The 57671-nt window shown below is 71.2% G+C and carries 47 protein-coding genes, 1 tRNA gene and 1 pseudogene (1 of these 49 only partly in view); 19 read left to right on the top strand and 30 right to left on the bottom strand.

Annotation, left to right across the window (positions count from 1 at the left end):
- Window positions 1–86: 86 nt before the first annotated feature.
- A complete protein-coding gene (locus tag ACZ6K0_RS37525) occupies window positions 87–851 on the bottom strand; it encodes a hypothetical protein (RefSeq protein ID WP_469577937.1) in 765 nt (254 codons plus the stop codon).
- Window positions 852–1119: 268 nt separating this feature from the next.
- Here ACZ6K0_RS37525 and ACZ6K0_RS37520 point away from each other — a divergent pair, with 268 nt between their 5' ends.
- Window positions 1120–1395, top strand: coding sequence for a hypothetical protein (locus ACZ6K0_RS37520; protein WP_469577935.1), 276 nt, complete (start codon window positions 1120–1122; stop codon window positions 1393–1395).
- 112 nt (window positions 1396–1507) lie between these two features.
- On the opposite strand, the gene ACZ6K0_RS37515 is transcribed toward ACZ6K0_RS37520, so the two are convergent.
- From ACZ6K0_RS37515 to ACZ6K0_RS37465, 11 genes are all read right to left on the bottom strand, one after another.
- A complete protein-coding gene (locus ACZ6K0_RS37515; RefSeq protein ID WP_469577933.1) occupies window positions 1508–2785 on the bottom strand; it encodes an MFS transporter in 1278 nt (425 codons plus the stop codon).
- Between the two features lie 95 nt (window positions 2786–2880).
- Window positions 2881–4047 (bottom strand): NlpC/P60 family protein, encoded by a 1167-nt coding sequence (locus ACZ6K0_RS37510; RefSeq protein ID WP_469577931.1) that lies wholly within the window; start codon window positions 4045–4047, stop codon window positions 2881–2883.
- Between the two features lie 2 nt (window positions 4048–4049).
- Entirely contained in the window at window positions 4050–4871 is an 822-nt protein-coding gene (locus tag ACZ6K0_RS37505) for a hypothetical protein (protein ID WP_469577929.1), read from the bottom strand.
- Window positions 4872–5170: 299 nt separating this feature from the next.
- A complete protein-coding gene (locus tag ACZ6K0_RS37500) occupies window positions 5171–7201 on the bottom strand; it encodes a hypothetical protein (protein ID WP_469577927.1) in 2031 nt (676 codons plus the stop codon).
- A gap of 152 nt (window positions 7202–7353) precedes the next feature.
- Window positions 7354–9954 (bottom strand): ATP-binding protein, encoded by a 2601-nt coding sequence (locus ACZ6K0_RS37495; protein ID WP_469577925.1) that lies wholly within the window; start codon window positions 9952–9954, stop codon window positions 7354–7356.
- On the bottom strand, window positions 9951–10799 hold the full coding sequence (locus tag ACZ6K0_RS37490; protein WP_469577923.1) for a hypothetical protein: 849 nt from the start codon (window positions 10797–10799) through the stop codon (window positions 9951–9953). Before ACZ6K0_RS37490 ends, ACZ6K0_RS37495 begins: the two co-directional genes overlap by 4 nt.
- On the bottom strand, window positions 10796–11620 hold the full coding sequence (locus ACZ6K0_RS37485) for a cell division protein FtsK (protein WP_469577921.1): 825 nt from the start codon (window positions 11618–11620) through the stop codon (window positions 10796–10798). The genes ACZ6K0_RS37490 and ACZ6K0_RS37485 overlap by 4 nt, the downstream gene beginning before the upstream one ends.
- Window positions 11620–12207 carry a hypothetical protein gene (locus ACZ6K0_RS37480; RefSeq protein ID WP_469577919.1) on the bottom strand — a complete coding sequence of 196 codons (588 nt, stop codon included), beginning with the start codon at window positions 12205–12207 and terminating at the stop codon, window positions 11620–11622. The genes ACZ6K0_RS37485 and ACZ6K0_RS37480 overlap by 1 nt, the downstream gene beginning before the upstream one ends.
- 11 nt (window positions 12208–12218) lie before the next feature.
- Entirely contained in the window at window positions 12219–12449 is a 231-nt protein-coding gene (locus tag ACZ6K0_RS37475) for a hypothetical protein (protein WP_469577917.1), read from the bottom strand.
- A 93-nt stretch (window positions 12450–12542) separates the two neighbouring features.
- Window positions 12543–13583 carry a conjugal transfer protein gene (locus ACZ6K0_RS37470; protein WP_469577915.1) on the bottom strand — a complete coding sequence of 347 codons (1041 nt, stop codon included), beginning with the start codon at window positions 13581–13583 and terminating at the stop codon, window positions 12543–12545.
- A gap of 233 nt (window positions 13584–13816) precedes the next feature.
- The gene (locus ACZ6K0_RS37465; protein ID WP_469577914.1) at window positions 13817–15694 is read right to left on the bottom strand and encodes a hypothetical protein; all 1878 of its coding nucleotides are present in this window, start codon (window positions 15692–15694) and stop codon (window positions 13817–13819) included.
- 240 nt (window positions 15695–15934) lie between these two features.
- Between ACZ6K0_RS37465 and ACZ6K0_RS37460 the strand changes: the two genes are divergently transcribed.
- Together ACZ6K0_RS37460 and ACZ6K0_RS37455 are read left to right on the top strand one after the other, a co-directional pair.
- Complete coding sequence (locus ACZ6K0_RS37460; RefSeq protein ID WP_469577913.1) at window positions 15935–19225, top strand: hypothetical protein; 3291 nt, start codon at window positions 15935–15937, stop codon at window positions 19223–19225.
- A 283-nt stretch (window positions 19226–19508) separates the two neighbouring features.
- The gene (locus ACZ6K0_RS37455; protein ID WP_469577911.1) at window positions 19509–20081 is read left to right on the top strand and encodes a hypothetical protein; all 573 of its coding nucleotides are present in this window, start codon (window positions 19509–19511) and stop codon (window positions 20079–20081) included.
- Window positions 20082–20499: 418 nt separating this feature from the next.
- Here the strand turns inward: ACZ6K0_RS37455 and ACZ6K0_RS37450 are convergent, their stop codons facing one another.
- From ACZ6K0_RS37450 to ACZ6K0_RS37440, 3 genes are all read right to left on the bottom strand, one after another.
- Window positions 20500–21876: a DUF2637 domain-containing protein gene (locus ACZ6K0_RS37450; RefSeq protein ID WP_469577909.1), complete on the bottom strand. Its 1377-nt coding sequence runs from the start codon at window positions 21874–21876 to the stop codon at window positions 20500–20502.
- A gap of 1087 nt (window positions 21877–22963) precedes the next feature.
- On the bottom strand, window positions 22964–24052 hold the full coding sequence (locus ACZ6K0_RS37445) for a hypothetical protein (protein WP_469577907.1): 1089 nt from the start codon (window positions 24050–24052) through the stop codon (window positions 22964–22966).
- Window positions 24049–25227, bottom strand: coding sequence for a ParA family protein (locus ACZ6K0_RS37440; protein WP_469577905.1), 1179 nt, complete (start codon window positions 25225–25227; stop codon window positions 24049–24051). The genes ACZ6K0_RS37445 and ACZ6K0_RS37440 overlap by 4 nt, the downstream gene beginning before the upstream one ends.
- 1144 nt (window positions 25228–26371) lie before the next feature.
- Between ACZ6K0_RS37440 and ACZ6K0_RS37435 the strand changes: the two genes are divergently transcribed.
- The 4 genes from ACZ6K0_RS37435 (at window position 26372) to ACZ6K0_RS37420 (ending at window position 36131) form a co-directional block, all read left to right on the top strand.
- Window positions 26372–29065: a hypothetical protein gene (locus ACZ6K0_RS37435; protein WP_469577903.1), complete on the top strand. Its 2694-nt coding sequence runs from the start codon at window positions 26372–26374 to the stop codon at window positions 29063–29065.
- 130 nt (window positions 29066–29195) lie between these two features.
- Window positions 29196–30518: a MarR family transcriptional regulator gene (locus ACZ6K0_RS37430; RefSeq protein ID WP_469577901.1), complete on the top strand. Its 1323-nt coding sequence runs from the start codon at window positions 29196–29198 to the stop codon at window positions 30516–30518.
- A gap of 211 nt (window positions 30519–30729) precedes the next feature.
- Window positions 30730–34914, top strand: a complete 4185-nt coding sequence (locus ACZ6K0_RS37425; RefSeq protein ID WP_469577899.1) for an SNF2-related protein — start codon at window positions 30730–30732, stop codon at window positions 34912–34914.
- The gene (locus ACZ6K0_RS37420; protein ID WP_469577898.1) at window positions 34911–36131 is read left to right on the top strand and encodes a hypothetical protein; all 1221 of its coding nucleotides are present in this window, start codon (window positions 34911–34913) and stop codon (window positions 36129–36131) included. Before ACZ6K0_RS37425 ends, ACZ6K0_RS37420 begins: the two co-directional genes overlap by 4 nt.
- A 231-nt stretch (window positions 36132–36362) precedes the next feature.
- On the opposite strand, the gene ACZ6K0_RS37415 is transcribed toward ACZ6K0_RS37420, so the two are convergent.
- Window positions 36363–37004 carry a hypothetical protein gene (locus ACZ6K0_RS37415; RefSeq protein ID WP_469577896.1) on the bottom strand — a complete coding sequence of 214 codons (642 nt, stop codon included), beginning with the start codon at window positions 37002–37004 and terminating at the stop codon, window positions 36363–36365.
- 590 nt (window positions 37005–37594) lie between these two features.
- A complete protein-coding gene (locus tag ACZ6K0_RS37410) occupies window positions 37595–38815 on the bottom strand; it encodes an endonuclease domain-containing protein (protein ID WP_469577894.1) in 1221 nt (406 codons plus the stop codon).
- A gap of 222 nt (window positions 38816–39037) precedes the next feature.
- Between ACZ6K0_RS37410 and ACZ6K0_RS37405 the strand changes: the two genes are divergently transcribed.
- The 5 genes from ACZ6K0_RS37405 (at window position 39038) to ACZ6K0_RS37385 (ending at window position 41207) form a co-directional block, all read left to right on the top strand.
- The gene (locus ACZ6K0_RS37405) at window positions 39038–39346 is read left to right on the top strand and encodes a hypothetical protein (protein ID WP_469577892.1); all 309 of its coding nucleotides are present in this window, start codon (window positions 39038–39040) and stop codon (window positions 39344–39346) included.
- 1 nt (window position 39347) lies between these two features.
- Entirely contained in the window at window positions 39348–40433 is a 1086-nt protein-coding gene (locus ACZ6K0_RS37400) for a nucleoside 2-deoxyribosyltransferase domain-containing protein (protein WP_469577890.1), read from the top strand.
- Window positions 40420–40701: an HU family DNA-binding protein gene (locus ACZ6K0_RS37395; protein ID WP_138058063.1), complete on the top strand. Its 282-nt coding sequence runs from the start codon at window positions 40420–40422 to the stop codon at window positions 40699–40701. The genes ACZ6K0_RS37400 and ACZ6K0_RS37395 overlap by 14 nt, the downstream gene beginning before the upstream one ends.
- A gap of 169 nt (window positions 40702–40870) precedes the next feature.
- On the top strand, window positions 40871–41077 hold the full coding sequence (locus tag ACZ6K0_RS37390; protein WP_138058062.1) for a cold-shock protein: 207 nt from the start codon (window positions 40871–40873) through the stop codon (window positions 41075–41077).
- Window positions 41078–41133: 56 nt separating this feature from the next.
- Window positions 41134–41207 (top strand) — tRNA-Met (locus ACZ6K0_RS37385).
- Window positions 41208–41292: 85 nt separating this feature from the next.
- Here the strand turns inward: ACZ6K0_RS37385 and ACZ6K0_RS37380 are convergent.
- Window positions 41293–41427 (bottom strand): hypothetical protein, encoded by a 135-nt coding sequence (locus tag ACZ6K0_RS37380; RefSeq protein ID WP_469577888.1) that lies wholly within the window; start codon window positions 41425–41427, stop codon window positions 41293–41295.
- A gap of 11 nt (window positions 41428–41438) precedes the next feature.
- Window positions 41439–41744, bottom strand: a complete 306-nt coding sequence (locus ACZ6K0_RS37375; protein WP_469577886.1) for a hypothetical protein — start codon at window positions 41742–41744, stop codon at window positions 41439–41441.
- 128 nt (window positions 41745–41872) lie between these two features.
- On the opposite strand from ACZ6K0_RS37375, the gene hemC reads away from it, so the two are divergent.
- The 4 genes from hemC to ACZ6K0_RS37355 all read left to right on the top strand — a co-directional run bounded on the left by hemC (window position 41873) and on the right by ACZ6K0_RS37355 (window position 46412).
- Window positions 41873–42796: a hydroxymethylbilane synthase gene (gene hemC / locus ACZ6K0_RS37370; RefSeq protein ID WP_469577884.1), complete on the top strand. Its 924-nt coding sequence runs from the start codon at window positions 41873–41875 to the stop codon at window positions 42794–42796.
- Window positions 42797–43159: 363 nt separating this feature from the next.
- Window positions 43160–45922, top strand: a complete 2763-nt coding sequence (locus ACZ6K0_RS37365; RefSeq protein WP_469577882.1) for a serine/threonine-protein kinase — start codon at window positions 43160–43162, stop codon at window positions 45920–45922.
- Between the two features lie 110 nt (window positions 45923–46032).
- The gene (locus tag ACZ6K0_RS37360) at window positions 46033–46158 is read left to right on the top strand and encodes a RapZ C-terminal domain-containing protein (RefSeq protein WP_469577881.1); all 126 of its coding nucleotides are present in this window, start codon (window positions 46033–46035) and stop codon (window positions 46156–46158) included.
- Entirely contained in the window at window positions 46155–46412 is a 258-nt protein-coding gene (locus ACZ6K0_RS37355) for a helix-turn-helix domain-containing protein (RefSeq protein WP_469577879.1), read from the top strand. Before ACZ6K0_RS37360 ends, ACZ6K0_RS37355 begins: the two co-directional genes overlap by 4 nt.
- A 357-nt stretch (window positions 46413–46769) precedes the next feature.
- On the opposite strand, the gene ACZ6K0_RS37350 is transcribed toward ACZ6K0_RS37355, so the two are convergent.
- On the bottom strand, window positions 46770–47507 hold the full coding sequence (locus ACZ6K0_RS37350; RefSeq protein ID WP_469577877.1) for a hypothetical protein: 738 nt from the start codon (window positions 47505–47507) through the stop codon (window positions 46770–46772).
- 395 nt (window positions 47508–47902) lie between these two features.
- On the opposite strand from ACZ6K0_RS37350, the gene ACZ6K0_RS37345 reads away from it, so the two are divergent.
- From ACZ6K0_RS37345 to ACZ6K0_RS37335, 3 genes and pseudogenes are all read left to right on the top strand, one after another.
- Window positions 47903–49141, top strand: a complete 1239-nt coding sequence (locus tag ACZ6K0_RS37345) for a hypothetical protein (RefSeq protein ID WP_469577876.1) — start codon at window positions 47903–47905, stop codon at window positions 49139–49141.
- A 129-nt stretch (window positions 49142–49270) separates the two neighbouring features.
- A pseudogene (locus ACZ6K0_RS37340) lies at window positions 49271–49586 on the top strand (Tn3 family transposase); the annotation flags it as partial.
- Window positions 49587–49674: 88 nt separating this feature from the next.
- Window positions 49675–50316 (top strand): hypothetical protein, encoded by a 642-nt coding sequence (locus tag ACZ6K0_RS37335; RefSeq protein WP_469577874.1) that lies wholly within the window; start codon window positions 49675–49677, stop codon window positions 50314–50316.
- Window positions 50317–51199: 883 nt separating this feature from the next.
- On the opposite strand, the gene ACZ6K0_RS37330 is transcribed toward ACZ6K0_RS37335, so the two are convergent.
- From ACZ6K0_RS37330 to ACZ6K0_RS37285, 10 genes are all read right to left on the bottom strand, one after another.
- Window positions 51200–52246: a hypothetical protein gene (locus tag ACZ6K0_RS37330; RefSeq protein ID WP_469577872.1), complete on the bottom strand. Its 1047-nt coding sequence runs from the start codon at window positions 52244–52246 to the stop codon at window positions 51200–51202.
- Window positions 52243–52782: an HD domain-containing protein gene (locus tag ACZ6K0_RS37325; protein ID WP_469577870.1), complete on the bottom strand. Its 540-nt coding sequence runs from the start codon at window positions 52780–52782 to the stop codon at window positions 52243–52245. Before ACZ6K0_RS37325 ends, ACZ6K0_RS37330 begins: the two co-directional genes overlap by 4 nt.
- Before the next feature lie 122 nt (window positions 52783–52904).
- Entirely contained in the window at window positions 52905–53126 is a 222-nt protein-coding gene (locus ACZ6K0_RS37320; RefSeq protein ID WP_469577868.1) for a hypothetical protein, read from the bottom strand.
- 84 nt (window positions 53127–53210) lie between these two features.
- Window positions 53211–54173 (bottom strand): hypothetical protein, encoded by a 963-nt coding sequence (locus ACZ6K0_RS37315; RefSeq protein ID WP_469577866.1) that lies wholly within the window; start codon window positions 54171–54173, stop codon window positions 53211–53213.
- Window positions 54174–54208: 35 nt separating this feature from the next.
- On the bottom strand, window positions 54209–54649 hold the full coding sequence (locus ACZ6K0_RS37310; RefSeq protein ID WP_469577864.1) for a hypothetical protein: 441 nt from the start codon (window positions 54647–54649) through the stop codon (window positions 54209–54211).
- Window positions 54646–55038, bottom strand: coding sequence for a hypothetical protein (locus ACZ6K0_RS37305; RefSeq protein ID WP_469577862.1), 393 nt, complete (start codon window positions 55036–55038; stop codon window positions 54646–54648). The genes ACZ6K0_RS37310 and ACZ6K0_RS37305 overlap by 4 nt, the downstream gene beginning before the upstream one ends.
- A 77-nt stretch (window positions 55039–55115) precedes the next feature.
- On the bottom strand, window positions 55116–55637 hold the full coding sequence (locus ACZ6K0_RS37300; protein WP_469577860.1) for a hypothetical protein: 522 nt from the start codon (window positions 55635–55637) through the stop codon (window positions 55116–55118).
- The gene (locus ACZ6K0_RS37295) at window positions 55634–56554 is read right to left on the bottom strand and encodes a hypothetical protein (protein WP_469577858.1); all 921 of its coding nucleotides are present in this window, start codon (window positions 56552–56554) and stop codon (window positions 55634–55636) included. Before ACZ6K0_RS37295 ends, ACZ6K0_RS37300 begins: the two co-directional genes overlap by 4 nt.
- A gap of 26 nt (window positions 56555–56580) precedes the next feature.
- Window positions 56581–56994: a hypothetical protein gene (locus tag ACZ6K0_RS37290; RefSeq protein WP_469577856.1), complete on the bottom strand. Its 414-nt coding sequence runs from the start codon at window positions 56992–56994 to the stop codon at window positions 56581–56583.
- Window positions 56991–57671: the 3' portion of a hypothetical protein gene (locus ACZ6K0_RS37285; RefSeq protein WP_469577854.1), read on the bottom strand. 183 nt of this gene lie beyond the right edge of the window; only the last 681 of its 864 coding nucleotides appear in the window; its start codon lies beyond the right edge, outside the window — the gene reads right to left on this strand; the stop codon is at window positions 56991–56993. Before ACZ6K0_RS37285 ends, ACZ6K0_RS37290 begins: the two co-directional genes overlap by 4 nt.

The following is a 57671-nucleotide window of genomic DNA, read 5'->3' as shown; positions in this document are numbered from 1 at the left end:
GGCTCAGGGGCTTTCTGGCGGTCTCGGTGACCCTCCGTACGGCGGGCTCCACGCCGGGGCGCCGCGAGGCGCCCCGGCGTGGAGGGTCAGGCCTGGTCAGTGGTACGGCGGCTGGCGCGGTGCTTGCCGTAGCCGACGACGCCCACGGTCGTCAGACCGGCGGCGAACAGCCCGAAGGCGGTGAGAGCCAGCATTTCGTTCCCGTCCGCGCCGGTCTGCGCGAGGCTCCCGGCGGGCGTGACGGTGTCGATAGCGCTGATCTTCTCGTTGGTGCCGCCGTTGGGCTCGCTGCCCGAACCGCCTCGGTCCGTGGCGCCGCTGTCCGGGGTCGGGCCCGGAGTCGGCTCGGTGGTCGGGTCAGTGCCCGGGTCGGTCGTCGGCGGGTCGGTCGGCTCCGTGGTCGGCGGGTCGGTCGGCTCCGTGGTCGGCGGGTCGGTCGGCTCCGTGGTCGGCGGGTCAGTCGGCTCCGTGGTCGGCGGGTCAGTCGGCTCGGTCGTCGGCGGGTCAGTCGGCTCGGTCGTCGGCGGGTCCGTCGGCTCCGTGGTCGGCGGGTCGGTCGGGTCGGTGCCCGGCTCCGTCGGGTCCGTGGTGGGTGGCTGGGTCGGGTCGGTCGTCGGGGGGTCCGTCGGGTCGGTCCCCGGCTCCCCGGTCGGGTTCGGGCTCGTGGTGTCGGACTTCGCCGAGCCCTCCAGCTCCACGCCAGGCGACGCCTCTTCCGCCGAGACGGACGCCTTCGGCTCCGGGGTGTCGGTTGCGGCGTGCGCAGCCGGGGCAGCCAGCGCCGCCGAGGCGGCGACGATGACGGTGGTCGCCGCGACGCGACGCAGCACGCCCGTTCGGGTCTTACGCATGAGTGAGATCAGCCTCCACTGCTGCACGGCAGGCTCGACCGTTCGGCGCACTGCGCGCCAAGGTGAAGTACCTGCTGGTGAAAAGATCTTCGAACGGTTGGCCTGTGGATAAGGTCCGGGGATTTCCGGCCCGGATCCGGCGGGCGGAGGACGCCTGTGGACACGTACGCGGTGCACGAGCCTGCTGGTCGTCGTGGCGGGTTTCGGCCGGGCTCGGTGTCTGGGCAGCTCGTGCCCGTGACCGGGACGGTCCTGCCACCATGGGGAGATGACCGTGATGATCGCGCTCGCCATCGGCACCGTGGCCGGGTACTTGATCAGGTGCTGGCGTCCGGCCCGGCGAGTGGTGCGGTGGGCGCAGGGCCAGGAAGCCGGCACCACGGCATGGTGGCCGGCTCAGCCAGTGCTCGCAGCGGCGGTGACGGTGCTGTTCGTCGTCCATCCGCGCCGAAGCGTGCGTAACGTCCGCTCGTGGCGTCAGGAACAGCGGGTGGAGACGCCGCGGCGTGATCCGGAGTGGGTGGCCAAGCGCCGTGCCTCGTGAGCGAATCTGCCCCGGGCGGCGTGGGGCCCGGCGCACATACGGGGGAATGCGCGCCGGGCGCTGCGCTCACCGTAGCTGGGGGTCCGTGGGTTGCGAGGGCGAATGCCCGAGCTCATCTTGATCCAACCAGCGGCTCGGCTGATTCATACCCGGCGGACTTCGGCTGCGGCCCCTGGGGGGCGAGATGGCGGCGGCCGGCGAGGAGCAGGAGGAGGCCGAGAGCGGCTCCGCCGGCTGCGACTCCAGCGGCTGCGGCAGGGCTCGTGGCGGGAACGAGGCCGGCGAGGGCGGTGCCAGTGGCCTGCCCGAGGCCCAGACAGGCGATCAGCCAGGCCGACGCCTCGGCCAGGCTGTGCCGTGCGACGAGACCGTCGAGCGCATGGAAGCCGGTGACCAAGAGCGGCGCGAGGAAGAGGCCGGGCAGGACGGCGGCCGCGATGGCCAAGGCGGGGGCGGGGTCGGCGAGCATCGGCAGTGATCCCAGCAGGAACCCGCTGCCGATGAAAAGGAGTTGGCGGGCCGAAGAGCCTGGCCATGTCCGGCGTCCGTAGAGCAGGCCACCGGTCAGGCTACCCACGGCGAGTGCGGCGGGGATCAGCGTCGACAGGTAGCTGGCGTGGTGGCGCTCCCCCGCCGCAAGCGCCACCACGTTCAGAGCCCCCAGGGTGATGCCGGCGCCGAACAGGGCCGCGGCCAGCGCTCGCAGGCCGGGGACACGGATCGGCCCGAGCCAGTGCGTGCGGGTAGGGACCGGCCGGCAGTGGCGGGTGGGCGGAGCGGAGAGGAACAGGGCGGTGCCTGCCAGGCCGATTACGGCGGTGCCGATGAGCACGAGGACGGGGCCGGTTACGGCGGCGAGGCCGAGGACGAGGAGCGGGCCGCCGATGAAGACGAGTTCCTGGGCGCACGCGTCAAGGGCGAGTGCCGCCATCTGCCGGCGGGAGTCGGTGATGACACGGGGCCACAGGACACGGAGCGCGGCCTCGAGAGGCGGGGTGGTGACTCCGGCCAGGGCTGCGGTCAGGCCCGCTTGGAGGGGGAGTTCAGCGGGGTTCATGAAGGCGAGGGCGAGGAACGCCGCGGTGGAGGCGAGGCTGCTCGCCCCGAGGGCGATCGTGTGGCCGTGGCGGTCGAGGAGCCGGCCCCACAGGGGCTGTCCGACGGCTGCGGCGAGCCCGTAGACGGCTGCGAGAACGCCGGCGAGGCGGAGGGATCCGCCGGCGCCCCGGACGGAGATGAGGATGGCCAAGGGTGCCATGGCCACGGGGAGGTGCCCGACGACGGCGCCGGCGAGGAGGCGGGTGACGTAGGGCGTGGTGAGAATGTCACGGTAGCGGGTGGTGCGTGCCCTGGTGGGGCGGGGGCGGTGCAGGAGCGGACTTGTGGTCATGTGCGGGTGCGATCCTTGAAGGTTGGGCGCAGGCGTGGCTGGGTGCTGGGATGGGCGCGGCCGCCGACCCGGGCCAGGGGCCGGCGGGCTCTGGTTCAGCCGGCGCGGGGGAAGTAGGGCGGGGTCCAACCGACGTACTTCGCACCCCACTTGCTTTCGATGAGGCCGGCGTCGACGACGTCGATGTAGCCGACGCGGAGGATGTCGTTGCTGGCGACCTTCCCGTCGCCGACGTAGACGGCGATGTGGCCGGCGCGGTGGCCGGTCGTCCAGTACATGAGTGCGCCGGGCGGGGGGTTGCGGTCGCCGTCGTGCCGCATGGAGGCAGGGACGACGGTGTAGTGGTCGATGGCGTAGTTGACGCCCGATTGGTTCCAGCCGTAGACGATCGAGGTGAAGGCGAGGCACATGGCCTGCCACTTGTCGGAGGATCCGGCGCCGGAGTGGTCCTTGGCCCATGCGATGGCGTCGCGGACGGACCGGGGGTTGTTGAGCTGCCACGTTGCGGTGCCGTCGGTGAAGGTGCCGCCGGCGTTCGAGCCGGCCGCGGGCTTCGTGATCTCGCAGCGGTTCTCGCTGGTCACGGGTGCGCCGCTGGTGGTGTCCGCGTCACCGGTCGGCGAGCCGCCTCGTTCGACGTTGATGCCGGCTTCCTTGGCGAGTGCGCGCATGGCGGATTCATGGCCGGCGTAGAGCGTGGGGAAGCCGGACTTCTGGACCTTCTGGGCGGCGTCTCCGAGGGGCATGGTCTCCCAGCCGGCAATGTCGACGAGGCCCGGGTTGGTGCCGCGGCCCATGAAGAAGGACTCGGCCGCGTACGGGGGGCTGGTGATCTGCAGTGGGGTGCCCCAGCCCATGGAGGCGCGCTGCTGGAACAGGCCGAGACTGTCGAGGTGGCCGTAGGTGAGGTTCTGCAGGGTCGATTCCTGCATGGCCGTCATGAGTGCGATCAGGGTCGCCCGCCCGGGCAGGCGGTGCTTGATGGCGACGGCGTCGATCTTCTTCGCGTTCTCGATCTGCGAGGCGCGCAGCGTACCCAGCGCTGCGGCCGTGTCGGTGGAGATTGGGGAGGCGCCCCCAGTGCCGGGGCCGGCGTCCTCACAGCTGGCGGCCTGGGCCTTGCCGGCCGGGAAGAACGCGCCGAGCACGATCAGGCCGACGAGGAGGACGACCATGGCGATGGCGCCGTATTTGATCTGGGCGCCCTTCTTGACCATGCCGGTGGCCTTGAGGGCGCCGCGCGCGAGGTCGCGCTGGTCCACGGCTACTCCTTCAGCCCGAGGACGCGGGTGACCATCCAGCGGGAGGTGACGTCCGCGCGCGCGACCTCGATGGTCAGGTGGCGTGTGTACGTGTAGGGGACGGTGGCCTTGACGTCGAGGGTGACGTCGGCCTGCAGGTACACCCGGACCGAGGTGTCCGGGGCAGGCCGCTGCTTGGCACTGGGCTGCCCGATGACGACCTTGGTGGGCTTGGCCTCGGTGGCCTGGGCGGCCACTAGCTCATTGAAGTCGCGGTCGTCGTGCCTGGTCAGGTTCTCCACCAGCGGGGTGGCGGCGTACGGGGCGGCACGATGAACGGCCGCCTTGTGGCTGCGGTCTTGAAAGGGGCGGCGTGCGGTGTAGGCGGTGACGAACGCCTTGGCGACGGATCCGGGGTTGTCGGCCACGGCGGGCGCGCTCGCGGTGGGTGTGGGCGAGGTGCTGGGCGGCGCCGCGGGGGCCTGGACGGTCGGGGTTGCCTTGGTCTTGCCGGTGTCCTCGTGGTGGTCGGGCATCAGCCAGGCGGCGACGGCCACCGCCGCGGCCATGATCAGCGCGATGACCGGGATGACAGGCGGGGTGGGGGTCTTCTTGCGCTCTTCGCGGATCCACTCGGTGCGCTCGTCGCGACGGGCCGAGCGCCACCGGCGCGTGGCCCTGCGGCGCTTGCGGCCGCGCAGCTCGTCGATCTCGAGCGGGAGTTCTTCCCCGGCGAGCAGCTCGCGCCACTCGGCGGCGGTCTGCGGCACCGGCGCCCGCCCTGGCCTGTCGCTGGACGTGGCGGACGGGGTGCCAGGGTTGCGGAGGTCTTTCTCGTGCGTCACAGAGGGGCTCCATACGGCGGCGCGTAGGGGTAGGCGGGCATAGCGAGGTGGCCCCGGGGCGGGGGGGGGGGGGGGGGGGGGGGGGCCCCCCCGGGGGGTGGGGGCGGGGGGGGGGGGGGGGGGGGCGGGGGGGCGGGGGGGGGGGGGGGGGGGGGTGGGGGGGGGGGGGGGGGGGGGGTGGCGCGGGGGGGGGGGGGGGGGGGGGGGGGCGGGCGCCCGGGGGGGGGGGGGGGGGGGGGGGCCCCCCCCCCCGCCCCGGGGATTTCTCGCAGGTAGGAGAGGGCTTGGCTCAGGCGGGCTCAGGAACTCCCGCGCGGCCGGGGCGGTCCGCTGCGGGTGCCGCCGGCGGGGAGGGCGCCGCCGCCCGACGGACGGCCGGGTGTCCGCGGCGGTCGCGGGGCCGATGGCGCCGGGTACGTGCGGAAGCGGGCGCCGGTCGGGTTGGCGGGCCGGTTGATGACGGTCCCGTGGATGACGGTGGGCCGGTGGGACGGGCTAGCCGGCGGGACTCCGGTGGGCCTGGGTGCGCCGGGACGCACGCTGTAGCCGCCCGTGGTGGTCCCTCCCGCTGCGGTGGGCCGGCGCGGTCCGGGCCGGGGGCCGGTGGCGGGCCGGGTGCGGCGCGCGCCGGGCGTGCCGGGGCTGGCGCCTGCGGGGCTGGCGCCTGCGGGGCTGGTGGGTCCCGCAGGTCCTCCGGGGCGGCCAGGGCCGGCCGTGCCGGTCAGATGTACGGTCGGCGGGTAGCTCGGCGGTGGCGGGATGGTACGGCTGGGGCGGCTTCGTACGCCGCTGGTGCTGGGCGACCCGCTCGGGCTGCCGTCACCGCCGCCGTGTCCCCCGCTGCCGGGGGGATCCGTCCGCCCCGAGGAGCGGCGGTCCGTGTCGCCGAGCCGGCCCCGGCCTCGGCCGCGGCCGGTGACCGCGTTGCGCAGACGGCGGTTGGAGGCCATCCGGCCGATGGTGCTCAGCATGCCCCGGCCGGCCATCTGGGCGCCGCCGGCGGACACGATGCCGTCGAGGCGGCCCTTCACCTTGAAGGCCATGGCGGCGGCGCAGATGTTGAGGGCGCCGACCATGAGCCAGCCGTACGTCGGCAGGAGGGACATCATCGCGACGGAGACGACGAGGACGGAGCCGAGGAGCATGGTCGAGGTGAAGGAGACCATGACGAGTCCGAGGAGCATCTCGAACCACTGCACGCCCCATTGCCGCGGCTTACCCGGTATGCACCACAGGGTGGCGAAGGCGACGCCGCAGACCAGGAGCATCAGGGCGCCGATGAGGCTGGCCAAGGTCGTGAACGCGAGTGTCAGGACGAGGGCGCAGAAGATGACGCAGCTGATGATGCCGGCGATGAGGACGCCGATGCGTCCGCCGGGGGTGTGGCCCTGGCGCCACAGCACCGCTTCGCGGCCGACGGTCTCGTCGTTGAGGGTGCTGTCGAGGAACTCCTCGCGGGCGTCCATGTCGGTGCCGCGTTTGACGACTTCGTTGCCCCACTTCTGGCAGGCGTTGATGGATCCGAGGTCGGCGATGCACCAGGGGGTCGCTACGTAGGTGCGCCATACCGCGTCCGCTGCGCGGCGGACGGTGTTGTCCTTGTCGTCGTCCGACCAGGTGGGTTCTGGTGTCTTGAACGGCATGGCGGCGTCGCCGTTTCCGGACAGGCCAGCGCCGATGGTGGTCATGGCGACGGAGGCGCCGAGCTGGCGTCCGTTGTCGACGCCCTTGACCCAGGTGGCGGGAGCGACGAGGAAGGTGGTGGCGATCGCGGCGGACGCGGCGACCCAGGCGAGCTGTCCGAGCGGGGAGGACTCCGACTTCTTGGCCCAGGCGACGAAGCCGCCGACGGCGACCGCGGTGGGCAGGAACATCGACATCATGGGGCCGGCGGCGGCGCCGATCGCCTTGGAGATGGCGCTTTCGATCTCGGGCAGGCTGACGACGTTGAAGCACCAGCCCACGACCACGACGGCGGCGCGGCCGATGAGGGTGAGGATCTGCATGAGCATGTTCCCGAACCCGTGCAGCCAGCCGTCGATCAGGTCGCCGCCGGTCAGGTCGTCCGAGAGCTGCTTGTCGAGCTGGTAGACCTCGGGGTCGTAGGTCTCGAACAGCGTTCCCTGCCCAGAGGGCTGGAAAGGGCTCGGCATCATGTCGCCGATGCCGCCGGGCTTGTAGTCGTCGGGTCCGTCGGCGGCCGCGGCCGGGGCGAGGACGCCGAGGGTGGCCAGGATGCCGACCGTGGGGATCATCAGGGTGCGCAGCCGCGGCAGGGCGATCCAGATCCGGATCGCCGCGCGGGAGAGACGTTTCAGCAGGTGCTTCATGCCGTCGGCTCCCGGACGTCGCCCATCGGGCCGGGGGCGCCGGTCGCCGCGCGAGCCGCGACCGTAGCGGCCGGGGTGCAGTGTCGTGAGGTCACGGCGGGCTGCCTCCATGGGTTCGCAGGCGGCATCAGCCGGCCCGCTGCGGGTGGGGGTCATGCGGACTCCGACCCTCCCTCCGGCGGGTTGTGGACAGAGTCCACGGAATCGGCGCCGGGGTGCTTCTCGGCGGTCATGGCGTCCTGAGCGGAGGCCGCGTGGTCCTCGGCCTGGTCCTTCGGGTTGGTGGACAGCGCACGCAGCAGCTCGAAGGAGGGGGCGTCCCACTGCATGGTGGCCACCCGGTCACGGCGGTCGCGCACGATGCAGTGGCCGTGGCGGATGTCGCCGTGCGCGTCCTTGCCCACCCCGTGGATCAGGGCCCGGGTGCTGTCGGAGACGGGCAGGCGCAGCAGTTCGGCCATCGCGTCCTGCTGGGAGCGGGTGCTCTGCTCGAAAGCACAGACCGTCGTGATGGCCTCCAGAACACCGTCCATGCCGAGCAGCGACTTCGGGTCCTGGGTGTCGATCGCCAGGGAGGTGTCCAACGCCCTTCCGGTACGGGCGATGTAGTCGATGAACCGGCGGCCGTCGTCCGTTCCGGTGAGCACGTGAACCTCCGGGATTGCCACCACCTTCGGAAGATTTCGCAGGTCAGCACGGGCGGAGGTGTTGAGGGCGTACGCGATCAGACCACGCATCAGGGCCAGGGAGACCCGCTCGGTCATCGTCATCTCGCCCGGGCGGGTGCCCGCCTGCGGCATCGTCAGACCGGGCACCTGGACCAGCCACAGGCCCGGCTCCGGGCGAAGCGGTGAGGCGCCGTCGTGCGGGTTGCCGAGCAGCGGTGCACCGAGCTGAGTCTGCGAGAGCTCGGCGAGCGCGTCGCCGGCCTCGATGGCAAGCGGGTCGCTGCTGGCCTGCAGCGCCTCGACCACCCGCCAGGTCGCCGCGTCCTCGTGCTGGGCGACGGCGTTGCAGGCCCGCAGCAGGTGCGTCTCGACGCCGGCGTCCCGCATCCGCTCCGGCAGGATGATCAGCAGCTGCGAGACGACCTGGAGCGCGGCGTCCCCCTTGGGCAGCAGCCGGAACACATCGGCCACCGCCGGGGTGTCGACGCCGCAGGTGACGTGGTGCGAGTCCAGGCCGAGGTACTCGCCTGCCCTCACCAGGCCGCCCTCGTCGCCCTTGAAGCCCAGCATCAGCGAGAAGGCGCCCTTGAGGCCGGCGATCAACGTCGCCAGCATCATCGAGGTCGTCTTGCCCCGGCCGCTTCGGCCGACAAACGCCGTCGTGGTCGCATCGCCGCGCGCGGAGCCGGCGGTGATGTCGATACGGCACACGCCCGGGGTGGTGCCGGTGAGCAGCCCGGCGATCGGGCCCTCGTCGTCCCCGGCCTCGCTCCCGCCCCAGAACATCGAGGCCGCGAGCGCGTCGGTGGTGCGGATGTGGCCGAGGTCGAGCACGCGGAGCATGTCGCCGATCTGTGCCTCCAGCCACAGTTCTCGCTGCTCCTCGGAGGCGACGACGACGTCGATGGACAGGCCGGCGTAGTGGGAGACGACGGCGTCGCAGCGGGCACGGAGGTCCTCGAGGGACTCGGTGGAGGAGACGATGATCCGCGGGTGGTCCTCCAGGAGCGTCATGCCGTCGCGGGACATCTGCCGGCGCAGGTCCTCCATGACGGCTTCGGTTTCTTCGGTCTCCGCGAACGTCTCGCCGGCCGACCCTTCGGCCGCGCTGCGGCGCTGCTCCTTGGCGGACTGGCGCTGCTTGTCCACGGACTTGATCGCATTGCCCTTCGTCCACACCGTGAACCGCACGCTCGCCTCGGGGCAGACCAGGGCGTCATCTCCGGTGACGGGGTGGGTGTAGCTGATCTCCGAGAGGCAGCGCAGCCACTCCTGCTCGCCGGGGGTGATGAGCTCCTCGGGGAACGCCGGCATCGCCAGCACGCTGACCCAGGCGGCGGTCTCGCCGCGGGCGTCCATCATCCGTACGTGATCGGCGTGGGGGATGGCCTTGGACTGGGTGAGGCGGACCAGGGAGGCGCCCTGGATGGTGGGCAGGTGCGGCGGGGCGGGCTGCGGGCGGAAACTCTCGCGGGAGACGGCCCAGGCCAGCAGCTCGGCCGGGGCGATCCGGGCCCGCCAGGGCGTGGCCTCCAGGCGGCGTTCCATCCGCCGGGCCAGCCCGTCGAGGTGGGCGAGCTCGGTCTCGTCCAGGCCGGTGTGCCCGACGCCGAGCGCGCCGGCGACGCCATTCTTGATGGTGGCGTTCGCCGCGGAGTCCCGTTCGACGAGACGTATGCCGAGCAGGATGTGCCGCTGCGGCAGGTCGAGGGAGTCCAGACGGCGGGCCCACATGTCGGCGACCGCCTCAACGTCCCCGGCGGTGAAGATGCGCCGTGCTTCCTCGCGGTAGTCCTCGCCGTCCAGGCGCGCCCAGATGATTTTGAGGTGGCAGTCGTAGCCGGGCAGGACCTTGGCGAGCGCGAGCGCGGCCGCGTCCTGCTCGATGTCCTGACGGTCTTCCGGCATGAGGTCCGTGTTGGAGGAGGAGAGCGTGAACCACGCCTCGGCGCCGACGTCGGTGACGACCAGGCCGTCGGCGATGGCCACCAGCTGCGGTTCCTTCATGAGACGTTCGGCGCCGAGGCCGAGGAGCCGGCCGAACTTCGACGCGGACTTCTTCGCCGCCTTGCTGCTGGTGCTCATCGGTGGGACTCCTTCGTGCGGGCGGCGTGCTGGTCGCGGGTTGCGAGGCGGGCGGCGGCGTGATCGCTGATCCGGGCGGCCTGTACGAGGCGGTGGGTGCCGTCGCGGGTGAAGTGGTGCCACAGCCCCGGGCGAAAGCCGGTGCTCGGCGGTCGCGTCTGGTCGGCAATGCCGGCGATCCGCCAGGTCCGTGCGTCGGGCTCGATCAGCAAGCGGGTGGAGAACAGGTCCCGGGCCAGTCCGTTGAGCGGTCCGGGCAACTCCCGGCAGGCGAGGACGACCTGGATGCCGGCGAGGCGGCCGTGGGCGAGGACCGCGGTGAGCGCGTCCAGGGCCACACCGTTGGGCCGCGGATCGACCCGGTGGTCCAGGAGGACCTGGGTGGTGCCGTCGTTCTCCACCAGCAGCAGGCGGCGTGGGCCGGGTCGGCCCTTCGCTGCCCGGCTGCGGGCCTGGTGTGCCAGGCCCATCAGGTGCCGGTGCAGCTGGTCGGGCTCGTCGGCGTAGGCGATGTGGTCCAGGCCGCGGGCCCAGGTGTGCGAGACGTGGTGGACGTCGAGGATGTCCAGGTGCTGGCCAGCCGCGAGGGCCTGCGCGCCGAGGCTGCGCAGCAGTTCGGTGGTGCCCATGCCGGGTGGGGCCACCACCAGGACGTGCCCGCCGGCCGGGGTGAGGTGGACGGCGGTGCCCTCGGCGTCGAGGCCGATCAGTGGGTGCTCGATGTGACGGATGGCCTCCTGGCCGGCGCCGTACGTCAGGTCGACGTGCGGCTGCGGCAGGCGCGGTGAACCCGGCGTGCTCGGGGTTCGCGGCGGGGTGGGGCGGCGTCGGGAGAAAAGCGTCATGCCCCCTCCCCCGCCTCGATGACGCCGCGGGCCAGGGCGCGGGCCTCCGCGTCGCTGAGGTAGAGGGCCTGGAGGGCGGTCGTCTTCTTGTCGGCGACGACGTGCATGCGGCCGGGGATGAGGGAGTAGGGCGGGATGGACCACACCTCGGGGGCGACGCGCTGCCACAGGGCGGCGCCGCCGTAGGCGAGGATCCGGGTGGGGAAGACGTCCTTGACGGGGACGGCGCCCAGGCCCGGCAGGCCGACACGCGGGTTGCCGGCGAAGATCTGGATGCCGAACGCGGGGCCGGAGGCAAGAAGCACGCCGAGGGCCTCGACGCCGGGGGCTTCGTCGAGCTGGGTCTCCGGGCGGGTCTGGGACCAGTACTCGCGCAGTCCGTACGTGACGGTGCTCAGATGCTCGATCACCATGACGCGGCGGCCGCGCCAACTGCCGTCCCAGGTGCCGGTGCCGTCATGCAGGGCGGCCACGTTGATCAGGAGGTGGTCGTGGATTTCCTCCATGCGGGACAGGTAGCGCACGCCGGGCAGATCACGAGCCCACTGGTGTCCCACGCCGCCCGGGTCGATGAGGTCGACGCTCGCGCCAAGCGCGAGGGCCTGCGCGGTCAGCGACCGCAGTGTGGTGGTGGTTCCGCCACCGGCTCCGGTGGCGACGAGGACGTGCTCGGCTCCGGCGGGCAGCCTGACGGGACGGTCGCCGTCAGCGAGGCCGAGCAGTGGGGTACGCGCAGCGTTCAGCGCGGGCAGCGTGAACGGGTCCGTGAGGCGCACCGACTTGCGCAGGGCCTGAATCGAGATGGAGGTCTGGGAGCTCATCAGCTGCTGCCCTTCGGTACGGGCCGGGCGGCGCGACGGCGCCGCTTGGCGGTCTTGGTGCGGGCCTTGGCGACGGCATCGGGGCCGTACATGCGCAGGCGGGGCCTCAGGTGGGCGGGCGGGCCGCAGGACTCGGCGGCGTCCGGTGTGTCGCCGTCGGTGGTGAAGTACGAGGCGAAGGCCGGCATCTCGGCGAGCTGCGGGGCCCGTTCGGCCAGGCGCTGTGTACGCAGCCGCAGCCCGATCTTCGGGGCGGGGATGCGGCCGCGGCCGATCACGGGGCGGACCCCGTGGTTGAGGAAGTTGAGCCGTACTCCCCAGATCAGGAGGTTGGTGCGCCTCCAGTACGTGGTGGAGCGTTTCGCCCCGTAGTAGGTGATGAAGAGCGGCGGCAGCAGGAACAGCGGGATCGCCGGCTTGAGGGGGATCCCGAAGAGCAGCAGCCAGGCGCCCCACCACAGCGGGAAGACCACGGCGCCGTACTTCAGGGTGGTCCGCGGCAGGCCTTCGCCCAGGTCCAGGCCCAGCAGTTCGTGCTGCCGGGTCTCCAGGTCCCAGTGCCGGGTGTAGGTGTGGGAGGTTCGCATCGCCGTCGCCCTCAGCCCGTGAAGACCGTGGCGATCTTGGCGCCGATGAACTTCAGGATGTTCACGGCCTGCGCGGGGGTGAAGATCATGACGGCGACGACGGCGCCGCCGACCAGGTGTGTGATGAGCGCGCCCCACTCCTTCTTCATCCAGTGCCCGAAGCCGCGGACGGCCAGAACGGCCACGAAGAAGGAGCCGACGACGGCGAGAATCCAGGAAACGAGCGCGTTTTCTCCGCCCATGGGGGATCCACTCCTTGGGTTGGTAGGGATGGGTGTTGCCGGGCCGGCCAAGCGGCGGGCCCGCGGCAGTCGCCGCAGAACGGGCGGGTGCGGCTACGCGGTCTTCGCGGTGATCGCCTCGACCTGCCAGCGGCTCGCGCTGCTGGCCGAGACCTTGGTGAGGGTGATCTGGTAGGTCTGCTGGATCTGGGCGCCGCCGAGCTTCCAGCGCACGGTCGCCGTGCCGGTGCGCTTGTCGCCGCTGCCGGCGTCGATGACCCAGGTGTCGAGGCTGTCGAGTCTCAGCCCGGGGCCGAGCGGCTGGATGTCGGCGCCGGGCGCCGCCGCCTGGTCCGCGTCACCGGCGGCCCAGGACTTCAGGAAGTCGGCGACCGTCTCGCGCGTCAGCCCGGAGAGCTGGGAGTCGGCCTCGGGCACGTTGGGGGCCTTGTACTCGGCGGCGGTCGGCATGCCGACCATCGCGGGCTGCCCAGTGACGACCACCCGGCCCTTGCCTAGAGCGACGGGCACCTCCATGCCGCGCCAACTCGTCGCGGTCCGGGCCTTCTTGCCGCTGCCGGTCACGACGCTCACCCTGACGTCGACGCGGACACGGGCCCGCTTGCCGCCGACCTGGGTGACGGTCCCCGGAATGGTCTGCGCCACCAGCTGGACGCCGGCGCCGTTCCAGCCGAGCTTCGGGTCGATCCCCTTGGCCAGGTCGGCCTCGAGCTCCTTGGCCCGGGCGTCGGGGTCGGCCGCGTTCCAGGTCATGTACGAGCGGGCGAACCGGGCGGCGACCTGCTGCGCCTCGGCTTCGGGCACGTTGTTCTTCCTCGCCTCGGCCTGGGGGTCCGCCTGCTCGATGGGGGCCGGCAGCTTGGCGGGGAAGATCCACGTCCGTACGCCGGTGAACGCGGCCAGGCCGATGACCAGCCAGATCGCCACCCGGCCCGCCTTGCGTACAGCCGAGCGTCCTGAGGACTCCTCCTCCTCCGCCCAGCCGAGCGCGGCCGGCGCCCGCGCCGGCGTCCTGCTCTTCTCGGATTCCGGGAGCGGCGTCCATACCGAGACGTCGCCGGACGCCGTGTTTTCTTCTTCACCGCCCTTGGGTTCTTTCGGTGGAAGATTCAGCATCTTCCGCAGCGCACTCATCCCGTACTCCTCGGCCAATTCTCAATACCCGACCTCCGCGCATAAGGGCATGACGGGTCGCCATGCGGCCTCACGCTTTTCGCGGAAAGCTCACACGGGAAACGTAAAAGCGATGGCCTGTGGATAAGTTCCGGCGAGTTGGCGCCGCCGCCTCCGGGTCTGCTGTGCGGGCGAAATGAAGAAGGGGGCCACGGGAAATCCCGTGGCCCCCTTCGGGGTGCTTGTGCCGCACGTCAGTCGTCGCCGTCCTGCTCGTCGATGTCGTCCGGGTCGGCTTCGGCTGCGTCGTCGTCGGGGCCGGCGGGCCCTTCGGGCTCCACGGGCCCGTAGTACTGGGCGAGGACAGCCAGGGCGAACAGTTCCTTGCCGTCGACGACCTGGCCGGCGGGGAAGTTCTTCCGGCGCCGCTTGTGCTGGCGCATCAGCTCGGCGCTCACCTCGATCCCCTGGGTCGCGAGCCTGCGGGAGATCTCCGCCAGGGGCAGCAGCTCGACCTCCGGGGCGGTCTCGGGCGCGGCGTCCTGGGCCTCGGCCGCCTCCAGGGCCGATGCGTCCTTGACCATGCTCACCGGCGCCTCTTCGTCCTCACCATCCTGGCCTGCGGATATGACCTGTGCGGGGGATTCCTTCGTGAACAGGGGCGTGGACTTCTGCAGGAGGGACGGCAGCCGCTGCGGGCTGCGGGCCGGCGGCGCGCCGTACAGGTCCTCGGTGCTGTAGCCGAACTGCTTGCGCAGCTCCATGCTGTGGGCCCGGAAGTCCTCCGGGTCCGCGTAGGGGACCTGGATCCAGACCCGGCGGTTACCTTCGATGATCATCATGCGGCCGGCCCGGTCGACGGACTCCGGCACGGGCGTCGTGTTGACGATCATCTTCCACTGGTTCGCGTTGTAGTTGCCCATGAGGATCATCCGGAACATGTTGCGCAGGCCCCGGGAGCCGACCGCGGCTTCCCGCAGGTCCTGGAACACGCCGATGATCGTGACGTTGACGTGCCGGCCCATGCGCATGATGGACGCGATGTCGCCCCAGATGGGGTCGCTGGCCGGCTCGCCCTTCTCCTTGTTCTCGTTCCACCACTCCTTCGACGCGTCGCCGAATTCGTTGCCCTCTTCGAGAATGAGAGTGAGCCGGTCGAAGTTCTTTCGGGGGTTGCCCTTCTTCACGTAGTTCCGGGCCTCCACCTCGCGGGCCGCCCAGGAAATCGCGGACCGCATGTCCCCGATATTTCCGGGGTCGGTGTAGAGGTGAACGCCTTCTACGCCCTCGAAGCAGTTGATGGACGCCATCTTCACGTCGATGCCGATGACCGTCGCGCGCTGCCGCACGAGCTGCGTGATGATCATCTGGAGGAAGGAGGACTTACCTCCACCCGAACCGACTGAAAGGGCCCACATCGCTGTTTCGCCGGTCATTTCCTTGATTACCGGACGTTGCCGCTCGTCGATGCCGAGCACGAGTTGTCCCGGCTCGCACGCGGCGATCGCCTTCTGCACGACATCGCTGAAGAAGTCGACCCGCTCCGGCGGCTCAAGGGCAGCCTTCGGTTGCTGAAGCGTGAACGTCACGTTGAACGGATGGGTCTTGAGGTTCCAGGCCCCTGTCCAGATACCCTGGCCACCCATCCGCTCCTGGACCATGTCACGCATCTGCGTCTTGTAGTCGCCGGCATCACGCCAGCCGTCCGGAAGCCCGATCTTGACGAACGAACGGTCGATCGGAATCGTCAGCGCCCGGAGCCGCTGATGGTCATCCCACTCGGCGAGATGGTCTTTGAGCGCCATGGACATCGGGATCACCACCGACCGCATGTGCTGGCGCCGGCCGCGCCCGCGGATCGCGGCGATCACGATCACTGGTACGGCCACGGCCGCAGCCACGACGGACACCCGGATCACGCGGTCGTGGTCCTGGATCCACCACCACATCCACGCCGCCCAGCACGCCCAGGCCAGGAACACCAGCCGCAGCAGGGCGATCCCCCATCGCGGCAGGCTGCCCGGTGGTCTCGGCTCACCGTCCAGCGGAGCCCCGCTGACGAACCGCCCGAAAGCCACCGCCCCCTGCTCCAGGCCGCCTTCGAGCTGCTTGTCGAACTTGGTCTGCGCCACGGCCCACATCCCCTTCCACGCTCGGCTCTTCACCCGCTCCCGCACGCACGCGGAAGGGCGATCAGCAGCGAACGTAGGAAGATCATCCTGTGGACAGAGTCCAAGGACGCACAGCTCCAGGCCTACCGAACTGGCCAGGGAGAGCTGGTTTGCTGCGGAGGCGGGCAACGCAGCGGCCGCGGTCTGCCACTTCGCTGATGTTCGGGACATCGGGTCAGGGTCGCGGTCTACGGTGTCCTCGTGAATCATGCGCGCCCCGTTGCAGGCGAGAGTCTCGCCCCTGTAGCCGCCAGCCTCTCCCCCGACCTTGAGCTCGCGCTGCAGTCCCGCGGCAAGCCGGGCGAGCGAGCTCTGCGCTTGCTGCGGGACGCCTCCGAGCTGCTGATCCGCCCGACCGAGCGTCATTCTCCCTACGTGATCATCCAGTTCTGCCTGCGGGGCGCGATCGACAGCGTGCTGAAACTGGCGCCCAAGGGCGTGCCCGGCATCAAGGACGCCTCGGACAGGGTGATCGCTTCGGCAAAGGTGGTGGCTGCCTCATGGAGTGCTGACGGTCCGGTGCCCGCCGAAGCCCGCGACGAGCTCGTCGCTGCCGTCGCTCACTACGAGCAGGAGGAGGCCAATCGTGGCGGGCAGCGGATTCGCCAGGTCGACTTCTTCGTGCAGCAGCAGACCCGTCGAGCCATGGGGTTGGCGGAGAGCGATGCGGCCAGGAACTCCTGGAGCCGGTTCTACTCGGCCACGTCCGCTGTTGTGCACGGATCCGACCGAGGCGCGAGTCCTGGGGAGACACTGAGTCGCTTCAACGGAGTGGTCGCCGCCTTCGAGCAGCTGTTCGTCGGGCTGCCGGAGCGTGCAGATCGGCTGCGCGAACTCGCGCTGATGACTGATCCTTCGCCGGCGGAAGCCGAAGAGGTCGCGGGGTGGACCGACCCGCGAGCGGGCGACTACTTCTTCCGCGCGGCCGTGAGCGATCGGTGGCTCGACGTCCTGCCGCCGCAGCGTCTGCTGCCTGAACCCACCCACTGGCCCGCTCGGCAGTATCTCCAGCGGCTCCTGCTCGACGACGCTGAGAGGGTGTGCGAATGGGTGGGGGCGCAGCTGGAGGCCCTCGCCACGCGAGGGCCGTCGGCAATCAGCATGGCGGTGGGCCTGATCAGCGATGCGGGGATGGTCGCGTGCCCTCTGGTGCTGGCCATCGTGAGGAAGCATCCTGACACGCGTGTCCTCCAGGTCGCGGGGTACTGGGCTCGCAGCATCGCCGTGCCAGACCGGACGGGGCAGTGGGTGCAGGTCGTTGAGGCCGTCCTGGGATCTCCCGGCCTGGACCGGGGAGAGACCTGGGATCTCGGGCAGCTGCTGCGCGCGGTGTGCGAGACCGTGCACCCGGCCGGGCAAGTGCGGCTGAGTACGGACCGGCTAGGGACGCGGGTCCGCTATGCCGTCGCGACTGTGCTGACCCCGCTCATCGCCGACGAGATCGCCCATTTCGAGGTGGCCGCCGTCAACGCGCTGTCGGATGTCACGCTCGCCAACCCACCGCATTCCCTCGCCGTTGCGGTGCTCCGCGCCGTTCTGGACATCGCGCGTGAAGACGCCCGGCTGGGCATTGCGCTCCAGGACCGGCTCAAGCCTCTGGATTCCCAGGTGGCGGCGTCGCCCATCCGGAATCGGGTGAAGGCGGTGCTCCTCGAGGAGTCCTACACCTGGGACTCCTCGGAATCTGGGCGCTCAGAAGCATGGTGGGACTCCGCCATCGAACTCGCCGGCCAGATCGTGCGCACCCCGTCGCCGCGGGCCGACGAGTTCGACTTTCTCACTTTGGTGAGGGACGAATGTCCGCGTGAGCGGCAGCTCGATCTCGACAGCGCTGTCCGGGATGCCTTCGGCACGCCGCCGACGGTTCAGGAGGTCGAGTCCTGGAGGACCCGTTACGAAGCGGTCCGCGAACCGTTGCCGGATGCCTGGCACGGTATCTGGTCCCTTCATGCCGCCCTTCCTGTCAGCATCGTGGATGCCTGGCAGCCCCTGCTTGATGTGCTGCGGGGCCTGCCTGGCGTGCAGGTGCCCGCTCGTCCTGAGCCCATCGTCACGTCGTGGGTAGAGGAATACGGTGGTCTCCCGGCCCCTGTCTTCGAGGTGGTCGTCGCGGAGCAGGGCCCTGCTGCCGCCGTCCGGCTCCTGATGAACAGCGAAGTCCCCCGGGAGCGCTACGACGAGGATGGGGCTCGTAGGGGCCTGCTAGGCGACCTCGTCGAGAAGAACCCGCCGGCCTGGGCTGCTGATCCGGCCGGTGTGACGGCCGTGGCGTCTCCGGGACTCCAGGCTTCGTACTTCAACGCGCTGTCCATCGCGCAACAGAAGAAGACCTTGCCGGCTGATGCTCTCAAGCCGGTCACAGAGGCTGCCTTCGCGGTCCGGCCGGCCGCTGGCGAAGTGGGCACCGAACTGCTGGGAAGCGCAGTCTGCGGTCTCCTGAACCGCTCGTGGCACTCAGGTCTGCAGCTGGAGTGCGCTCCAGCGGCTGTCGCGTGGCTTGTCAACGTTGTGCGTTCCTGGTCGCGGCCGCGGACCACCGAGGGCGACGCCATCCTGGAGGCAAGTGCCCAGACAGGTGGAGCCGCCCTGTTCGCGTTGATGGCGTGGGGGATTCAGCTTGCGCAGGCAGCGGATGCGACGTTTCCTCAGGAACTGCGTGACGTGCTCAATCAGATCCTTGACGCCGAACCGGACGACCAAGCGCTCGCGGTACTGGGCCAGTGCCTGGTCCAGCTGGTGGTCTCGGACCCTGAGTGGGCAGACGCCCGGTCCGATGCGCTGTTTGCCTCAGATGCCCCTTGGCGGCCGGCGCGTGTCTGGCTCCGAAGCGGGCTGCCTCACTCTGCACTCCTGGCCAGGATCGACCGGTCCGCGCTCTTGGAGGCAGCCGCAGACGCGCAGGCCGAACCGGTGGCCGACAAGATCGCCATCGCGCTGCTGGACGGCTCTCGGGCCCTGGACCCGGCCGGGGAACTTCTCTCGGCGCTGGCCGATCAGAAGGAGGGTGCGGCCGCCGTAAGTCGAGTGCTCTCTCGTGTCGCCGGCTACGTGCGCCGATCTGACGTGTCGGAGCAAGTATCTGACCGTGCGGCGGAGGTGTGGTCCGCCGCGCTAGATGCCGGTCTTCCGGCAGGTGCGCTCAGCGGGGTCGGGCGCTTCGCGTACGCCACAGCCTTCGACGATCAGCGCTGGCTGAAGTTGACGGCGCGCACCCTCGAACAGCAACCGGTGCTGGAAATGGCCTACCGTGCCGCCGAGCGTGCGGCTGATCATCCATCCAGTCGACAGGCGCTGATCATTTCGGCAGCGATGCTCGAGGCTCCAGCAGACCAGTTCCATGAGCTGGAGATTCGGCGGCACGCCGCTCGGGTGTTTGCCGCGTCCGGCGAGATGGACGCACCTGAACGCGAGCTTCTACGGGTCGCCCTCATCAACGCTGGGGCGATCGAGGACGCGTACGGCGACTCACGACAACCGAAGCGGGACTTGTGACCGAATCGGTGCGCTGACCTGCTGCTCCTGGGCCGCAGCGGCAATCTCTGCGGCGGTGGCGGTCAGCCGCAGACTGCGTCGTCACAGCCAGACCAACAGTCTGGTTCGGGGACCGAGGCCGCCCCGGTGCGTCGCGGACACCAGTCATCCGTCCGCCCGCTGTCGAAGGCGGGCACGCGGCGAAGACCCTGCCCCCGGTGCTGGCCTCCAGCAAGTGGCTGGCGCCGGAGCGGAGTTGCTGGCGTCGTGCCGGGGAGACTGCCGAAGCCGATACCGTCGGAGCATGAACCCGACCTCATCCACCGGCCCGGTCGCCCGGACGCCCGCCTACTGGTCGATGCTGGAGCGGGAAGCCGACGACTTCTCCCGAACCCGAGCTACGAACCCGCTCTGTATCTGGTCCGATGTACAGCGCCTGGGGATGCTTCTGCACCCGTACGGTCCGAGCGACCTCCTTGACCTATGCACCCTGCTCGTGTTGCGCGCCGTGGACCGGTGTCCCACGGAACTCCGACACGGCCGGGGCCGACCGGACCTTTCCAAGCTCATCAAAGGCAAGTCCGACGCGCTCACCACGATCGACGCCGCGTCCTCCGCGAACGCGCGGCTACACCGGGGGGCCGTGACTGCCGACGACCTCACCAGCGCCGAGGAACAGGTCGAGCGCATCAACGTCCTCGAGCCGGTAGTGGCCGCCGCCCTCCAGACTCGAACCGGGCATCCCAAGGCGCGGCGCAACGTCCGACGGGCCCTCTCCGAGCAGGGCGATGGCGCCCGCGAGGCTACAGCGATCTTCGGAATCCTCAGCGACGTCATGGAAAGCGTCGGCCGCAAGACGGCTCGCTCCAGGGCCTGAGTCCTTCCCCTGCAACGCGCGGGAGCGGTGCTCGGCATCGAGCCGGAGGTCATCACAGGCATCGCAGCGGCATCGGGGGCGCGCCAGGCCCAGCGATCCTGACGCTCGGCGCCGATGTCGGCGACAGCCGGCCGCCGCTTAGAATCGATCCTGACGAAGAATCGAGCGTTTCGAACAGAGGTGCCAGTCCGAGCAACGCCGCTTCCAGCCCGCCCGTGAGCGCGACGGCGCCGACACCGTCACGGAGGTTGCGCCGCGCACACGGGCCGGAGCGGCTGGCCAAGCACAGGCTGCACAACTGACCGGGAGCGCATTCAGCTTCGTGAAGGCCATGGCGAGCACTCCCCCACTGCCTTTCGGCGAGGAACGGGAGGTCGCCGCAATGCGTGACCTCTCTTCCGCGGGGATCACCGACGCGCTACGAGGTGCTCTTGGCCGTGGAGAGAGACCGCCCGCGCTGGAGGCGCTCCTCCTCCTCCTTCGTGATTCGATGAGCCTGCCCTCTGTTCACCTCCCGGCCTTGAGCGGCCAGCCAGTCGACAACCGTCGGAGTGTGCGTGGAGCCGAGCACCGACATCGCGTAGCGGACAGCTGCGGCATTCGACTTCAGGCGCGCGACGGCGGCCTGATGCTCCGGGTCTGCTTGGTCTGGCACTGACCTGTCAGGTACACGCTCCCCACGCGTTGCCGCCGAGCCACCCTTCCGCGGGGGGTCGGTTATCTCCGAGGCCCCTCCCAACTCCACTGCGGGACTCCCTGCCGGGATCGACTCTGTCGAGTCTGTCGCCACTTCAATCCGACGCGATGTGGACGGCGCTGATTCCTCCTGAGTAGTCGATGGAGCCGAGCCCTTAGCATCCGTCGGGGACGTTGCGTCGTGCAGCGGCTGCGACTTGGGGGACTCCTCCTGCTCTTCGTCAGCTTCTGCCTGCTGCTCCGTCGGCGGTCTGCCGTCCGCCGAGGGCCGGGTCGCAAGCTCGGCGGTCTCGTGAGGATCCCGATCGGACGTCACCGCGCCAGGTTGGCTCGCCCCCTCTCCACTCGCGAGCACCGGAGCTGCATCGGGCCGGTCACCTTCGTCCAGCCCCTTCCCCTCAGCATTCCGAAGGCGAGCTTCTGACTCGACCGAGAGCGCATCGAGCCGGACGCCGTAGCGTGCGATCCGAAGCGGCAGCAGCTCGTCAACGGGAGCCCTCCAGCGCCAGCCGCGGCCGAAGCGACCCCGGAGCCGGGCCTGGTAGACCAACCGCTGCTGCTCAGCCTGGATCACCTCGTCGTACTTCCGGATCTCCCAGATCTTCATCCGGCGCCACAGTCTGAAGGTCGGCAGAGGGGCGAGAAGCCACCTCCAGAACCGCACGCCTTCCATATGCCGATCGGCAGTGATCGCCGCCAGCCGACCAACGGCGTGTCGAGCCGCCTCAACCGTCACGACGAAAAGAACCGGGATCACGCCGTGCATGCCAACGCCGACCGGATCGGGCCAGGCCGCAGCAGCGTTGAAGGCGATCGTTGCAGCGGTGAGTAGCCAGGCTGTTTGGCGCAGCAACGGAAAGGGGATTCGCAGCCACGTCAGAAGCAGGTCGAGGGCGAGGAGGACGGCAATGCCGGCGTCAATGCCTATCGGAAGGACGGTGGCAAAGTCTCCGAACCCCTTCCGGACGGCTAGCTCGCGAACTGCCGAGTACGACCCCGCGAAGCCGATGCCCGCAACGACTACGGCGCCGATGACCACCACACCGGTCAACACGCGCTGAGTGCGGTTCAGCCGAGGGCGCCCTTCGCTGCGCTCCACTTCCCACTCCCTCCTAGCTCTTGGAGGGGAAGCGTGCACCGAGACACCTGTGGATAGAGTCCTCGATCAGCACAGGGGCCATGTGGATGAATCACACTGCTAGCCGATATCTCGTCAACCACAGCGGGAACGAGTGAAGTCGCAGACGTCTACAGCCCCGGCGGACCAAACTCGGAGGGCACTCCGAGCCCCACCCTGGTGGCACCTCGCGCATCCGCCCTTCCGGTCGCCCCAGACTGATGCGATCAGCAGCTCCCCTGCTTAGGCCGCGACCGCGCGGCCCCGACGGTGGCTGCCCCCGGCCCGGGGGTGGGTACCCCGGGTACCCGCCTCCCCCACCGGCCCCCGGCCCGGGGGTGGGTACCCCGGGTACCCGCCTCCCCCACCGGCCCCCGGCCCGGGGGTGGGTACCCCGGGTACCCGCCTCCCCCACCGACCCTCGGACCGGGGACTGCGAGGGCGGCGGTGGCGGCATAGCCAAGCGTGGTGGAGGCGAAGCCGGCGGCTCCCATGCTCACGCCCAGGAGGACGGAGCTGGCGGCGAAGAGGCCGGTCATCGGTGTGCCGCCCGCGGCCTGTCGGCTGAGCCAGCGGTTGAGGAGCGGGGAGAGCAGCAGAACCGCTCCGGCGTTCGCGGTCTGGGTCCAGCCGTAGTCGGCAGCGGCGAGTCCGGGGTGGGTACCCGGGTACCCACCTCCTCCGGCCAGCCCCAAGTTCATGCGATCAGCAGCTCCCCGCCGGCCGGCCTGGAGCGGGGTGGATACCCCGGGTACCCGCCTCCTCCAGCCAGCCTGGGGTGGACCGGGCAAGAATGATACGAGGGACAACTGCCGTGCTGAGGCGCTGCCCGCGAGCCCTATCGGCGGGTACCCGGGGTGCCCCACCTGGTTCCGCCTAAGCCCGCTAACTCGCAAGGCGCACACAATGGACATCCACCTCCTGCTCGACGTCGCCCCGTGCATGGTCTAGGCGGACGAACACGCCATGGGTAGCAGCAGGCAGGAAGGTTCGAAGGTCGACGGGCTGTCAACGAGCGGAGGCCCGACGCTTCAATTCGCGTCGGGCCTCCGTCACTTCCACCGGAGTACTACGAGATCGAGGCCTCGGCCATGTCGATCCCCAGCTCTGCGCAGAGCTCTTGAGCCGCCTTCATGAACTCTATGGCGGCCTGCCTCGCCTTGGCCTCGTCGGTAGTCCTCAGAGAGCGAATCTCCTCCTTGGCCTGCGTGACGCGGTCGCTGCCAGCGTCCGCGCTGACGGACCTGGAGGGCTGCGCGACGACCTTCGCCTTCTGCTCGACTGGCTCAGCGAACCCCAGGAAGGCTGCAGCCTCGTGGAGGTTCTTCTCAGTGATCTTCTTGCGGGAAGCCTCCGACCACACCTGTCGCACAGCACCAGCCCCGAAGGACTCGTAGACCGGACACAGCGGCCGCAGGTGCTTCTCCACGAGCTCCATCGAGGTCACCGACTCGAGAGCCATCACGACAGGGACAGCGCGGATGATCTTGTTCGCGTAGTTCTTGCCGAACCCAAAACGGGCCTTCATCAGGGCGTCGAAGTTCGGCAGCCCCATCGTCACCCAGAGTTCCTCCTCCTTGATGGCGAGGAAGTTCTGCCCCTGAACGATGATCTTCTGCTGATTGACGCGCTGCTCATTTGCGCGAGCCGCCATCTCCGCCTGCGCGATGCTCCGGGCGTAGTGATTGAACCTTTCCTTCGGGTCCTCGCTGTCGGGCTCCGTGAAGGGCTGAATCTCCACGTACCCGTTTCGATCGCGGTTGGCCGGAAGATTTACGAGACCGTCCCCGTCGTCACCGGGCAACAGCACTTCGGATCCAGACTCGTCGCCACTCTGGAGGACCAGTTCGTCGGTCGAGGTCTCGTCACCGTCTTCCGCGTCGCCCGCGGGGCCGTCGCCGACAGTGTCGGGTTCGTCCTCTGCTGACACGGGCTCTCCCTGAGCGTCCTGCTCTTCTTCGGCCAACCGCGCCTCCTCGGCCTTCCGTGCCTCCTCGGCCTTCCGCGCTTCTTCGGCCTTCCGTTCCTCCTCGGCCTTCCGCTCGGCCTCCCACTCCGCACGGATCTGCTCGCGAGTGCGGACCGGTGGCACTGCTCCGCCTTCAGGCTGACCAGCGTCACTGCCCTTCGGCAGGCTCTTGGGGCGGTACTTACTCATGCGGCCAACTCCTTGGCGAGCTTCCGCATCGCCTCTGCTTGCGGGCAGTCGGGGGCGAACTGGAACAGCGGGATCTCGTAGTCGGATGACTCACGCCCCTCGATGCTGTCCTTGAGTTCAGCAAGGACGATGGGGGAGTGGAGGGTGTTCCACTCGTCGTAGAACCCCCGGGTTACCGTGCCCTTCCTGGAGTCGTACGCGTTGATGATGAAGCCGAGCTGATCGACTTCGATCCTCATGTTCTTGCACGTGGTCTCGATCTGACCCTTGAGCAGGTTGTACGCCCGGAAGGAAGACTTGTCGGACCAGACTGGGATGAGGATCCCAGAGTGGTCCGTCAACTCGCCCGGACGACGCTGCACGTAGTCGATGGCGAGCTCCATGCCGAGGCCGAGGTTCGGCGGCCCGTCGAGGACCACCACGTCGTAGTCGTCTTCAACCGCCTCGAGCGCACGGCGCAGACAAGTGTCTCGGCCGGCAGACATCGTCGCGAGGGCAGCATCCATGAGGAAGGCGTCCTCGAAGGCCGGCAGTATATGCAGCCGTCCATCGAACATCGGCCCCGGCGGAGTCTCGCGCCCCTCCATCGGTACTTCCTCGAGCGCGATGATGGACCGGCGCAGATGCTGCGTCGCCTTCCCAAGCATGTGCGTCAAGAGGCTGTCGCCTCCGGTGGGAAGCTCGGCGACCTGGAGGCGAGCGGACAGGTGCCCCTGCGGGTCGTAGTCCACCAGCAGGACCTTGAGGCCTAGCTCTGCGAGAGCCTGGGCGAGTGCAGCGGCGATGAACGTCTTACCCACCCCGCCCTTCTGATTGCCCACCAGGATTCGCTTGACGGGCTGACGCATCACTCGCTCTACGGGTGATGGATGTCGAAGGAGCCAGAGGGTGATGGCTTGGGCGATGCCTTGCACCTTTGTGACCCGTCGGGCCTCGCACTCCTCCTCGAAGCGGGCGACGCCGCCAGCAGGAACGTAGGACGCCCAGGACTTCGCGCCCTTCACTTCCACCTTCTCCGCGGAAGGGGTGTCATACCAGGCGTTGAGCGCGTGCACGATCGCGTCTGAGACGTTCAGGCCGTGCTCCGCAGCCCTGATCTTGAGGTCACGACGCATCTCCGGCATCACGTTCGCGATGAGCTTTTCAGTGCCGGAATCGTTGTTCGGGGTGGTCATGGTGGGCAACTTATCAGTCACCGACATGTCAGTGAGCTAGGGCATGGCGTGTTGTCCGAGATGATCATGTTTCGGGAGCGGAAGGTAACCCGAACGGGCGACCTCGACCTTCAAAATCTGGACATAGCACCCGGATTGCAAGGCGCGAACGATCGTGGCCGCCTCTTCGACGCCAGCGGGAACCGACAAACTGGCGGGGTCGTTCCCCCGGTTGGGGTGTCTCGTCTCGGGCATCCTCGCGTCTCCGACAGCTGTCAGTGCTGCGGAGGAGTGCGAAGTGGCTCCTTATCGGATCCGCCTCGGCCAGGCACCTCGTCGACCCAGTCTGACCCTGACGGCTCTCGCGCGCTCCAGTGCGATCGAGAGGCTGGGGGCCCTGAGTCTTCCGGCTCTCGATCGACGCACGGCTTGGCCAAGCGTGAGCTCTGATTCGCCTCTCGAACTCGAAGTCATTTTGAGGTCTGGAAGGCACAGACGCCCGCCGAAAACACGGGTCAATTCGACTAGTGAAACGCTCGGCAACTTCGACGCAGTCTGGTGAAGTCTTGCGCGCGAAATTTAAGCGCGCCCGAGCAGTGAGAGCGATTCTTTTTAGGGCAGAAATGCGTCTGGCCAACAGCCGCCACGCCGACGAGGATTCGGCAGCGCCGCAGGTCAGGGAGGGTGTATGGTGGCGATCGCTCAATTGAATATCGAGGATCCCGAATTCTTCCATTCCCGGAATAACTTCTTCGGGAAGGGCCTCGTTATTCTTCGGAAAGAAAGTCTGACACCGGGTCACTAGTAGGTCGAGGGTTCAACCCCACCGGACAGAGGAGGAAGCTCACATGCCTTCTTGCTCCGTGCTGCCCCGGGTTGACGCACTGGTGCCTTGGCCAGCTTCGCCCATCGGGCCTGCCCAATCAGGTCAGGCAGCACTCACCTCTCCGAGGCGCAGCTCAACGGACCTTATCCACAGGTCAGGCCCCGCAGGGTGGCTGAGAACGCGAAGAGCCCGGGACTGCCGATCCCGGGCCGTTCGCACTGCGTGGAGGGGGTGTTGGTCAGCCAGGTAGCCAGCTGAGTTCCGGTGTCGCCGGTCCGTCTCTCGTGTTTTCCCTAGCCAGACGGGCTGCGGTGCCGGTGTCCCCTTCCCACCTCGATTATGGAGCAGATCATCGCTGTCCGTACGAGGGCTGGCTCAGTCATGCCGAAAACGGCTGATCGGGCGGCTCGTTCCAAGCGTTCTGGCACGTCCTGGCGGCGCGGCGCGCGCGCGGGCGGGGTTGTTGAGTTGGCGGGTCCGGTCCCGGAGTCGGGGCCGGGTGAGCCGCTGGCGCTGAACCGGGTGATGCGTGCCCGGCTTCATGCCGCGGTGCGGTGTCTTCTGGCTGACCGGTCTCTTGACGGCGTGTCTGATGCGGTGCGGCTGGCGGCGGTGGTGCTGCTGGCGAAGGCGCCGGCGCGTAGTGCCGTGCTGAGGCTGCGGGCGGGGGAGATGGGGCGGTGGCTCGGGGTGACCGAGTCGTACGTCGACCACACGGTGCTGCCCGATATGCGTGAGGCCGGCGTGGTGGAGACGGTTCCGTGGACGGAGGAGTCCGGGCGGGTGGCGGGGCTGGAGTGGAAGCTGCTTCCGCTGCTCGCGGCGCGGGAGAGCGGCGATCCGATGCACCCGCTGGCCCTGGCCCGTAAGGACCTGGCGACGCTGTTGCGGTTCTGCGAGGCGTTGTTCGCGCCGGGCTGGGCGCCGAAGGACGGTCCTGTGACGCCGCCCGGGCTCCTGGCGGCGCGGCGGGGGAGGGGCGCGGCGACGGACCGGCTGGCCCTGCTGCTCCTTGCGCTGCAGACCCGTCCGGACGGCCGGGTGCGGCTGGTGGGCGGTTCCGTGAAGGACGGCCGGGGGCGCGCGGACGCCACGGTCGCGAAGGCGCTGAGCTGTTCGGTCGACGGCGGTGGCAAGGTCATCGACCGGCTGGAGCGTCTGCGGCTGGTCGAGGCGGTGCGCGCGGACGGCCAGTTCGGCAAGGCGCGGCTGGTGATTCCGGCGATCGCGTCGGCGTTCGGGCGCGGCTGGGCGCCGAAGGTGGTCGAGGACGGCGGCGAGGAGCCGGAGGGGCGTTGCACGTGTGCGTGCGGCTCGGCGGACGGTGAGGGCGAGGCGGCGTCCGGTGAGGTGCTGGTGCTGTCGGGGGAGGGGTGGCAGCAGGAGTCGTTCGACGATGTCGAGCCTGAGGAAGCCCAGCGCCCCGCTGCTGCACTCGGGGATCTTGATGCCGATTCGCAGTCCGGCAGCCCGGTAGCCGCTGGGGAAGACGCCTTCGCGGCGGGGTCGGAGACCGGTGTGGCCGAGCGCCCTGCTGGTGCACCCCTCCACACCCACCACCCGCAGGTGGTCTCTCTCGGTGGTTCTCTCTCGCTTGATGGTGGGTTTTCCGGCGAAGCCGATCGGGGGTGCGGTGGTCTGCCGGAAGGCGCGTACGGCCGCGAGGACGAGCAGGAGCTGGCGGGAACGACGGACGGTGCCGCCGCGCGGGGGCTGGGCGGCCCGCTGCGCGGGGAGAAGCAGCAGGATCTTGCGGGTGAGTTGAGGCGGAGGGCCGAGTGCGGCCCGGTGAAGGGCCGGGTTCAGCAGCTGGGAGCGCCGGTGTTCGTGCGGCCTGTGGCTGTGCCGGACGGCCTGGAGTCGGTGCTGGCTCCGGTGCGCTTGGTGTGGGAGCGGATCGTCCGTCCGGCTGCCCGGCGGCATGTGGCTGCCGCGGTGCGGGTCCAGCTCGGTGTGGTGCGCGGGATCGTCGGGCCGCAGGGTGCGGAGCAGGTCCTCGCCGAGCGTCTTGAGCGGCGGTTCGATCAGCAGATGGGCCGGCCGGTGATGGATCCGGTCGGCTGGATCCTGGGCCGGGGTCTGGTCCAGCGGGCGTGGTGCTGGTCGCAGCTGTGTGACGAGGGTCGGCGGATGGACACCGGCGGCGACTGCCCCAGTTGCCAGGTGCTGATCGGTGACCGCCGGGGGCTACGCGCCCGGATCGCCGCTGAGACGTGCCGGGAGCTGGCCGGGGCTCAGCCGCAGGTGCTGCAGGCCGAGGTCGAGAAGCGCCTGAACGCTGCGGTGACGCGGGAGGCGGCGGAGCGGGCCGTGCGGCGGGAGAGGGCGCTGGCTGAGCAGGAGGCGCGGGCCCGGGTGGTCGCGCAGCGCCGCGCCGAGTACGAGTCGGCCGAGCAGGCGCGGCTGGCGGCACCGTGCGTGGACTGCGGGCTGCCGGACGCGGCCGGCCGGTGCATGTCGTGCACCCAACGCGCCTCGGTGGAGCGGCTGGTGGCCGAGGCGGTCGACCTGGCGGTCATGGCCCGGGCCGACCTGAGCGATGCGGCGGCGGTCGCCGAGGCGACGGCCCTGTGCACGACGGACACCCGGGCGCTGTTGGACCGGCACCTGGACCGGCTGCGCGCGCAGGGCCTCGCCGAGGCCGGACTGCTGTTCGCCGCGCGGGAGACGGCCGAGAAGCTCCGCGACCGGCGGCGAGAGAGCCTGAACGGGCGGCTGATCCACTCGGAGCGGGCCCAGGAAGAGGCGGACCTGGCGTACGACGCCATGATGCGCGCGGCGCACCGGTTCCCGAACCGGGCGATGGCCCAGGAGGCCGCCGAGCGGCGCGCTGACGAGGCCCTTCAGCGGGCGGTTGCGTTCCTGTTCGCCGAGCGGGCCCGGCAGTTGCGTGTCGTGCGGGGCGAGCAGCCTCTACGGGCGGCAGCGACCGACTGGTCGCGCCGCTGCGTCGAGCTCGCCGGCCAGGACCTTCCCGAGGACGGCTCCGAGCGCACCGGAGCCCGCGTGCGGGAGGCGGTGACCGCGGCATGACCTCGCTCCCCGAACCCGCCCACGCGGGCCTGGCCTCCCTGGGTTCCGAACCCTTGGCGCCACCGGCGTCTCCCCTCGACCTGCCTACGCGCCGACCGATGGTGTCCCTGCTGCGACCTGGGGCGACATCATGAGCCGCCGTACCCGTCCAGCGCCGCCGATGCCGGTGTGGGAGCGGCGCCCGCTCTCCATGCGCTCCCGGCGCCTGCTGCTCGAAGGCGACGTCGAGGGCCGCTACGCCGGGCGGGACGACGCGGACGCCGGCTACCGGATCACCATGGCCCTCGCGCTCGCGTGCTCGCAGCCCGGCAGGGAGTGGACGCCGGCCGACTTCCACCAGGCGCTGATCTACGCCCCGACCCGCGGGGGCTGGTGGGCGCGCAAGCTCCGCGAGCGCAAGGGCACGCTGTACGCGGAGAACAAGCTCACCGCGATGCTGGACAAGGCCCGCGAGTTCGCCGCCCGCAACGGGACGATCACCGGCCAGAACGATGCCCTCGTGCAGATCACCGAGGTGCGGCACGCCGTCGAGCACCTGGCCTGGCCGGCGCGCGGCGGGGGAGCGGTCGACCAGAAGAACCTCGCCGCCCGGCTGACGCTGTGCGAACGCGCCGGCGGCCTGGACCACACCACGGCTCTGCGTCCGCACGCCGAGCGGATGGGATGCGCGAAGTCGACCGTCGAGGCCAGCGACAAGCGGCTCGTCGAGATCGGCTGGCTGGAACTGCTGGAGGCCGGCACCGGCAAGAACCACGGCTCCAGATGGCGGCTGAAGATCCCCGAACCCGTACGGGAGCTCCTCGCACGTGCAGCGCCGGGACACTCCCTGCCCCCCACTACCCCGGAGCTGGCAACTGTCCCGGATCCGCACACCTACACCGACACCGCCGCACTCGCCTCGGTGATGGCCCACGACGCCTTCCACCACTACGGCCACGGCACCAGCGGCGCCCGCATCCTGGCCTGCCTCGACGTCACCGAAGGCCTCAGCCCTGCCCAGCTTCAGCAGGCCACCGCCCTTCACCGCACCACCGTCTCGCGCCGACTGGACAAGCTCGCCGCCGACGGCCTGGTCCGCGAGAGCGAGGGCCTGTACTACCTGGTGCACGAACTCGCCGGCCCCGCCCGCCTCCAGCCCGACGAACATCTCCTCGACCAGGCCGCCGAGCAGCAGGGCACCACCGGTCTCGGCGAGCGCCGCCGGCAACGGCACGCCCGCGACCGCGCCAACTACCAGCGCTGGATCGCCGAACGAGTCACCCGGTCCCGGCCCGTCCGCCCTCGCCCGGTCCTCGTGCCCGAAGGCGTCGTCGACCCCGACACCGGCGAGCTCCTCGACGAAGGATGGCGCGGCTGGGACACCTCCGACCCCTTCAGGCCCACCTGGCTCGCCCCGGGCGCCCACCTCGTGCCCAACCGACCGTACGACCCCGTGGAGACAGCATGCGCGTAGCAGCCTGTGACCCCGACCCGACGATCGCCGACGACCCGCGGCGCCGAGGTGCGCCGCCGCACGCCGGACGTGTCGGTGTTCTCGCCTACTGTGGCGACGTCGAGGCCGTCAGTGACCGCCGTCCGGGTCTTGTGCCGGCGGCTTGTGCAGGGGAGTGGGAGTGAGCTTCACGGCTACAGCCGATACGCCAACGACACCGGAAGACCACGAGGTGCGCGCGCTGGACGCCGGACAGTGGCACGAAGCGCTCAAACAGCTCGCCGGCTCGGACACCGACGACACCGCGATGGCCCGCGACGCCCTGCGCCGCAGCCGCGCTGGCCTGCTCAGCGTGCGGGACATGCGCCTGGTGCTGCTGGCCGTACCCGACACACCAGCCTGGGTGCCGGCCCGGCAGGCCGTCATGGACGTCCTGGCCCACCATCCCGAGACGGCCCGGCAGGTCCTGGCCACTCACACGCAGGTGGAGGTGTGGCCGCCCCTACGGTTCGAGGAGATCGACGCCGCACCGGCCGGCGACCAGTCGCAGGTCACCGTCGCCGCCGTCATCGGCCCCGCCGAGACCCAGGTCACCGGCCCCTCACAGTCCGCCCCCACCAGCCGGGACGCCAAGGACCGCGCGGCGCTCGCCCTGCTGGCCCGCCTCGCCGGCGTCCCCCTGCCCGGTCAGGACCCGGCCGTCGGCGAGGCGGAGCGCCTGGTCCTGCCGGGGATGCCCTCCGAAGTCTTCGCGCAGCGCCTGCGCCGGACCGTCGAAGCTGGCCGAGGCCCCGGCGCCGAACTGGAAGCCGAAGCCCTGCACCGTGCCCGAGCCGGCCGGCTGCGCCACCGCGAGCTGTACCTCCTGCTGCTCGAGGCCGGCAGCCCCGCCTGGGCCCCCGTACGCGAAGCCGCTCTCCAGCGGGCAGCGGCCATGCCCCCGGCCCCCGCCCGGCTCCTGCACTGGCACGCCGAGCAGCACGGCGAGGACCACGGCCTGACCTACCAGGAGGATGTCGACGCGCAGGGCCTGCACCTCACGCGAGCCCAGGTCACGACGGGGGAGGGGACGTCGATCGGCCCGGTGCGCTCCTCCTCGGTGCGCAAGACCGCCCGGCACTACGCGGCGTGCGCGCTGCTCGCCCTCATGGCGGACCTGCCCGAACCACCGCACCCGGCCGACAAGAAGCCGGCGGCCACGCCGAAGATCACCGTCCCCGGGCCCGGGGAGGACCCGGTCAAGTACCTCAACAAGCACCACCAGCTCGACACGATCACCAAGCCCGAGGCGAGCGTGCGCACGCTCGGCGCCCGCAAGGAGGTCACCTACTCCTGCCGGCACCGGGCGAGCGACACCCCGGTGACCGCGGCCGCCGCCGGCCCGGACAAGACCTCCGCGCGCCGAGCGGCGGCGCTGAAGCTGCTGCGCAAGCTCCACGCCCTCGACCGCGCCGCCCCCACACCGGCAGCGGACGCCGCGGGCGGCGGCGAGCGGCGTCCGGTCCGCCCGGAGACGGTCTCCACCCCGCCGTCCTCCGCGCCGGCACCCGCCCCCCGTACGCCCGCAGCCCCGCAACGGGCCGTCCTCGACGTGGGGAACCGCCCGGCGGCCGCCCTGCTGCTGGATGCCGTCACCTCCGGCTGCGCCGTCACGTTCATGCCCGGCGACGCCGAGCGGGCGGCCGCGTGGCGAGTACAGGACAACGGCCGGCTGGCACTGCCGATGACCGCCCTGCCCGACCCGCTGACCGCCGAGGCCCGCCCCGACGGGCCCGCCGGCTGGCGTGTCCCTCTCCTGGAGGGCCTGCCCGCCCTGCGCCACGCCCGTCACGGCGCGAGCGCGACGACGGTCTTCTGGCAGCGGGCGCTGCACATCGCCCTGCAACTCATCGCCGCCCAACTGGTCCACCCCGCCCACCACGACGGCCGGGCGGGGTGGCGCGTCGGCCCGATCCCGCCCAACGCCGAACACGCCCTGTCCCAGCTCGCCGCCGCCGCACCCGCCGGCGCCGCACCGCCCACGATGCCGGCCCGCCAGGCGCTCACCGCCGCCGCCGACGCGATCGCCGACGCGCTCATCCGCACCCCCGCGGCCGCCCTGTTCGGCACCGGCCCCTGGACGCACCCCCACCACACGGTGGTGGACGCCGAAGGGGAGGTAGGCGTCTGGCTGGACAGCGTGGAGGACCACGTCGACGGCGGCCCGGCCCCCCAGGTGATCCTGCACATCGAGGACCCCAGCGACGAACAGGCCGCCACAGGCCGCCTCACCGCCGAACTGCACCTGGCGCCCGCGGCCCCCGACAACGCCCCAGACCAGGACCCCGTGCGCGCCGCACACCTGTGGTCGGGTGCGGCCCGCCACACCGGCCAGCACCCCGACACCCTGCGCCCCCGCGTCCAGCGCGTCCTGCGCAGGGCCGCCCGCCGGTGCCCCGCGCTGGCCGGACTCGCCGCCCAGGACCACCCCGCACGGTGCACGCTGTACCCGGCGGCCGTCGAGGCGCTGCTGGAGCAGGAAGCCGAACTCGCCGACCACGGAGTGCGGGTGGTGTGGCCCGGGCACCTGCGCACCGCCCTGCAGACGGCCGCGGTGATCGGCACCGAACCCGCTCCCGGCGCGGCCGGACACCGGCCGGCAGGGGAGGCACCCCGGTTCAGCGTCACCGCCCTGTTGGACTTCCGCTGGCAGGTCGCCCTGGACGGCGTGCCGCTGAGCGAGGAGGAGATGGACGCCCTCGCCGAAGCGGCGCGGCCCCTGGTCCGTGTCCGCGGCCGCTGGGTCCTGGCGGACCCCGTCCTGCGCCGGCGCGCACGCCACCGCCTGCTGGGGCACCTGCCCGGCACCCAGGCGCTGACCGCCGCTCTGACCGGCACCATCACCGTCGACGACACGCTCGTCCCCTGCCGCACGGCCGGACAGCTCGCCCACATGATCGGCGTGCTCGCCGGCGGCGAGCACCACCCCGAGCCGGTTCCCGCCCCGGCTGGCCTGCGCGCGAGACTGCGCGGCTACCAGGAGCGGGCCCTGACCTGGCTCGCCCACACCACCAGCCTCGGCTTCGGCGCGGTCCTCGCCGACGACATGGGCCTGGGCAAGACCCTCACCGCGCTCGCCTTCACCCTCCACCACCAGCAGCGCACCCCGGGCCCGACCCTGGTCATCTGCCCGGCGTCCCTGGTCACCACCTGGTGCCGCGAGGCCGCCCGGTTCGCCCCCGCCCTTGACGTCCACGCCTACCACGGCCCCGACCGCACCCTCGACAACGTCACCGACACCACGGTGGTGGTCACCACCTACGGCGTCCTGCGCCGCGACACCGCCCGCCTGGCCGGCCGCACCTGGTCGCTCGTCATCGCCGATGAGGCCCAGCACGCGAAGAACCCCGCCTCCGCCACCGCCCGCAACCTGCGCGCCCTGCCCTCCACTACCCGGCTCGCCCTGACCGGCACCCCGGTGGAAAACAACCTCTCCGAGCTGTGGGCCCTGCTCGACTGGACCAACCCGGGCCTCTTCGGCACGCTGAAGGCGTACCGGGCCCGGTGGGCGAACGCGGCGGAGAAGGACCCCGGCGGCGAGAAGGCCCTCGAACTCGGCCGGATCATCGCACCGTTCCTCCTGCGACGCCGCAAAACGGACCCCGGGATCGCTCCCGAGCTCCCCGCGAAGATCGACCAGCCGCGCCTGGTGCGGCTCACCACCGAGCAGGCCGGCCTCTACGAAGCGCTCGTGCGCGAAACCCTCCAGCAGATCCAGGTCTCCCGCGGCATCACCCGCAACGGACTCGTCTTCAAGCTGCTCACCGCCCTGAAGAAGATCACCAACCACCCCGCGCACTACCTGCGCGAAGAGCCGGCAACCGCAACGGGCGCGCCTGAGTTCACCGCCCGCTCGGCCAAGACGGCGGCCCTGATGGACCTCCTGGACACGATCCGGACCCGCTCCGAGGCGGCGATCCTCTTCACCAGCTACGTGAGCATGGGCCACCTGCTCCACTGCCACCTCGACCGGCACGGCTACGACCCGCTCTTCCTGCACGGCGCCACCACCCTGCCCGAGCGCCAACGCATGGTCGACGCCTTCCAGGCCGGCCGGCACCCGGTGATGATCCTCTCCCTCAAGGCCGCCGGGACCGGACTGACCCTCACCCGCGCCGCCCACGTCATCCACTACGACCGCTCCTGGAACGCCGCCGTCGAGGACCAGGCCACCGACCGGGCCCACCGCATCGGCCAGCACAAGACCGTCACCGTCCACCGTCTGATCACCGAGCACACCGTCGAAGACCGCATCGACGAACTCCTCACCCACAAGCGCGACCTCGCCTCCGCCGTCCTGACCAGCGGCGACCGCGCCCTCACCCAGCTCACCGACCGCGAACTCGCCGACCTCGTCACCCTGGGAGCACGCCGATGAGCCCCCGCACCACCGACGTGTGGGCCCGCGCCCTGACCGCCACGCTCACCACCCGCGCCGACCCCGAAGCCCTGCACACCGCACGACGTCTCCTCGCCGGCGCCCACCCCCAGCTCAACGTCAACCAGGGCTTCGCCACCGCCAAGTTCCCCCTGCCGGACGGCCGGCCCGCCCGAGCCCGCCTCCTCGTCGAAGAACTCACCGCAGCGCAGTGGGACCGCATCGAAGCAGCGATCACCGCCCGCACCCCCGCCACCAGCGCCATCGGCGACGACCTCGCCGACCCCCACCACACCGCGGGCATCCCGCTGCTCCCCTCCCCGCAGGACCTCTCCCACCACTGCACCTGCACCCAGGCGCCCGCCGGGGACCCGTGCGCGCACACCCTCGCCGTCGGACTCCTCCTCGCAGAACGGCTGCGCACCGCGCCCGCCCCGCTGTTCACCCTCCGCGGCCGCCCCTACCAGCACATCAAGAAGCGCCTGCGCGCCGGCGAGCTCCCCACCGCCGCGGCCGGCCCGGCCCCGGCCCGCGTCCCCTCCCCGGCAGCCGCCCCGCCGCCCGTCCGCCCCGCCACCGACCACGCCCCGGTCATCCCGGCCCAACAGCAGGCCCCGATGCGCGAACCCGCCGATCTCGACCTCACCACCGCCCGCCCCGCCCTCACCGGCCCGCTCCCCCCGGCGCCCGCGCCGCTGCCCGAACTCTCCGCACAGCAGGCCCTGGTCGCCGACGCCGCCCACCGCGCCCGAGCCCTCCTGACCGGCACCGAGCAGCCGACGGGCACCGACACCGGCAGCGACCTCGCCCGCTTCACCGCCCTCGATCACGGCGCCCCCTTCCGGCAGGCCGCCATGGACCACCTCGGCCTCGACGTCGTCTCCATGGGACACCTCACCCTCGCCCACACCCACGGCGGACCAGCCGGCGCCGTCGCCTACCTCCACCGCTACACCCTCGACCACGACGTCCTTGCCCGTGCCCAGGCCGACATCCAGCCCTTGCGGCCCGCCCCCAGCGCCACCGTCGTATGCGAGGACAACCACCTCACCGACCCCGCCGCCGGCGTCCAGCTCCGTTACGGACCCGACGGCCGCTGGCACCCCTACCTCTCCCCGTACGGCACCTGGCAACCCGTCCCCGGCCCTTCCGACGATCCCGCCGAGGCCTACCGGTCCGCGCGCACCGCAGCCAGGGCGTTCCGCCGCCCGCGGTAGCCACCGGTGTCGGCACCCGCCGATACGCTCGTACGCAAGACCGGCTCCTGCGAAGGGCCGGGACGCTGCGTGCCCACTGCCAAGGGCGCGTAGCGCGCGGCTGCCGAAGGGTGGTTCCCGACGCAGCGCACGTCCTGACCGTGGCAGCGGGCGGGACACAGCCTCGGATGGCAAACGAGGCCGGCCGGCCCGCCCCGGACAGCCGGTGCGGGCCGGCACCCCACCCCCAGGTCAGTCGAACTCCAGGCGCCGGGCTGCGTCGGCGGCCTCCTGCTCACGCAGCGCGGCGACGATCTGCGGGTGCTCGCCGTCGAAGCGGGCCAGCGCGTCGCAGGCCCGCTCGTAGGCCGCCTCGTTCACGGGCTGCTGCTCGCGGTAGTAGATCCCCGGGTCGCCGCCCTCGTCGTCATGGGCGCAGGCCCGCTGTTCCGCGTCGATGTCGAGCACGGCCGCCGCCTCGGCCGTGAGAGCCGCGCGACGTGCCACCAGCGTCTTGCCCTCCGGCGAGGCCAAGACGGCCGCGCGAGCCGCGCTCGCCTTCGCCTGCCCGGCCTGCTCCCGGCGCCCGGCGACGAGCCGGTGTCCCTCGACCGAGGCATCGAAGACGGCCTTCGCGGCCTCACCCAGCGCGGTCAACTGCTCGACGTCCTCGGGCGTGAACCACACCGGTACGAGCCCGGGGATCAGGTGGGTGCACCCGAAGGGCACCTTCTCCGGCGCGACACCGCGCTCGGCCGCGTCGTACAGCCAGCCGCTGGTGATCCGCCGGCCATCCTGGTCGACAGCCGTGTAGCTGAGGGCCCCGAGTGCGGTGATCAGGGGGGTGACGTACGCGGTACGGCCATCCGGCAGGTGCGTGACGAAGGGGTCCATGAGCTCTCCGGGCCAGGGCGGGGGATGAGGTTGGCGATCAAGCCCCCTGCTCACGGCAGAGGGGCCTGCTGCGTTGCGATCCTCACCCCGGCAGCCGTGCCGGGCGCTGGGCCCACCGAGGCCGTGGGCGTGCCATCCCGCGCATCGCGCGGGCCTGCGGTGCATCGAACACCGCGGCCGCCATCGTAGCCAACGGCTCCGGCTGCGCGCCCGGTTCTCGAGCTGGTATCCCTGCTCGACGAGGCCCTGTACAAGAGGCAACTTCCCAATGCCGATTGTCAAGCGCGGTTTGGCAGCACGCGGGGCCGGACCTTGTGGATCCGATCCCACTCCAGGCCGTGCCCGAGACCACGGACAGTGGAGTCGAGGCGGCCCAGTCCAGGGTGCCGCGCGGTGAAGGGCATGGAGTGCGTCTCCCGGCGATCCGGCGTACTCGCGGCGTATCTGACAGGACACCAGGTACCAGGCGTCACCGACAGAGGCCCCGGGCCTGGTGCTGGCCCTGGGCCCCGGCCGCCCGGCGCCCGCCAGGGAGCCGCACGCCCGGCACCGGGGCCCGGTATGCGGCCGCGCCCGGCCCGCGCCGTGCTTCAGGTGGTGTGCCCGGCCGCCGGGCGGCGCCTGCTCGCGGAACCGCTGGTCCGTCTCCGTCCGGCAGGCGCCTCCGCCCGGCCCGTGCACCGCCCGCCCTCGGAGGCTGCCGCCGCCCCGGACAGCGCGGAATCGACGACACCGCGCACCAAGGCGTGCGCTTCGCCCACGGTGACGCTCCTCGTCCACGCCGGCACCCGGGGGTGCTGCCGGCACCGCAGCACGAACCGGTACGCCCCGTCCACCGCGCCCGCCGGCGTCACGGCCGGCTGCTCGGCACAGCGGCCGTGCCGTTCCGTGCGCTCCAGGTGCGCCTGGACGACCGCCGGATGGTACTGCTCCGGCAGACTGCGTTCCGCCCGGCAGCCCGGGCAGCCCAGCAGGTACCCGACAGCCCCCTGCCGCTGCAGGAAGACCGCCTCGAACTTCTTCTTCCCCTCGCTGGTGTTGCAGCTGCCGCACAGCGGGCCGCGCACGAACTCGTGCTCCTCGATGTGGCAGTGGTCCCACGCCCACGCGCGCTGCGCCCCGCAGAGCCGGCACAGGTACTCGGCGGCTCGGTGCCGGCTCTCACGGGCCCACTGGTAGGTCCTGCCGGCCAGCTGGCCCTCGTAGCGTGGCACGAGCGCCCGGGAGCAGGGCGGGCAGCGCGTGACGTAGCCGGTGTCCTCCACGGTCCGCCAGCTCCCGTCGGTCGGCCCCCGCGTACCGCAGTCGCGGCAGATCCGGACCTGCTCGGCCAGTTCGTTCTCCCGCGCCTGCCAGCGGTCCAGGAGCTCGGCGTAGGCCCGGGGAAGCACCCACTGCCCCTGCGCCCGGCCCAACAGCCGCAGCGGCAGCGTCCCGCCGATGCTGAACACGTCGACCTGGACGCCCGGAAACTCCAGCGCGCCGGGCCGGGCATCCGGCCACGGCGCCGGATCCTGCCCCGGATAGACACGCCGGGCGAGGTCGGCCAGCCACCTGCCCAGCTGGGCCCGCCAGTCGGCCTTCGGTGTCCATTCGGCGTTCGGCAGGTCGACGGCGACGACGTCGTCTAGGTCCAGCGGCAGCTGCCGAGCCGCCCGGCGTACGTCCTTCTCCAGGTAGTGCCAGCGTCCGTGGTGCTTGTAGCGGGGGACGTGGACATCACCGATGAGGACGTCGCCGTGCGACTGGTGCCGAGGCCGGGCCCGGGTGAACTCGCGAGGAAAGACAGGGATCGGTGCGCCTTGGGTCAACTCGGCGAAAAGGGACTGTGCTTGAGAAGGAGTCCTGTGCATGCCGCCGACCCTCGGCGTGGCGTCCTGTGGACAGAGTTTCGGATCTGGCACGGCTCCGACGCACGCGACGTCGCCGGGCCTGGAGTCTGCGGGATCCTCCCGGCCCGGTTGCCGGGGAGGGCTGAACAGGCAACGGGCAACTACTTCCGGCGCGTTGATGCGGCGGCCACGATCGACGGCATGACCACACGGCAGGACAGCGGCACGGCGCCGAGCTCCGGAACCCAGCACCCGGATGCGCCCGGCCCCGACACCGACCTCTCCCTACCTCGCGTCCACCTCCGCGGCCCCCACCAGGAACCGGCTCTCCGCGAAGGTCTCGGCCCGGCCGAAGGCGTCCGCGGCCGCGTACTCACCACGCCCAGCGCCATGAAGACCGCCGCGACCGGCCACCTTCCTGCCGCGCAGCCACGCCGACGTCCGGCAGCACCTGTGCGCGTCACCACGGTGCGCCGCGCGGAACACCATCACACCGCCAAGGAGTCCTGACGTGACCGACTGCGCCTTCTGTGACATCGCCACCGGACGGGCCCCGGCGGTCATCGTCCGCGAGTGGCCCGACGCCATCGCGATCCGCCCGCGCAGTGGCGGCGTCCACCCGGGCCACCTGCTCGTGATCCCGCGCCGCCACATCGCCGACGCGGGCACGGACCCGGACAGCGCCGCCGCCGCCCAGCGTCGCGCCTCGGAACTCGTCGCCGAACTCCCGGCCGCGAACATCATCACCAGCAAGGGGGCCGAGGCGACGCAGACGGTCCACCATGCCCACTGGCACGTCCTGCCCCGGGAGGCCCTCGACGGCCTCCTGCTCCCGTGGACCCCGCAGCAGGCCGCCCGTAACGCAACGGGCCCGAGCACCAGCGCGGGCAGCAGGATCAACCTGATCATGGCCCGCGAGCCCATCCCGGCCGGCCCGTCCGTCTTCCTCGCCGGCCCCACCCCCGACAAGAGCGCCCCGGTCCCGTCCTGGCGGCCCGAGGCCGTCCGGCTCCTGGCCGAGCAGTGGACCGGTGAGCAGCCACTGGCCGTCCTCAGCCCCGAGTCCCGCAACGGCGAGCGCGCCGACCGGTACGAAACCCAGGTCAACTGGGAGACCGACGCCCGCGAAGCGGCCACAGCCATCCTGTTCTGGATCCCCCGCGACATGCGCGTCCTCCCGGGCATGACCACCAACGTCGAATTCGGCCTCGACGCCACGAGCGGCCGGGCGGTCCTCGGGTGCCCGCCCGACTGCCCCAGCCCGGAGCGCAACAGGTACCTGATCCACGTGGCCCACCGCCACGCCGTTCCGGTGTGCACCACCCTGGCCGACACCGCAGCCGCGGCCCTCGCCCTGGTCACCGCTGCGGGCGCCCCGGCAGTCCGAAGGGACGCACGTCGGCGCTCCCTCAGGCCTCGCACCGCCATCGCTCGGCGTCGGGCGCAGTGGGCACCGGCCGCCGGCGCGACCCGCCGCCGGCACCGGGGCACGGCGCTGTCCGACCTCGGTGACAGGATGGCGCAAGAACCGCCGCGTCCGCCCAGCGGCCGCGGCACCCCGAGCACCACGGAGCACCGTTTTCATGAACCGCAGTGAGCTCACCGCCGCCCTCGCAGAGCGCGCCGAGGTGACCCGCAAGGACGCCGACGCCGTGCTGACCGCCCTCGCCGAGATCACCGGTGAGGTCGTCGCCAAGGGCGACGAGAAGGTCACCATCCCCGGCTTCCTGACCTTCGAGCGCACCCACCGTGCCGCTCGCACCGCCCGTAACCCGCAGACCGGCGACCCCATCGAGATTCCGGCCGGTTACAGCGTGAAGGTCTCCGCGGGCTCCAAGCTCAAGGAAGCCGCGAAGGGCAAGTAACTCCCCGTCCTCCGCCTCGTCGGGTGGCCCAACGGCACGCCTCACCCGCGCCGAAGCCGGATAGGAATCCCGCCCGCGGGGTAGTACGGACGTCGGACGCTCTCCGGTGGCGGAGAGCACCACCTACAGACCAACCGGGCAGCACCCGGCATTTCCGAAGGACAAACGCATGGCCAGCGGCACCGTGAAGTGGTTCAACGCCGAGAAGGGCTTCGGCTTCATCTCCCAGGACGGCGGCGGACCGGACGTCTTCGCGCACTACTCCAACATCTCCGGCAACGGCTACCGCGAACTCGTCGAAGGCGAGCAGGTCACCTTCGACGTGACCCAGGGCCAGAAGGGCCCCCAGGCCGAGAACATCGTCCGCGGCGGCTGACCCTGGAGAATGAGCGCCGCCCCCGCGACGGCCACTGTGTAGAGTGGTCTCACCGACGCGGGGTGGAGCAGCTCGGTAGCTCGCTGGGCTCATAACCCAGAGGTCGCAGGTTCAAATCCTGTCCCCGCTACTGACCGAAGGGCCCGGATTTCCGTCCGGGCCCTTCGTCGTATCCGAACCCCGCACCGCACTATCGCGGCCCAGCAGGACCTGCCTCACTCCAGCGAGACGACGTTGTCCCGGGAGACGCACACGCGGCCCGACCCGATGGCGGCGGCCGTCGCCAGAGCACGGCTGACCAGCCCGGCATGACCACCGATGGCGATCCGCACGTCGTCGAGCGTGCTCATCCTCGCCTCGATCACGCCGCGGCGGCCGGCCACCTCCACCTCGAACCGGCCCGCACCGCGCTCGCACACCCGGTAGGAGCGGTCTCGGCGACGAGGGTACGGACCTGCTCCAGCGGACTGTCCCCGGCCGGATGATTCTCGTCCGCGTGCTTCTCGAACGCTCTACGCGCCAGCAGCGCGAAGGCGTGCCGGCCCAGCTCACCGCACTCCGGGCACGTCAAGGCGAACCGGCCGGGCCCGGCATCACCTGTCTCGGTGATCGTCGGACGCAGCCCGTTGACCATCGGCTCCAGCGCCCTGCGCTCACGTCGCCCCACCGGCCGGCCCTCCTTCCTCGCATGCCGCTCACCTCCGGCGCATTCTCCGCCACGGGCAGAGCCAGGCTCACGGCGACGGACACCGTGTCGGCATGAGCACCTCCACGTCGGGCCTACGGTGCATCGGTATGACGCAGCACATCAGGATCGCGAGCCGGACCTCGGCCATGGCGACAGCACAGGTCAACTGGCTGATGGAGCAGATCACCCGCACGAGCCCCGACACCGTGCCGGAGTTCGTTCCCATCACGACAGCCGGCGACAGCTGGACCGGACCCCTGGCCGAAGTCGGCGGCAAGGGCGCCTTCACCGGCGCGGTCGCCCGAGCCGTTCTCGACGGCCGCGCGGACCTCGCGCTGCACTGCGCGAAGGACATGCCCGGCGACGAGCCAGAACCCGACGGCACCCTGTGCCTGTACCCGCGACGCGACGACGTCCACGACGTCCTGGTTCACCCCGCCGGAACCAAGCTCGACGACCTGCCCCCCGGCACCCGCATCGGCACATCCGCCCCCCGACGGATCGCCCAGCTCACCACCTCCCACCCGCACCTGACGATCGTCCCCGTACGCGGCAACGCCGACACCCGCCTCGGCCTGACCCGCTCCGGCGACGTCGACGCGGTGATCCTCGCCCTCGCCGGACTACGCCGCCTGGGCCGGGAGACCGAAGCCACCGAGATCATCGACACCGACCGGATGATGCCCGCTCTCGGCGCCGGCCAGCTCGCCCTGCAGATCCGCGCCGACGACCAAGACCTCCTCGACATCCTCACCCCGCTCACCGATGCCGCGGCCACCCGCGCCGCCCTCGCGGAGCGGACGCTGCTGCGCGCCCTCGCCGGGCACTGCCACGCCCCGATCGCCGGCCACGCCACCACCCATGCGGGACAAGAACTCCACCTGGCAGCCCGGGTCTACACCCCGGACGGATCGGCCATGCTGGCCGCCGCAGGGACCGGACCCGACCCGCAGACCCTGGGCCGAGCAGTCGCCCAGGACCTCATCGCCCAAGGCGCCAACGACCTCCTCGCCTCTTCCCGGCGCCGCTGACCGGGCTCCTCCCCACAAGCTGCCGCCACTTCGGCCTTGGCGCAGGCCACAGGGCGGGCCGCGTGCTGGCTCCCGTGCGCTTGGTGGGAGCGGATCGTCCGTACGGCTGCCCGACGGCATGTGGCTGCAGCGGTGCGCGTCCAGCTCCGTGGCGCGCGGAATCGTCGGGCCGCAGGACGCCGAGCAGGTTCTCGCCGAACGTCTTGAGCGGCGGCTTGATCAGCAGATGGGCGGCCGACCTGTCACCGAGCCCGTTGGGCGGGGCAACCGGTCCGGCTGATCCGGCATGTTGAGCCTGCGCCGTACGGGACAATCGCCCCGGCGGGCGCGGCGCCCGGGCAGGCACGACGCACGGGTGGGGCGATGCAGGACGTACGGGAACTGCTGGCCGAGTACGGCCAGGTCCACAGCGACGAGCTGCCGGAGCAGGACCGCCACCGGCTCCTGGTCGACGTGGTGGCGGCGCTGATCCGGCGTACCGACCCCGATGCGACGCTCGTCTACCGCTCGCCCTACGAACCGGCCGTGTTCTTCGAGCTCGCCGGACGCGACTACGCGATCACGGTGACGACCGCAGTGGGCGAGGACGCGACCGCCGCGGCCCGCGTCGCAGTGACCGCCCGCGAGCGCGACCTCGGGCCGGGAGTGCGATGGATCCTGATCTTCGCGAGGGCAGCAGGCCACGAGATCGGTGATGACCTCAGCGCCGACCTGCGGGCGCAGGGCGTCCTCCTGGACCGGGACCATCTCGAGGCCGCCGTCTGCGGCCTCGCCCCGCTCACCGCCTTGATCCGCGCAGCCTTCCGGCCGCCACGGCCACCGCACACCCCGCTGCGCGAACTCCTGCTGCAAGAACCCTCGGAGCCTGCCCCGGCCCTGGCCCTGACGCCGCGCCCGACCGGGACGCCGAGCGTGCCGTCCCGGACGCCGGCAGGGATCGACCTCTGCGTCGTCCTGACCGGCGAGTCCTGGCCGACGCGCCCGTCCGGGATGGCCTGGGAGTCCGCCGAGCGCGCGCTGATCACCACCGAGGCGGGCGTCGCGGAAGTGGACCTGCAGCGGGGCGGAACCAGGTGGCGGCTTGCCCTGCCCGGCGTACACGGCGATGTGGCAGTGCCGACGGACGGCTCGGTGTGGGTGCTGTGCGGGCCAGCGGTGGTGCAGTGGCGCGACGGCGTACTGCGGGCGGTCGGCGGCGGATTCGAACAGAACGCCAACCTGCTGCTCGGCCCCGACTCCAGCGTGTGGGTCCTGTCCGGGTCCGGAGCGACACTCGGCACCGGCACCGGCTCGACCCTGGCGCTCACGCGCCTCGACGAGCAGGTTGGCGACCAGCAGCGATTCGCCATCGACTTCGACGCGGCGGTCCGCTCAGCCGCCTGGCTCGGCGAGCGGCGCTTCCTCCTCGCCGCCGGAGGACACAGCGCCGTCGTCGACCTCGCCGTCAGCACCAGCGCCCGACGCGAGGACTGGATCCCGACCCCGGTGTCCTACCCGGGACACCTCGCCCGCAGCGGCGGCGACACCGTCCTGGTGGCGGGGCGGGCCGGATCGGGCGTCGGCGTGGAACTGCACGCCCTCGACACCGCCAGCCGCACCAGCGAGCCGGTCGCCGAGGTACAGCTCGGCGACGTCCTCGGACTCGTCCAGCACCCGGCGGGCGTGCCCGCATACCTGCTGGGGGAGCGGCCGACGAACGACATCACCGCCGTCCACCCCGTGCTGGTAAAGATCACCGGTCACACCGCCGCCGCCCCCTCGGCCGCCCCGAACCCCGAGCCGCCGGCCGCCGACGCCTACGCCGAGGTGCGCCGCCTCGCCCGCGGTGAGCGGAAGGACTACGCACTGGAGAAGTTCGCACTGCCGGACGGCGAGGGCGGCATGGGCATCGTCCACGAGGCCGTGCACAAGACGACGGGGACGGTCGTCGCCTTCAAGAAGCCGCGCTCGCTGCGCGAGAACCTGACCGCGCGGATGCTGCGCGAGATCGAGGTGGCACAGAGGCTCGGCACCAACCGCCACGTGATGCCGGTCCTCGACTTCAGCCCGCGGGCCGAGTGGTTCGTCATGCCGATGGCCCAGAGCACCGCCGAACGCCTCCAGCCCGAACTGCAGCACGACCCGACCGCCCTGCGGGCCCTGGTCGACGCGGTCGCCTCCGCCCTGGCCGACGCCCACCGTCTGGACTACCTGCACCGCGACATCAAGCCCGCCAACATCCTGCTCCTCGACGGCCGCTGGGTCCTCGGCGACTGGGGCATCGTGCGCCGTCCCCTCGGACAGACCACCAACCCCAAGCGCACCGGCACCGCGATCGGAACCCTTGAGTTCGGCGCCCCCGAACTGTCCGTCGACCCGCACAACGCCACGCCCGCCAGCGACATCTACAGCCTGGGCAAGGTCATCGGCTGGCTGCTCACCGGTCTTCCCCCGGAGACGAACGTGCCGCTGCTGCCGGCCGGACCCTGGCGAGGCGTCGTCCGGCGCTGCACCTACCGCGATCCGCACCAGCGCCCCCAGACGATCGCCAACTTCCTCGAAGTGGTCGAGCAGGAGACCGCACCGCAGATCGACCTGCCCATCGCCCGAGCCCAACAACTCCTGGCGGCCGCCCAGGAAGGAGACACCGACGCCGCCCGTCAGCTGCTAGCCCTGGCAGCCGACCACGGCGACGACTACGAGTTCTACCTGGACGTCCTGCCCAACCTGGACATGGACACGGCCGCGCCGCTCCTGCTGGACCACCCCGAGCAGACCCGCACCCTGGTGGAGGCGATGACCGGGCACGTACGGGGCGACGGAAACGGCTGGCCGCACTACAACGAGTCCAAGCGGGCCATCGCCTGGCTGCGCGACATCGCCCGACATGCCGCCGAGGAAGAGCAGTGGGACCTCCTGGAGGAGGCCGCCCGCGGCATGTGCACCTGGGACGAGGCGTCCAACGAGTTCGACCAGCAGAACGCGACCCGCAACTGGCTGCGCCGCCTGCGCGGCCAAGCGGCCCGGATCGTCTCCGGCGCGCTGCGTGACCACCCCGACAGCGCTCGCTTCTACCACGAACTCGCGGGCGAGCGCGCCGTGGACATGGCCATCCGCAACGCCGTCAACCAGGCAACTGGTAACTGACCACGCCCACGCAACCGAGGTGGCGGCGGGAGCGTCTGATCGCCCGCAGCACCCAGCGCGCGCTCGCCCTCCTCGGGCAGGCGACGGACGGCCGGCGCGTCGACCCGCACGTGGTGTGCGGGGGAGGCCGCCACCGATCGGTAGCAGTGGCTGAAGAGGTGGCCTCACGCCTGCGCGCCGCCGGCTACGGCGTGGAGACCGAACACCCCCACATCACCCGGCCGATCCTGACGTGACGTGGCAGCCCCAGCTCACCGACCACGAACTCGCCGCGCTCCGGCTCCTCGCCAGCGGCCTCCATCACGTGGAGATCGCCCACGAGCTCAAGGTCCGTCCCAAGACCGCAGGCCGGCTGCTGTTCGCGGCGCACATCCGGCTCCACGCGCGGACTCTCGCCCATGCGGTCGCACGCGGTTACGAGGCCGGCATCCTCCGGCCCGGACCCGATCGCCAGAAGGAGGCGGACGGGCGGGGGAGCAGCACCGAATGACGCGCGCCTTCCCCCGCCTGGAGATCTGACAAGGTCAGCCTCCGCGCCCGTGCTCGTGCGATGTCGGGCTACGCCGCGTTGGGCCCGTCACGATCTCGTCCCAGTCGATGTCCCGCCCAGGGGCTCACCATGCCGTCCGCCCATGCCAAGCAGGTCGACTGGGACCTCCTCGATTCTGCAGCTGCCGTCACGTGGGGAGTTTCCACATGCCGGCGACATCGACGGTGCGGACGTCCACCTTGTGTTCGTCGGACAGCTGCTCGACACCTACTTCGCAATCCGCGCCCTCGCCACCTGACCGCCCCGAACATCGTCTGGTCCAGGTAGCCGAGCACCAGGCAGCCCCACGGCCGGCACTCAGAAGCCGTACGGGCGGCTGGAGGGTCCTCCAGGGGCCTGGAAGCGGGCGCCCACGTTGTCCATGGGGTTGAAGTAGACCATCGCAGTGAACCAGGCGGCAGCCTTGCGAGGGTGCTTGAGCTGCAACAGGTTCGCGTAGGCGTACACCCCACGGTGGGCGGGCCGGTTGTCCAGTTCTCCGTAGGGGAGCACGTCCCTGAAGGGGTAGGGGAGCGACTGCTGCAGGATGCAGACCCCGGCAGCGGCCCAGGCGAGTCCGGCGTCCAGGTCGCCGCGGACCAGGTCGGCCGGGCTCTCCACGGCGCTGGGGTCGAACTCGTCGTCCTGGTCGGCGAGATCGGCCAGCGCGTAGGCGATGGTGGTGTAGGCGTCGAGATCGCGCGGGTGCAGCCGGCGGCCCGCGATCGTCACACAGCCCTTAGCGTACGCGGCGTCGTACTTCTCGTCGGTCTCCTCGTCCGGTGTCCAGACCCGTTCCATGGCCCACTCCGGGCGCGGCGGCAGCTTTGAGATCTTCCGTTCCAGCTTGGACAGGCCGCCCGGCTCGTCCTCGTACTCGGCGTAGTGCGCCGCCGAGTCGAACATGTGGAGCTCGGGGTCCTGCATCCAGGCCATCAGCGGCCGGTCCAGCTTCGCCACCGCCTCCGCGGCCACGCCGCTCGGGGCCAGCCACGGCATCACGCCCTCCAAGGCCGCCTTGTGTGTCTTCGGATCCAAGCCCACGCTCATCGTCATGGCCGCGAGTATCCGCTGCGGACGCCACCCCCTGGGGGACGTTGTCGAACCTGCCATCCGAACGTGCAGTGTTCGGCACCAGCAGCCCGGCCGCGCGCCTGGCCATCGGTATGTCCGTAGCCTCCGGCACGATGACAGCGAGTTCATCGGGAGTTCGAAGGTACGAGGTAGGCGCCGACCGCGCCGTACGGGGTCACCTTCTCCGCGTTGGTTCGCCGCTTGTCTGGCAGGGCCGCCTCCCCTCGATTCCCTCACCCGGTCGGAGGAACGGTTCCGTGTGGGTGACAGGTGGCTACCTCGTGTGGGTGACACGGTGTCATAGCCCGCTCGTAGCGTCCGGCCATGACGACACCTACCGCCTGCGGGCGGTGCCTCTTCAAGGCGGTGACCTTCGGATGAGCCTCACCTCCGGACTGCACAGTCCCCGTACTCCGCTGCGCCGGTTCCTGGACCGCGAGCTCTCGGCGGGCCCCAAACTGCTGCGCGAGTCCTTCCGCGCCCAGCACCGCACCAGCACCCTTCTCCTGCCGCCGCCCGGGGTTAACACCGAGGCCGGCAACGTCGGCACGGCCATCGACCAGCGGCTGCGGCTGGCATTCACCACGGCCACGCCCGTGGACCTGGCCACTGTGGTCGGGATCGACCTCACCGGCGGCATGGGCCAAGGGGCGGGCCTGCGGATGCGCGCGGTCGGGAACGAGCTCGCCGCCCGCCTGGCAGCAACTGCACACCGCCTCGGTCTCGACAACCGCACGTTGCCGATGGACCGCACCCACGACGAAGAGGAGGACCTGGCCCGCATGCTGCTCGCCGCCGCCTGGTACCAGGTGATGGCCCGAAACCCCTACGGATTCACCTACACCCCCCTGTACCTCACCGCGCTCGAGGATCCCGGCGGCTTCACCCTCGACTGCCTCCTGCAGCTTCCCAACCAGGACATGATCGACGACGTCGTCCACCAGTTCTACCTGGCCACCACCGGCCCCCTGGAAGCACTACGCGCCCGCACGCGGCCCGAGGACTGCATTGGTGGGCCCACGTTCCCGGGCGTCAATATCACCGCAGACGCGGACCTCGTAGTCGACGGCCTACTGCTCGACTTCAAGAGCACCAAGCACCCCTTCGCACGGGGACTTTCCAAAGAGACCGCGAACCAGCTGATCGGCTACTTGCTTCTCGATACCGCCGACCGCTACCGGATCGACACCCTGGGCCTCTACCTCACCCGCTCCGGCGTCCTCGCCACCTGGCCCGTGGAGGAGTACCTCGACCTGCTCGGCACCTGCCGCCGAGACCTGACCGACCTGCGCACCGTCGTCGCCGAACTCCTCGCCGGCTGCCAGGCCGACGCCATCCCGCACAGCCAGGAAGAAGAACAACAGGCCCGCGAGCTCCTTCAGCACCTGGCCCCGGTCATCGCTACCGGCCACTGCCCCACCTGCGCCCAGCCCCTCCCCACCGGCCGACCCCGAAAGTTCTGCAAACCCCGCTGCCGCAGCCGCGAACAGACCCTGCGCGGCAAGGGCCTCATCCCCGGCGCTCCCGCTTCCGCTCCTATGCTGCCGCGCCCGCGTAAGGACTCTATCGAGCACCCCGGAGGCTGGCAGGCTGTGAGGCTAGCGCCCCGAAGGTAGAGACGGAGAGCCGGGCAGCTGTGCCCTTACGAGGCGGAACGTGCGACCTCTGGCCACAGCAGGGCCGCGCGGCCACAGGCTGGAGGGCCGAGCCGGGCGACGAACGGGAGGAGGCTCCCGGGGCGGTGAATCTGCCACGGCGGCCGCGGGCAGATCCGCCAGGCGTACCGCGAGGGCCAGGAGGACCAACTCGCTGCCCCTCGGCCTGGTCCTCAACGCCGTCGTCCTGTGGAACACCCGCTACCTCGATGTCGCCGTCGCCCAGCTCCGCGCCGAGGGCGACGACATCAAGGACGAGGACGTCGCCCGCCTCTCCCCGCTCAAGGACCGGCACATCAACTTCCTGGGCCGCTACCTGTTCAACATCAAGGCCAGCGGCCCCGGCCAGGGCCTGCGCCCGCTGCGGGACCCGGACGCCGTCGAGGACGACGAAGACGAGGAGTGACGGGCGGCGCACCCGAGCTGTCGGGCCGTTCGTTGAGGAGACAGAGGACCCGCGCAGCTGCCCGGGGCCGAGAGGAGAAGAGGACACCATGGCCCGTACGAAGGTCCGGCCGCTGGGCCACTGCACCCGCTGCACCCGTGCCTGCTGGAAGGACGCGGACGACGCCTCGCGCTGGAACATCGAGTTCGCGAAGGGGCGCCCGGTCGGATACCTCTGCCCCGAGTGCCAGACGCCCGAGGAGAACGCCGAGGCGGAGGTGAAGGCGGCCACGCTCGACTACACCAACACGGCACCGGACGCCGACGGCCGGCAAAAGGTCGCCCCGGTAGGCGGTTGGCACACCGTGACCGCCCTGGACCACCCCCTCGTACGCGAGGACAAGACCGTCCACCTCGCCCTCGCCGTCGAGTCGGCGGAACTCCGCGTCGCCGTCGGCCCGCAGAGCGACGCCCGCCTCCACGAGCTCTTCGACGGCCCGTGCGCGACGGTCGTCCGTACGGCGCTGGAGCGGAATCAGGCCCGGCCGGGACACCGTTCGATCACCTATAACCCCATGCCCGACCTCGGGCCGGACACCGTCCTGTTCGTCGAGGACCACGCCCTGTGCGAGGACGGCGAGGACTGCGGCGAACTGATGCTCTCGTTCTCGCCCTCGCTCAACCCCCACCTCCTGACCGCCTTCGCCCCGACGGTCGCGGAAGACATCCGCGCCATCCTCCGGGCTGCCTGAGCAGCGAAGGGGACCCTGGGCCCTGGACGACCCGCTACAGCCTCCACCCCGGTCGGCGGCCTCAGGCCGCTGCGCGACCCGGGCTCGACGAGGACGACGACGGCGCCGAAGACTGACCCGGCGAGGGAGAGTACGAGGCGGGACCATGATGATCACAGTGTTTTCGCTGGTCACGGACGTGGAGCGGGTACCGGCATCCGTCACATCCGGGTCGGCTGTGGAGGCTTTGCGTACCCTCTTGCGCTCGCGGTAGGCGGCCTGCCGGCAGGCGGGTCCGCAGTAGACCGCGTCCCGGCGGTGACCGTGCCCGAGGGCGAACCGTCCGCCGCACATGGGGCAGTGCGCGACGTGCTCGGTCTCGATGCCCAGGTGGTACCAGAGGCCGATGGCCACGGCCTCGGCCTGGTGGCGGCGCCACCGGCGATCCGCCTGCTTGCAGGCCGGGGAGCAGAACCGCTTGTCGCTGCGGGAGCGCACCGGCAGCGGCTCGGAGCAGAAGATGTACGCGCACCGGCGTATCCGCCCGGCCATGTCCTCACCGTACGCCCGGGCGTCGGGCCGGGCCGCGGCCGAGAATGGAGACGTCATGGTGGAGGGAGCGCGATGGCGATGGGGCTGTTGCGCCGTTCGACGGCGGCCACGGCGTCCCGGCGGTTCCGACCCAGCGCAAGGCCCGCCGCGAGTACGAGAGCCGCGTCAGCGCCCTCGCGCCGATCGGACCTTGATCGTTCTCACCGATAACCACGGTTCCATTGACCGAGGCCGTATCTGGGTCACGCCCGAGCACGAGAACCGCGTCGGCCCCTCGGACCGACCGGACCATGATCGTTCTCACCGGGATTTCCTGTACCCCGACTACTCACACCCGGTCACCGTACGGGCGCTACGCCGAGCCGTCGGTCTCCAGACTCCTGAGCGCGTCCTTTGCCGCCGATGCGACGGGATCCTGCGGTGCCGAGAACTTGACGGCCTGCGCGAGAGCGAGGCGCGCGGTCTCGTGACGGCCGTGCAGATGCGCGGCGATGCCGAGGGCGTACTGATCGTCGGGGTCCGCGAACACCTCCCGCGCCTGCTCCCAGGCCTCGTCGCCCAGAGGACGGGCCTTGTGCCCGTGATCACCGTTGTCGGCACCGGCCGCGTATCCGAACACCCGCCAGTCCTCGGACTGGCCGCCGCGTGCGCGGAAGAGGAGTCCCGTCGTGGCGCCCTCAGGAATGGTGCTGGCCCAGTCCAACGCACGCTGGAACGCCTGGGCGGAGCCGCCTCGGGCCTCCCACAGATGCTGCAGTTCGTCCTCATGGAAGGGACGGTGGATGCCGCAGCGCCGAGCGTCGACCGCAGCCTGGACCAGCCGGTGCCCTTCGGGGTTGATCCGAGCACCACGCCGATAGTGCCTGACCACGTTCTCGCCGCCGACGAGCGACTCGGCGAGCCCCTTGCTGACGGGGTAGCCCATCTCGCGGAGCCAGGACCGCTCACGCGGGGCCAGGGTGAACGGCACCGAGATGCGGTCTGCGTATTCCAGCAGGACCGTCCGCGCCGGCGCGATGGCCGCCGATCCGTCCCGAAGTACCTGCTCGGACCAGAAGGTGTCGATGCTGGCCAGCACCAGGGCGTGCGGGAGAACCCGGTCCAGAACACCGCGGCCGAGCAGGACGAGGTCGGCCGGCGACAGACCGTCGAGCCACAGCACGTGTGGACCGTCGGCGCTGAACAGGTCGGCCAGGTCCCAGGAGACGAGGTCGGCAACGGTGGGCTGGTACAGACGCCCGTGCGGGAGACAGCGGCGGACCGCCTCGTACATCGACCGCGTGACACCCGACAAGGGAGAGCCGACCAGCAGCACCATGGGGTTCACAGGGCCGGCGGCCGACTCCAGCAGCCGGATGACGTCCTCGACCGGACCGTTGGGGTCACCGGGCTGGGTCACGCAGATCCCCCTGCAGGAACCGAGGACGGGCCGAAGACCTCATCCAGCTCGGCGAGCAGCGCCGGATTGACGATCCGCACGATCGCCTCGACGTCAGCGCGGCTCGCCGCCGGCCACAGCGTGGCGCGCGCCGTGCGGTACTTCGCCGTCAGACGCTCGCGCTTGTCCTGCGGGAGCTGGGCGGCCCGGTCGGGGCGGCTGTTGTGGGCGTTGTCGGAGATCTTCACCAGCGTCGCCGAAGAGTCGGCGGTGATCCGCCGGATCTTCTCCTCGTACGCCATGCCCGGCTGGTTGGTCACCGCCTCGACGATCTCGACGACCCGCGGGGGAATCCCGGCGGCCAGCAGCTTCTCGGCGGTCCAGTCGGTGTCCTCGACGATGTCGTGCAGCAGGCCCGCCATGACGAGCTCGTCGCCGAACGGCGTCAGCCCGGCGGCCACCGCGCGGACATGCTCGATGTAGGGGACGCCGATCTTGTCGACCTGACCGGCATGTGCGCCCTCGGCCAGAAGGTCGACCTCGCTGACGGACTTCACGCTTCCTCCTTCACCGGGCGGCACCCGGTATCGACAACGGCCGTCACCGGCCGGTTGGTTGGGGAACACACTGCCGCACGCCTGACGGAGGCGAGCACGGTGGGACGAGTCCGGCCGCGACGTCAGCCGGCCGCGGGGTCCTCGGCACCTTTGCGGATCGCGCGGGCCACTCCCTCGAAAGCATCGAGCGCGCGGGCGTCGAAGGGTCCGTGGCGGGCCTGGATGTCCTTGCCGAGCTGGTCGTAGAGGCGGGTCGCATCACGGAACCTGCCCTCCTCCTCTGCCTGCGCGGCGTCGGCCATCCGGCGCTCGACCTCCGCGCTCGTGAGGTCCTGATCGCTCATCCGGTGATCTCCTGACTTCCTGGGGCTGGTGACATCGACGTGCGCAGGGGCGCAGGCGCCCGGGGCGTGAGCGGGACGGGCCCCTCACGGAGTTTCTGTGCCCCCGAGCGGATCCGCGGGACGCACGCTCGTCGCCGACGGGGAGGGCAGCGCCATGGCAGCGGCATCCTGCGCCGACTGCAACGCCTCATTGAAGAGGGCGAGGGCCTTGGCGACCTCGCCGCTCATGTTCTCGATCTCGGCGACCGCGAGGTCGTCGCGGGCAGTGGCCGCCAGGAGGTCGAACAGCTCCTCGGTCCCCGTCGTCAACCTTCTCAGCTGCCAGAGCTCGCGACGCCGCTTCTCCGCCTCGGTGATCTGGGCGGCGTAGTTCTCCAGAGCCTCGACCCGGCGCCCGATACTGGCCAGGCTGTTCCGGAGGATGTTGCGGCGGGGCTCCAGGGCCTGCGCCACCACCTCGCTCACCACCTCCGCCGGGCCTTGGCCTGCCACCCGGCTGTAGGTGCGCAGCGCCTCGGCGATCTCCCAGATCTGGCCGTCCAGCCGCCGGTCGTTGTGCTGCTTGTCCGCCGCGTCCAGCCGCTGCACCGTGGACCGCTTGACCCGGTCGGCGGCCCGTACGGCGCGAGCGAGTAACTCGACTGCCTCCGCGTTGAGTTCATGGTCGAGGGCGAACTGGTCGTGCACCTCGGCTATCCGGAGCAGTACCGGCACGCGCTGTCGGCGCTTCAGTACGGCGATCGCGCCGTTCAGCCCGTAGGCGCAGGCCCCCGCGCCGAGCATGAGCGTGCTGCGGGCGAACACGCTGAGCAGGAGCCACCCGAACCACCACGAGGCGCGTCGACCGTTGAGGGGGTCGGCCAGACCCCACCACGGGCTGGCGGGTTCGGTCCGTACCGCTTCACGCAGCAGTGCTGGGTCGGCCTGCCGCAGGAGCTCCTGGACGTGGTCCGGCAGTTCCGGGTCCAGCGTCAGCGGCGGCACAACGGTGCCGGTGTCCCCCGGATCCGTGTGCTCAGCATCCGACTGCTTCCACCATTCCGTCACCTCGGTGACTCCCTCCTCGTAGGTGCGGTCGGCCTTCAGCCCTCGTGGTGGGCGTAGGCCACGGCGACGGCGGGCGGAGAGAACGAGTCCAGCGCGCGCAGCACCTCGTCGTGGACGACCTGCTCGCCAAAGACCTTCAGCTCGAATCCCTGTGCGCCGCGCGCGAACCCGGCCTCGGGGCCCGGGTCCTGCTGCACCACGAAGCCCTTGCCGCCGCGCAGCAGCGCGGCGTCGATCTCGCCGATCCACGCCTGCTCGTCCGCCACTTCGGCGGCGGGCTCGACCCAGATCTGATGCCACTGTGCGGAGCCCTCCGGCCCGTACACCAGATGGAAGGTCCGGCCGAAGTGGCCGCCGTTGGCGAGCTGCTGCCGGCGGAACTGACGGCTGAAGACCACCGCGTAGGCGCCGTCGAAGCTCTCGACTTCCAGGACGTCGCCGTCACCCGCCCAGACCTGACCCGTCCCCGGCCTCACTGAGCCGCCTTCAAGCCGGCCGCGAAGGCCAGGTGCTCCTGCTCGCCCCAGCACGGCCCCTGCTCGGGCAGGGCGAGGCCGCACGTACCCCAGCCGGCCGGCACTGCGCAGCGCTCCAGCCGGACGTCCCCGAGCTCGCGGAAGGCCGCCGAGAGCGCGGCTGCGGTGGCCACGACCTCCTGCCAGGTCTGCTCGGAGTGGGTGCGCGGAAACTGCTGGTGCCTCGCCCGGCTGAACGCCTGCTGGGCTTCGGTGACCTGGGGGTAGCGCCAGGTCCAGCCCAAGGCCGCCTGGTCGAGCATCGACAGCGGACCGGTCAGCTCAGGTGACTGGCGATGGACGCTGTCCAGGACGTCAGCGAGCTCGGTGGACGTGAGCGTGCTCAACATCCGCGTCGCCTTTCAGTAGGGCATCGGAGGTGGTGGTACAGCGGCGCGGGCACAGATCCGGACGCCCGCAAGGCCGCTCACCGCAGCCGGGGACCCGGATCGGTGAAATCCGCGGGATCGTCGGGGAACTGCGGGATCGGCAGGCCGGCCGCCTGGGCCTCCAGCCGTTCCCGCAAGTAGGAGCTGGTGCGGTGCGCGGAGGCGCGGACCTCCTCCAGCTCCGCGCGCAGCCGCACGACCTCGCAGTTCAGGCTCCATCCGGTCCGGGCCCACTCCGTGTTGTCGCGCTCCAGCTGCTCGGCGAACTCCCAGCCGTCCTCGGCGTCGCCGGCAACCCGGGCCGGGTGCGCGAGCGCGACCTCGAACCACGGCCGCCAGGCCTCGCACGCCGCGCACGTGACCTCGGTGTCCCCGGGGAGTCCGTGACCTTCGCCCTGCTCGGTGAGCCGGTCACACAGCGCCGCTCCGTGCCGCCATAGGCCCTGCTGCACGTCGAATCCGAGGACGGCCAGGTGGACGACATCGGGTTCGCCGCGCCCCACGAGCGGGCCCACCGGGATCAACCGCCGGGTGCCGGTGCCGTCGGCCGCCGGCGTCATGACCCCTCCGCGGAGGTGGACCGCCCACCGCCGTCTGCCGGTCCGGCGCCGGTGAGGAGCAGGTCGCCTACGGGCCTGAACTTCTCGCCGGCGGGGTCACGGGGCTCCAGCTCGCCGGCGATGACGCGCGGGCTCCCGCCCAGGGCCACCGTCCGGCCCGCGATGACGCCGCGACTACGCAGGTAGTCGAGCAGTTCCAGTGCGAGAGCGGGCGGCACGTGGCTGAAGGTGACCTTCACCTCGCTGGCGTCAGGGCTCAGGGTCACACTTCCGCCGACGGGCAGCGCGACCTGACCCTCGGGCGCATGGTCACGACCGGACCAGAAGGAAGTGGCGCGGTCGGGAACGTCGCCGGGACGCGCACCGCCGACCCCGTGGATCCCCGGCACGATCTGCTCGATGAGTCCGTTCAGCTCGACGCGCGCCCGCCGCTGCGCGTCGCTGCGACGCGCCTCCGCCAGTCCTTCGAGCAGGGTGTCCTTGTAGGCGGGCATCAGCCGCCGCAGGACGTCTGCGGCGATCGCGTCCGGCGCGCGGTCCATGGACACCGTGATCGGCTCGGCGCGCCAGCCGCAGTACCCGTGCGGGTATCCGGTCTCGACCTGCAGGCGCCTGCCGGCCGCGCCCTTGCGGGTCCTGCCGTCGTGGCGGAAGAAGAAGCGCATGCCGTCGCGGTGGCGTACCGTCACGTTGCCCCAGTAGGCCGGCTGGATGGTGTGCGTCCAGCCGCCGCCCTCGATGTCGCGCGCGTTGAAGGCCGCGGCCACGCCGCGTCCGAGGACGTCGAAGTGGGTCAGCATGCCAGCCAGCTCGTCGCGCTCGCGGGCGGCCTGGAGGAAGTCGTCGCCGGGGGAGATGACCGCGGTGAGGGCCTGGGCGAGTGCGGGAGCGAGCGTGGGTGCCTGAGGGGCTGCCAAGTTGAGGACCTCCTTGAGGATCGGGTTCAGGGGAGTTGGGGGTCACCGCGGGTGTCGGCGGCGTACCGCTCACCCAGTTCAGCGACTGCTTCGGCGAGCTCGGGCGGCTGTTCCCAGCTCGCGGGGTCGGGCAGGCGGTCCACGGGGGGCCGCTGCGTGAAGAGTGCGCCGGCGGTGGTGAGCAGCGGGCGGTACGGGGGCTGCGTCTCCTCGTCGACGAGTCCGCAGGCGATGGCCGCACACACGTCGGTGTGGAAGCCCCTTTCGAAGGAGCTGTAGGACCGGCCGTCTCCGTCGTGCAGGCCGCGCAGCACCTTGCGTACGCCGACCGGTTCGAGGTGGTCCTCGCGGCAGGTGGTGGCCGGCACGTCTGCGGCCGCGGCCGTGGACGCTGCCTCGACCGCGTCGTGGTCAACGCCGTAGGACTCGATCTCGATCACTGGTCGTCCTCCTGCCCGGAGCCGCCGGCGGTTGCGGTCCCGGTGCCGGAGTGGCGCTGCCCCTTGCCGGTGAGGCTGACGACGAGGTCGTCCTCGTGGCCGGCGGCCATGGTCTGCGTCTCCTTCTTGTAGACCCGGCGGGTGCGGACCAGGCCGTGCTCGAGCAGGGTGTCGAGCGCCGCGGTGACCTCGGAGTCGGCCGGCTGGAAATGCAACTGCACCTGGTGGCCGTTGCCCACGACGCCCTCGATCGCGTCGGCGACGACCTGGTGGTCGCCGATGGCGTCGGCGATCTCGGTGCCGGCCGCGGCCGCAGCGAGGGAGTCCAGCAGGGCCCGCTCGATCGGGGTGAGCGGGATCTCGGTGCGGCGCACGCCGGGCGTGCGGTTGTACTCCTTCTCGGCGAACGTACGGACGCCGGACGCGAGGTAGACGGGACCGGACGCCAGTTCCTGGACGAGGTAGGGCTTCAGCTTGGCGCGGAGCTGGCTGGCCCGGCTCGTGGTCGTGCCGGTGATCTGGGCGACTTCGGTCATGCCAGCCAGCTCGGGCACGAGCGGTTCGGCGAGGCGGCGGTCGAACTCCTCCTCGGTGATCACCTCGTAGCCGGTCATCCGGTGCGGCTGGAGGACTTCGTGCTTCAGCAGGGCGCCCTGGATGTACTCGACGCCGCGGGT

Source organism: Streptomyces sp. NPDC042346 (genome assembly GCF_055581845.1).
This window is presented reverse-complemented; position numbering and strand designations above follow the sequence as displayed.

Coding starts and splice junctions, on each gene's coding strand:
- ACZ6K0_RS37495 (WP_469577925.1), bottom strand. CDS start 9,954: ATGAGCACCAGCAGCAAGGCGGCGAAGAAGTCCGCGTCGAAGTTCGGC.
- ACZ6K0_RS37320 (WP_469577868.1), bottom strand. CDS start 53,126: ATGAGCGATCAGGACCTCACGAGCGCGGAGGTCGAGCGCCGGATGGCC.
- ACZ6K0_RS37440 (WP_469577905.1), bottom strand. CDS start 25,227: ATGACCACCCCGAACAACGATTCCGGCACTGAAAAGCTCATCGCGAAC.
- ACZ6K0_RS37415 (WP_469577896.1), bottom strand. CDS start 37,004: ATGGACCCCTTCGTCACGCACCTGCCGGATGGCCGTACCGCGTACGTC.
- ACZ6K0_RS37435 (WP_469577903.1), top strand. CDS start 26,372: ATGGAGCAGATCATCGCTGTCCGTACGAGGGCTGGCTCAGTCATGCCG.
- ACZ6K0_RS37475 (WP_469577917.1), bottom strand. CDS start 12,449: ATGGGCGGAGAAAACGCGCTCGTTTCCTGGATTCTCGCCGTCGTCGGC.
- ACZ6K0_RS37485 (WP_469577921.1), bottom strand. CDS start 11,620: ATGAGCTCCCAGACCTCCATCTCGATTCAGGCCCTGCGCAAGTCGGTG.
- ACZ6K0_RS37520 (WP_469577935.1), top strand. CDS start 1,120: ATGACCGTGATGATCGCGCTCGCCATCGGCACCGTGGCCGGGTACTTG.
- ACZ6K0_RS37455 (WP_469577911.1), top strand. CDS start 19,509: ATGAACCCGACCTCATCCACCGGCCCGGTCGCCCGGACGCCCGCCTAC.
- ACZ6K0_RS37395 (WP_138058063.1), top strand. CDS start 40,420: ATGAACCGCAGTGAGCTCACCGCCGCCCTCGCAGAGCGCGCCGAGGTG.
- ACZ6K0_RS37470 (WP_469577915.1), bottom strand. CDS start 13,583: ATGAGTGCGCTGCGGAAGATGCTGAATCTTCCACCGAAAGAACCCAAG.
- ACZ6K0_RS37525 (WP_469577937.1), bottom strand. CDS start 851: ATGCGTAAGACCCGAACGGGCGTGCTGCGTCGCGTCGCGGCGACCACC.
- ACZ6K0_RS37515 (WP_469577933.1), bottom strand. CDS start 2,785: ATGACCACAAGTCCGCTCCTGCACCGCCCCCGCCCCACCAGGGCACGC.
- ACZ6K0_RS37300 (WP_469577860.1), bottom strand. CDS start 55,637: ATGACGCCGGCGGCCGACGGCACCGGCACCCGGCGGTTGATCCCGGTG.
- ACZ6K0_RS37350 (WP_469577877.1), bottom strand. CDS start 47,507: ATGACGATGAGCGTGGGCTTGGATCCGAAGACACACAAGGCGGCCTTG.
- ACZ6K0_RS37430 (WP_469577901.1), top strand. CDS start 29,196: ATGAGCCGCCGTACCCGTCCAGCGCCGCCGATGCCGGTGTGGGAGCGG.
- ACZ6K0_RS37490 (WP_469577923.1), bottom strand. CDS start 10,799: ATGACGCTTTTCTCCCGACGCCGCCCCACCCCGCCGCGAACCCCGAGC.
- ACZ6K0_RS37480 (WP_469577919.1), bottom strand. CDS start 12,207: ATGCGAACCTCCCACACCTACACCCGGCACTGGGACCTGGAGACCCGG.
- ACZ6K0_RS37445 (WP_469577907.1), bottom strand. CDS start 24,052: ATGAGTAAGTACCGCCCCAAGAGCCTGCCGAAGGGCAGTGACGCTGGT.
- ACZ6K0_RS37420 (WP_469577898.1), top strand. CDS start 34,911: ATGAGCCCCCGCACCACCGACGTGTGGGCCCGCGCCCTGACCGCCACG.
- ACZ6K0_RS37365 (WP_469577882.1), top strand. CDS start 43,160: ATGCAGGACGTACGGGAACTGCTGGCCGAGTACGGCCAGGTCCACAGC.
- ACZ6K0_RS37390 (WP_138058062.1), top strand. CDS start 40,871: ATGGCCAGCGGCACCGTGAAGTGGTTCAACGCCGAGAAGGGCTTCGGC.
- ACZ6K0_RS37380 (WP_469577888.1), bottom strand. CDS start 41,427: ATGAGCACGCTCGACGACGTGCGGATCGCCATCGGTGGTCATGCCGGG.
- hemC (WP_469577884.1), top strand. CDS start 41,873: ATGACGCAGCACATCAGGATCGCGAGCCGGACCTCGGCCATGGCGACA.
- ACZ6K0_RS37500 (WP_469577927.1), bottom strand. CDS start 7,201: ATGAAGCACCTGCTGAAACGTCTCTCCCGCGCGGCGATCCGGATCTGG.
- ACZ6K0_RS37405 (WP_469577892.1), top strand. CDS start 39,038: ATGACCACACGGCAGGACAGCGGCACGGCGCCGAGCTCCGGAACCCAG.
- ACZ6K0_RS37345 (WP_469577876.1), top strand. CDS start 47,903: ATGAGCCTCACCTCCGGACTGCACAGTCCCCGTACTCCGCTGCGCCGG.
- ACZ6K0_RS37305 (WP_469577862.1), bottom strand. CDS start 55,038: ATGTTGAGCACGCTCACGTCCACCGAGCTCGCTGACGTCCTGGACAGC.
- ACZ6K0_RS37335 (WP_469577874.1), top strand. CDS start 49,675: ATGGCCCGTACGAAGGTCCGGCCGCTGGGCCACTGCACCCGCTGCACC.